Source organism: Streptomyces sp. NBC_00876 (genome assembly GCF_045207435.1).
Classification (GTDB): domain Bacteria; phylum Actinomycetota; class Actinomycetes; order Streptomycetales; family Streptomycetaceae; genus Streptomyces.
Genome location: NZ_CP108800.1, coordinates 6710515 through 6768185, shown reverse-complemented (window position 1 = coordinate 6768185; position 57671 = coordinate 6710515). Strand labels below are relative to the sequence as shown.

Annotated in this window: 48 protein-coding genes (2 of these 48 only partly in view); 31 read left to right on the top strand and 17 right to left on the bottom strand. The window is 70.5% G+C overall.

The window, feature by feature from the left end; genetic code table 11:
* From OG782_RS29685 to OG782_RS29670, 4 genes are all read right to left on the bottom strand, one after another.
* Positions 1-289 carry the beginning of a histidine phosphatase family protein gene (locus OG782_RS29685; RefSeq protein WP_406456138.1) on the bottom strand. It extends 353 nt beyond the left edge of the window, so the window shows 289 of its 642 coding nt (coding positions 1-289); it begins with the start codon at positions 287-289; its stop codon lies beyond the left edge, outside the window.
* A 209-nt stretch (positions 290-498) separates the two neighbouring features.
* Entirely contained in the window at positions 499-2220 is a 1722-nt protein-coding gene (locus tag OG782_RS29680; RefSeq protein ID WP_406456136.1) for an amidohydrolase, read from the bottom strand.
* A complete protein-coding gene (locus OG782_RS29675; protein WP_406456134.1) occupies positions 2217-3689 on the bottom strand; it encodes a sodium:solute symporter in 1473 nt (490 codons plus the stop codon). The genes OG782_RS29680 and OG782_RS29675 overlap by 4 nt, the downstream gene beginning before the upstream one ends.
* Positions 3686-3910, bottom strand: a complete 225-nt coding sequence (locus OG782_RS29670) for a hypothetical protein (RefSeq protein WP_406456132.1) — start codon at positions 3908-3910, stop codon at positions 3686-3688. The genes OG782_RS29675 and OG782_RS29670 overlap by 4 nt, the downstream gene beginning before the upstream one ends.
* Positions 3911-4013: 103 nt before the next feature.
* Here OG782_RS29670 and OG782_RS29665 point away from each other — a divergent pair, with 103 nt between their 5' ends.
* Positions 4014-5051, top strand: a complete 1038-nt coding sequence (locus OG782_RS29665; RefSeq protein ID WP_406456130.1) for an Lrp/AsnC family transcriptional regulator — start codon at positions 4014-4016, stop codon at positions 5049-5051.
* A gap of 56 nt (positions 5052-5107) precedes the next feature.
* On the opposite strand, the gene yicI is transcribed toward OG782_RS29665, so the two are convergent.
* A complete protein-coding gene (gene yicI / locus OG782_RS29660) occupies positions 5108-7363 on the bottom strand; it encodes an alpha-xylosidase (RefSeq protein ID WP_406456128.1) in 2256 nt (751 codons plus the stop codon).
* 269 nt (positions 7364-7632) lie between these two features.
* Between yicI and xylA the strand changes: the two genes are divergently transcribed.
* The 5 genes from xylA (at position 7633) to OG782_RS29635 (ending at position 13457) form a co-directional block, all read left to right on the top strand.
* A complete protein-coding gene (gene xylA / locus OG782_RS29655) occupies positions 7633-8802 on the top strand; it encodes a xylose isomerase (protein WP_406456126.1) in 1170 nt (389 codons plus the stop codon).
* Between the two features lie 147 nt (positions 8803-8949).
* Positions 8950-10212, top strand: coding sequence for an ABC transporter substrate-binding protein (locus OG782_RS29650; RefSeq protein WP_406456124.1), 1263 nt, complete (start codon positions 8950-8952; stop codon positions 10210-10212).
* A gap of 11 nt (positions 10213-10223) precedes the next feature.
* A complete protein-coding gene (locus OG782_RS29645) occupies positions 10224-11195 on the top strand; it encodes a carbohydrate ABC transporter permease (protein ID WP_406456122.1) in 972 nt (323 codons plus the stop codon).
* A 5-nt stretch (positions 11196-11200) separates the two neighbouring features.
* Positions 11201-12058, top strand: a complete 858-nt coding sequence (locus OG782_RS29640; RefSeq protein ID WP_406456120.1) for a carbohydrate ABC transporter permease — start codon at positions 11201-11203, stop codon at positions 12056-12058.
* 19 nt (positions 12059-12077) lie between these two features.
* Positions 12078-13457, top strand: a complete 1380-nt coding sequence (locus OG782_RS29635) for a GH1 family beta-glucosidase (RefSeq protein ID WP_406456118.1) — start codon at positions 12078-12080, stop codon at positions 13455-13457.
* Between the two features lie 131 nt (positions 13458-13588).
* On the opposite strand, the gene OG782_RS29630 is transcribed toward OG782_RS29635, so the two are convergent.
* Complete coding sequence (locus OG782_RS29630) at positions 13589-13906, bottom strand: hypothetical protein (RefSeq protein WP_406456116.1); 318 nt, start codon at positions 13904-13906, stop codon at positions 13589-13591.
* Positions 13907-14309: 403 nt separating this feature from the next.
* On the opposite strand from OG782_RS29630, the gene OG782_RS29625 reads away from it, so the two are divergent.
* Together OG782_RS29625 and OG782_RS29620 are read left to right on the top strand one after the other, a co-directional pair.
* Positions 14310-15161: an FG-GAP repeat domain-containing protein gene (locus OG782_RS29625; protein WP_406456114.1), complete on the top strand. Its 852-nt coding sequence runs from the start codon at positions 14310-14312 to the stop codon at positions 15159-15161.
* Between the two features lie 142 nt (positions 15162-15303).
* Positions 15304-16215, top strand: a complete 912-nt coding sequence (locus OG782_RS29620) for an FG-GAP repeat domain-containing protein (protein ID WP_406456112.1) — start codon at positions 15304-15306, stop codon at positions 16213-16215.
* Positions 16216-16303: 88 nt separating this feature from the next.
* On the opposite strand, the gene acnA is transcribed toward OG782_RS29620, so the two are convergent.
* Together acnA and OG782_RS29610 are read right to left on the bottom strand one after the other, a co-directional pair.
* Entirely contained in the window at positions 16304-19018 is a 2715-nt protein-coding gene (acnA, locus tag OG782_RS29615; RefSeq protein WP_406456110.1) for an aconitate hydratase AcnA, read from the bottom strand.
* 321 nt (positions 19019-19339) lie between these two features.
* Positions 19340-19987, bottom strand: a complete 648-nt coding sequence (locus tag OG782_RS29610; protein WP_406456108.1) for an MOSC domain-containing protein — start codon at positions 19985-19987, stop codon at positions 19340-19342.
* 244 nt (positions 19988-20231) lie between these two features.
* On the opposite strand from OG782_RS29610, the gene OG782_RS29605 reads away from it, so the two are divergent.
* Positions 20232-21761: a helix-turn-helix domain-containing protein gene (locus OG782_RS29605; protein ID WP_406456106.1), complete on the top strand. Its 1530-nt coding sequence runs from the start codon at positions 20232-20234 to the stop codon at positions 21759-21761.
* Between the two features lie 533 nt (positions 21762-22294).
* On the opposite strand, the gene OG782_RS29600 is transcribed toward OG782_RS29605, so the two are convergent.
* The gene (locus tag OG782_RS29600) at positions 22295-25768 is read right to left on the bottom strand and encodes a phosphodiester glycosidase family protein (RefSeq protein WP_406456104.1); all 3474 of its coding nucleotides are present in this window, start codon (positions 25766-25768) and stop codon (positions 22295-22297) included.
* 488 nt (positions 25769-26256) lie between these two features.
* On the bottom strand, positions 26257-27510 hold the full coding sequence (locus tag OG782_RS29595) for an alpha/beta hydrolase family protein (protein ID WP_406456102.1): 1254 nt from the start codon (positions 27508-27510) through the stop codon (positions 26257-26259).
* 346 nt (positions 27511-27856) lie between these two features.
* On the opposite strand from OG782_RS29595, the gene OG782_RS29590 reads away from it, so the two are divergent.
* The 11 genes from OG782_RS29590 (at position 27857) to OG782_RS29540 (ending at position 38815) form a co-directional block, all read left to right on the top strand.
* Positions 27857-28249, top strand: coding sequence for a hypothetical protein (locus OG782_RS29590; RefSeq protein ID WP_406456100.1), 393 nt, complete (start codon positions 27857-27859; stop codon positions 28247-28249).
* The gene (locus tag OG782_RS29585; RefSeq protein WP_406459479.1) at positions 28246-28446 is read left to right on the top strand and encodes a hypothetical protein; all 201 of its coding nucleotides are present in this window, start codon (positions 28246-28248) and stop codon (positions 28444-28446) included. Before OG782_RS29590 ends, OG782_RS29585 begins: the two co-directional genes overlap by 4 nt.
* Positions 28447-28494: 48 nt before the next feature.
* Positions 28495-28878, top strand: coding sequence for a hypothetical protein (locus tag OG782_RS29580; RefSeq protein ID WP_406456098.1), 384 nt, complete (start codon positions 28495-28497; stop codon positions 28876-28878).
* A gap of 217 nt (positions 28879-29095) precedes the next feature.
* Complete coding sequence (locus OG782_RS29575) at positions 29096-31576, top strand: ATP-binding protein (RefSeq protein WP_406456096.1); 2481 nt, start codon at positions 29096-29098, stop codon at positions 31574-31576.
* Positions 31573-32274: a response regulator gene (locus OG782_RS29570; RefSeq protein WP_406456094.1), complete on the top strand. Its 702-nt coding sequence runs from the start codon at positions 31573-31575 to the stop codon at positions 32272-32274. Before OG782_RS29575 ends, OG782_RS29570 begins: the two co-directional genes overlap by 4 nt.
* Positions 32275-32310: 36 nt before the next feature.
* Entirely contained in the window at positions 32311-33063 is a 753-nt protein-coding gene (locus tag OG782_RS29565; protein WP_406456092.1) for a DUF4118 domain-containing protein, read from the top strand.
* Positions 33064-33447: 384 nt separating this feature from the next.
* Positions 33448-33537, top strand: coding sequence for a K(+)-transporting ATPase subunit F (kdpF, locus tag OG782_RS29560; protein WP_078075662.1), 90 nt, complete (start codon positions 33448-33450; stop codon positions 33535-33537).
* 7 nt (positions 33538-33544) lie between these two features.
* Positions 33545-35209: a potassium-transporting ATPase subunit KdpA gene (kdpA, locus tag OG782_RS29555; RefSeq protein ID WP_406456089.1), complete on the top strand. Its 1665-nt coding sequence runs from the start codon at positions 33545-33547 to the stop codon at positions 35207-35209.
* Between the two features lie 26 nt (positions 35210-35235).
* Positions 35236-37344 (top strand): potassium-transporting ATPase subunit KdpB, encoded by a 2109-nt coding sequence (gene kdpB, locus OG782_RS29550; RefSeq protein ID WP_406459338.1) that lies wholly within the window; start codon positions 35236-35238, stop codon positions 37342-37344.
* Positions 37345-37350: 6 nt separating this feature from the next.
* Positions 37351-38016, top strand: a complete 666-nt coding sequence (locus OG782_RS29545) for a potassium-transporting ATPase subunit C (RefSeq protein ID WP_406456087.1) — start codon at positions 37351-37353, stop codon at positions 38014-38016.
* 115 nt (positions 38017-38131) lie between these two features.
* Positions 38132-38815, top strand: a complete 684-nt coding sequence (locus OG782_RS29540) for a response regulator (protein ID WP_406456085.1) — start codon at positions 38132-38134, stop codon at positions 38813-38815.
* 387 nt (positions 38816-39202) lie between these two features.
* On the opposite strand, the gene kdpF (OG782_RS29535) is transcribed toward OG782_RS29540, so the two are convergent.
* The 4 genes from kdpF (OG782_RS29535) to OG782_RS29520 form a co-directional block, all read right to left on the bottom strand.
* Complete coding sequence (gene kdpF, locus OG782_RS29535) at positions 39203-39292, bottom strand: K(+)-transporting ATPase subunit F (protein WP_406456083.1); 90 nt, start codon at positions 39290-39292, stop codon at positions 39203-39205.
* 147 nt (positions 39293-39439) lie between these two features.
* Positions 39440-40819 (bottom strand): diaminopimelate decarboxylase, encoded by a 1380-nt coding sequence (gene lysA, locus OG782_RS29530; RefSeq protein WP_406456081.1) that lies wholly within the window; start codon positions 40817-40819, stop codon positions 39440-39442.
* 17 nt (positions 40820-40836) lie between these two features.
* Positions 40837-41265 (bottom strand): SAV_915 family protein, encoded by a 429-nt coding sequence (locus tag OG782_RS29525; RefSeq protein ID WP_406456079.1) that lies wholly within the window; start codon positions 41263-41265, stop codon positions 40837-40839.
* Between the two features lie 201 nt (positions 41266-41466).
* Entirely contained in the window at positions 41467-43410 is a 1944-nt protein-coding gene (locus OG782_RS29520) for an amino acid transporter (protein ID WP_406456077.1), read from the bottom strand.
* Between the two features lie 353 nt (positions 43411-43763).
* On the opposite strand from OG782_RS29520, the gene OG782_RS29515 reads away from it, so the two are divergent.
* From OG782_RS29515 to OG782_RS29495, 5 genes are all read left to right on the top strand, one after another.
* Positions 43764-44279 (top strand): toxin-antitoxin system HicB family antitoxin, encoded by a 516-nt coding sequence (locus tag OG782_RS29515; RefSeq protein ID WP_406456075.1) that lies wholly within the window; start codon positions 43764-43766, stop codon positions 44277-44279.
* Between the two features lie 82 nt (positions 44280-44361).
* Positions 44362-45207 carry a DUF4097 family beta strand repeat-containing protein gene (locus OG782_RS29510; protein ID WP_406456073.1) on the top strand — a complete coding sequence of 282 codons (846 nt, stop codon included), beginning with the start codon at positions 44362-44364 and terminating at the stop codon, positions 45205-45207.
* A 107-nt stretch (positions 45208-45314) separates the two neighbouring features.
* A complete protein-coding gene (locus tag OG782_RS29505; protein ID WP_406456071.1) occupies positions 45315-46349 on the top strand; it encodes an ATP-binding cassette domain-containing protein in 1035 nt (344 codons plus the stop codon).
* Complete coding sequence (locus OG782_RS29500) at positions 46346-47137, top strand: ABC transporter permease (protein WP_406456069.1); 792 nt, start codon at positions 46346-46348, stop codon at positions 47135-47137. The genes OG782_RS29505 and OG782_RS29500 overlap by 4 nt, the downstream gene beginning before the upstream one ends.
* A 205-nt stretch (positions 47138-47342) precedes the next feature.
* Entirely contained in the window at positions 47343-48428 is a 1086-nt protein-coding gene (locus OG782_RS29495; RefSeq protein WP_406456067.1) for an NAD-dependent epimerase/dehydratase family protein, read from the top strand.
* Positions 48429-48431: 3 nt separating this feature from the next.
* Here OG782_RS29495 and OG782_RS29490 read toward each other — a convergent pair whose 3' ends face one another.
* Both OG782_RS29490 and OG782_RS29485 read right to left on the bottom strand, forming a co-directional pair.
* Positions 48432-49538 (bottom strand): sensor histidine kinase, encoded by a 1107-nt coding sequence (locus tag OG782_RS29490; protein WP_406456065.1) that lies wholly within the window; start codon positions 49536-49538, stop codon positions 48432-48434.
* Positions 49535-50473, bottom strand: a complete 939-nt coding sequence (locus OG782_RS29485) for a response regulator transcription factor (protein ID WP_406456063.1) — start codon at positions 50471-50473, stop codon at positions 49535-49537. Before OG782_RS29485 ends, OG782_RS29490 begins: the two co-directional genes overlap by 4 nt.
* Positions 50474-50596: 123 nt before the next feature.
* Here OG782_RS29485 and OG782_RS29480 point away from each other — a divergent pair, with 123 nt between their 5' ends.
* The 4 genes from OG782_RS29480 to OG782_RS29465 all read left to right on the top strand — a co-directional run bounded on the left by OG782_RS29480 (position 50597) and on the right by OG782_RS29465 (position 53248).
* The gene (locus OG782_RS29480) at positions 50597-51301 is read left to right on the top strand and encodes a glycosyltransferase family 2 protein (protein ID WP_406456061.1); all 705 of its coding nucleotides are present in this window, start codon (positions 50597-50599) and stop codon (positions 51299-51301) included.
* Positions 51298-51975 carry a DUF2064 domain-containing protein gene (locus tag OG782_RS29475; RefSeq protein WP_406456059.1) on the top strand — a complete coding sequence of 226 codons (678 nt, stop codon included), beginning with the start codon at positions 51298-51300 and terminating at the stop codon, positions 51973-51975. Before OG782_RS29480 ends, OG782_RS29475 begins: the two co-directional genes overlap by 4 nt.
* Positions 51972-52709, top strand: a complete 738-nt coding sequence (locus OG782_RS29470) for a class I SAM-dependent methyltransferase (protein ID WP_406456057.1) — start codon at positions 51972-51974, stop codon at positions 52707-52709. The genes OG782_RS29475 and OG782_RS29470 overlap by 4 nt, the downstream gene beginning before the upstream one ends.
* Before the next feature lie 131 nt (positions 52710-52840).
* Entirely contained in the window at positions 52841-53248 is a 408-nt protein-coding gene (locus OG782_RS29465; protein ID WP_406456055.1) for a molybdopterin-binding protein, read from the top strand.
* 24 nt (positions 53249-53272) lie between these two features.
* Here the strand turns inward: OG782_RS29465 and OG782_RS29460 are convergent, their stop codons facing one another.
* Positions 53273-54796: a PucR family transcriptional regulator gene (locus OG782_RS29460; protein ID WP_406456053.1), complete on the bottom strand. Its 1524-nt coding sequence runs from the start codon at positions 54794-54796 to the stop codon at positions 53273-53275.
* 239 nt (positions 54797-55035) lie between these two features.
* Here OG782_RS29460 and OG782_RS29455 point away from each other — a divergent pair, with 239 nt between their 5' ends.
* The gene (locus tag OG782_RS29455) at positions 55036-55860 is read left to right on the top strand and encodes an FAD binding domain-containing protein (RefSeq protein WP_406456051.1); all 825 of its coding nucleotides are present in this window, start codon (positions 55036-55038) and stop codon (positions 55858-55860) included.
* On the top strand, positions 55857-57671 hold the 5' portion of the coding sequence (locus OG782_RS29450) for a molybdopterin-dependent oxidoreductase (protein ID WP_406456049.1). It continues 954 nt past the right edge of the window; 1815 of the gene's 2769 nt are visible here — the first part of the coding sequence; its start codon is at positions 55857-55859; its stop codon lies off the right edge, out of view. The genes OG782_RS29455 and OG782_RS29450 overlap by 4 nt, the downstream gene beginning before the upstream one ends.

Sequence of the window (57671 nt, the reverse complement as noted above, 5' to 3'; positions counted from 1 at the left end):
GGGTGCGGTGGATCTCCTCAGTGGTGATGCCCTCGTAGCCGCCGTAGTCCCACTCGCGCAGCTCGGGGGTGATGCGGGGCGCGGCGAGTCCGGCGAGTTCGGCGGTGCGCCGGGCCCGTACCGACGGGCTGACCAGGGTGAGGGCGATGTCCCGGTCGGCGAGCAGCGGCGCGAGGGCGCGGGCCTGGCGTTCGCCCAGGGGCGTCAGGGGCAGATCGGTGTGGCTCGTGTGCTGTCCGTTGCGGGACCACTCGGTCTCGCCGTGCCGGATCAGGATCAGCTCACCCATGTGAAGGCCATCCGCTCTCAGTGCTGTTACCGCTCACGTGCTGTCGATGGTGCGAACCCGCTGCTCCACGATCGCATTCCGGCCGGGGCGAGGCGGGCGGGCGCGCCCGGGAGTGACCGGATGTGCTGCGCGCCGCGCCCCCGATCCGCGAGGATCTCCGCGAGGACGTGCCGTGCGCCCGCGGACAGCGCGCGAGGGTGAAGAACCAGCTAGACCTGCCATACGCGTCGGGCACCCACCCAGGTCGAGAGGACGGGGATGTCCGCGATGCGTTCGGGGGCGACGGCCAGGAGGTCGTCGCCGAGGACGGTGAAGTCGGCGAGCAGGCCGGGGGCGAGGCGGCCCTTGAGGTGTGCTTCCCCGGTGGCGTGCGCCGAGCCGGTCGTGTAGACCTCCAGGGCCTCGCGTGCGGTCACCCGCTGCTCCGGGCCGAGGACTTCGCCGTCGCCGGTGGTGCGCGTGACCATCGTGCGGATCGCCAGCAGCGGCGGGAGCGGTCCGGCAGGGTGGTCCGAGGATCCGCCGACGCTGATGCCCGCGTCCAGGAACTTCCGGTGGGCGCACGCCGACGCGGCGCGTTCGTCCCCGTAGTAGCCGCGCAGCTTGCTGCCGTGCTCGTGCAGGAAGGCCCCGAACGGTACGGGAGTCACGCCGGCGGCGGCGATCCGGGTGACCAGGTCGTCGTCGACGAGGCTGCAGTGCTCGATGCGGTGGTTGGTCCCGGCGTACGCCGGATACTCGGCACGGGCCGCCTCGATGGCGTCGAGCACCTTGCCCACCGCCAGGTCGCCGTTCGCGTGCACCGCCACGCGGCTGCCCGCGCTGTGGACGGCGCGTACCGTCGCGGCGAACTCCTCGTCCGTCATGACCTGGATGCCGTTGTCGGCGCCCGTCTGGCTGGGGTACGGCAGACGGCACAGGCACGTGCCGCCCGCGAGCGCCCCGTCGATCATCATCTTGACGCCGACCAGGCGCAGGTGTGCGTCGCCGAAGCCGGAACGCAGGCCGACCCGCGCCAGGTCCTCGAAGTAGCGGTGCCACACCAGCATGCCCACGCGCGCGGTGAGGACGCCGCGCCCCGCCGCCTCCTGGTAGAGCTTCAGCTCGCGGGGCGAGACCAGGGCGTCGCACCAGGAGGTGATGCCCGTCGCGTGGAAGTCGCGGCACACCTCGGCGAACGAGGGGACCAGTTCGTCGAGGGTGAACTCGCCGAGCAGCTCGGGGACCCCGCTGGGGCGGTACCACTGGTCGAACCAGGCTCCTTCGAACATCCAGCCGTCGAGCCGGCCGTCGGTGTCGCGCCCGAGCGTGCCGCCGGACGGGTCGGCGTCGGTGTCGTGGTACCCGGCGAGTTCGAGCGCCCGGCTGTTCCCGACGGCCATGTGGCACGAGAAGTGCACGGCGATGACGGGGTGTTCGCGGGAGACCGCGTCCAGAGCGGCGCGGGTGAGCCTGCCCTGCGGGTCGGCCGCCGGGTCGTAGCCCTCGGCGATGACCCAGCCGCCGGGAGCGGTGGCCCGCGCGCGATCCGTCAGCAGGCCGTGCGAACCGCCGGCCGCTGCCATGGCGCTCGCGGTCAGGGAGACCCGCAGACGGGTGTCGGCCAGCCCTGCGGGGTGGCAGTGCGCGTCGTTGAAGCCGGGTACCACCACGGCGTCGCCGAGATCGGTCCGTTCGGCGTCCGGGAAGCGGGAGCGCAGCTCGTCCCAGCCCCCCGCGGCCACGATGCGGTCCCCGAGGGTCGCGAACGCCTCCGTCCCGGCTTCCGGGCCTCCGCCGGGCCGGGCGAGCGTGATGATCCGCCGCGCCCTGAATATCCGCACCCGCTGCTGTCCGGAGCAGGATCCCTCGGTGGACGTGTTGCCCGTGTTCATGTGGTTGCCTCGCCCGTCGTCGGTCGTTTCGGTGGTTGGTTCCTCTGCCGCGCTCATACCGACGGCGCCTTCACCGGGCGCAGCGTCGCCGAGGCCTCGGGGCGCGGGGAGCCCGTCAGCCGGAACACCGCCTCGACGAGCATTCCGACGGCGAGGTTGGCCCCGATTCCGATGAGGCCCGCGTTCACGTTCCCGGCGTCGACCGCGTGGCCGTCGTTGCCGAAGGTCAGCCAGATCACGACCGCCTCCCCCGCGATGATCCCGGCCGCCACGGACCACGCACGGGCGAACGGACGGTCCCCCTTCAGCGCGTACAGCAGGCCCGGCGCCAGCTGCGCCAGCCCGGCGTAGGTGAGGAGCAGCAGGTTCGCCAGCGCGTCCGGCCGCTGGATGCCCAGCACCAGCGCCAGCGTGACCGCGCCGATCACCGTCGTGTGGTTCACCAGCAGTCCCGACCGCTCGGTGCGCGTACGGACGACGTTCCGGGCGACCAGCGACGACATGCCGAGGACGATCGCCGCGGACGGCACCATCGCGCACGCCGCGGCGGCGGTGACGACGACACCGACCAGCCAGTCGGGCATCGCGCCGTTCGTGAGGTACAGGAGCACGCCGTTCGGGCCGGCGGAAGCCGCGCCGGCGACGAGGATGCCGGTGAAGCCGACCAGCATCGGGATGGCCTGGCTCGCGCTGTAGAACGGGATCCAGATGCTGTTGTGCCGAAGTGCCTTCTCGTCCTTGGCGGACAGCACCGCGGGCCAGCTCTGCGGCATGGTCATAAACATGACGCTCAGCAGGCTCGTCACCATGCTGGTGAAGAACCAGGTGCGGTCGAACGGCCCGTCGTGGATGGCGAGTTTGACCGCCTGCGTGTCGGCGAGCTGACGGCTGACGTCGCCGATGCCGCCCGCGAAGTGCGCGGGAACGGCGACCACCAGCACGACCAGGACGAGCACCATGAGCGCGTCCTTGAGGTACGCCGCCCGTGCCACCCCGCCGATGCCCGACCACAGGACGAAGCCGGTGATGAGGACCGACGCGGCGATCATGCTCGCGGTGCCGGATCCGCTGTTGCCGGTGGCCAGTTCGACGACCAGGCCCAGGCCGGTGATCTGGAGCTGGAGGTAGGGCAGCAGGAACAGGACGCCGAGCACCGCGGTGAGCGTGCCGAGGGCCCGGCTGCCGTAGCGGTCGGCGAAGAAGTCGCCCTGGGTGAGGTAGCCGCGGTCCCTGCCGATGCGCCAGACGAGCGGCGCGATCACGTACAGGCCGACGTAGGCCAGCGGGAGGTAGGGCAGCGCGTACACGACCCCGACGCCCGACGCGTACGCGAGCCCGGCCAGCCCGAGGAAGGTGAAGGTGGTGTACACCTCGCCGGCCTGGAGGAACCACGTGGTGACCGCACCGAACCGGCGCCCGCCGACCGTCCACTCCTCCAGGCTGGCCGCGGGCTTGCGGCGGCCGAGCACGCCGAGCGCTGCGATCAGCAGCATGCCCACGACGGACACGATCAGCGTGGCGCTCATCGGCCGCCTCCATTCCGGAGGTGCTCGCGCCGGCGCTCGACGCGGCCGCGCTGGTACTCGACGTAGCCGAGCGCGGGAGTGAGGGCCACCACCCACCCCACGCTCCAGGTCAGGATCGACGGCATGCCGAGCCAGACATGCGGGGTGTTGACGAACGGCAGCCACACCGTCGACAACAGTGCCGCTACGGGCACAAGTAGCAGGAATACTGCGACGCGCATGGACAGCTCCCGGGGGCGACGTATCTCGCGAACCCTTGGAGCATGAAACTTCCCGGATACGATCAATCAAAATCTGTCGAGAAGATTCACTCAGAGTTGAAAAATGAAGCATTACGCCGAATCACCGACCACCGGCCCGCACTCTCTGGACGAGACCGATCTGGCGCTGGTCAACGCCCTCCAGGCCGCGCCGCGGGCATCGTGGACGCTCGTCGGGCGGGCCCTGGGCATCAGCGCGGTCACCGCCGCCCGCCGCTGGGAGCGGCTGCGCTCACGCGGGCTCGCCTGGGTGACCGCGTACGGCGGCCCGTTCGTCCAGCAGGCCAACTGCGCCGCGTTCATGGAAGTCGACTGTGTGCCGTCACAGGTCCCCGCGGTGACCGAGCGCCTGGTCCGTGACCCCCGCATCACCGGCATCGAGCACGTGTCCGGCAGCACGGACCTCTTCCTCACGGTCATGGTCGCCGACCTCGTGGCACTGTCCCGCCTGGCCATCGACGTCATCGGCGCCCAGGACGGTGTGACGGCCACCCGCAGCATGATCGCCACCCATCTGTTCACCGAGGGCAGCCGCTGGGACCTGCGCTCCCTGGACCCCGGCCAACGCGGCCTGCTGCGCCCGGCGGACGACACGGCCCCCTCCGGCGCCGCGTCGCTGGCAACGGAGGACCGCCCGCTGCTGCTCGCGCTCGGCGAGGACGGGCGGCTCGGCTACGGCGAACTCGCCGAGATCACGGGCATGAGCGAGTCGACCGTGCGCCGCCGAGTGACCCGGCTGCTGCGCGAGGGCAGCCTCCTACCCCGCTGCGAGGTCGCCCACGGCGTCTCGGGGTTCCCGGTGTTCGTGCACTATCTCGCGAACGTCCCCAGCGCCGATCTCGCCCGTGTGGGCGCGTCGATCGCGGCGGCGAGCGAGGTCCGCCTGTGCGCGGCGATCGCCGGGCGGCACAGCCTGCTGATCACCGCCTGGGTCCGCTCCATCCCGGACACCCGCCGCCTGGAGGCCCACCTCACCGAGCGCTTTCCCGAACTCTCCGTCGAGGACCGGCGGTTGACGCTGGCCAACCCCAAGCGGATGGGGCACCTGCTCGACGCCGAAGGCCGGAACACGGGTTTTGTGCCCATGGACATGTGGGCGTGAGCGGCAGTACCGGCAGCGGTACCCCTGGTGGCGACCACCGTCGGCCGGCCGGGTCCTCAGCCCTTGACCACGTCCAGCATCGCGTCGCCGACGACCACGACCTCGTACGGCCGGTCCGTGTCCGCCGTGACCCGGAGCGTGCCGCCCTCGCGGACCAGTTCGTACGTGGCGGCCGGTGCGCCCGTGAGGTCGGGGACCGTCACCGTGCGGGTGAAGTCGCCGAGGCCCTCGGGGGCGTACACGCGCAGCTGGAGGTTCTGCGTCCAGTCGGCGTCGGGGCGGGAGGCGTCCGCGCCGAGCGGCAGGACCGCGCCGGGGCGGACCAGGAGCGGGAGGCTGTCGAAGCCGTGCGTGCCGTGATGCCAGGCGGGTCCGGTGACGGTCTCGCCGGTCAGGAAGTGGGTCCAGGTGCCCTCGGGGACGTAGTACTCGACCTGGCCGTCCTCGCTGAAGACGGGCGCGACCAGGAGGTCGGGGCCCAGCAGGTACTGGCGGTCCACCGCGCGGGTGGCCGGGTCGTCGGGGAACTCCAGCAGCAGGGGCCGCATGGTGGGAACGCCGGTGCGGTGGGCCTCGACGGCCGCGCCGTACAGGTACGGCATCAGGCGGTGCTTCAGCTCGGTGAACTGCCTGGCGACCGCGACCGCCTCGTCGCCGAACTCCCACGGCACGCGGTAGGACGAGGAGCCGTGCAGGCGGCTGTGCGAGGAGAGCAGGCCGAAGGCGAGCCAGCGCTTGAAGACGGCCGGGTCGGGCGTGCCCTCGAAGCCGCCGATGTCATGGCTCCAGAAGCCGAAGCCGGAGAGGGACAGGGAGAGTCCGCCTCGCAGGGACTCGGCCATCGCCTCGAACGAGGACCAGCAGTCGCCGCCCCAGTGGACGGGGAACTGCTGGCCGCCGGCGGTGGCGGAGCGGGCGAAGAGGACGGCCTCGCCCTGGCCGCGCTCCTTCTCCAGGAGTTCGAAGACGGCCTTGTTGTACAGGTGTGTGTAGTAGTTGTGCATCCGCTCCGGGTCGGAGCCGTCGTGCCAGACGACATCGGTGGGGATGCGCTCGCCGAAGTCCGTCTTGAAGCCGTCGACGCCCTGGTCGAGGAGGGGCTTCAGCTTGGCCTGGAACCAGGCGGTGGCCTCGGGGTTGGTGAAGTCGACCAGCGCCATGCCGGCCTGCCACTTGTCCCACTGCCAGATGTCGCCCCCGGGCGTGAGGACGAAGTAGCCCTTCGCCGCGCCCTCGGCGTACAGGGGGCTCTTCTGCGCGATGTACGGGTTGATCCAGACGCAGATCTTCAGCCCCTTCTCCTTGAGCCGGGCGAGCATGCCGGCCGGGTCGGGGAAGGTCTGCGGGTCCCATTCGAAGTCGCACCACTGGTACTCGCGCATCCAGAAGCAGTCGAAGTGGAACACCGAGAGCGGGATGCCGCGCTCGGCCATGCCGTCGACGAAGGAGGTGACGGTGGCCTCGTCGTAGGAGGTGGTGAACGAGGTGGTCAGCCAGAGGCCGAACGACCAGGCCGGCGGCAGGGCCGGGCGGCCGGTGAGCGCGGTGTAGCGGGTGAGGACGTCCTTGGGCGTGGGGCCCGCGACGACGAAGTACTCCAGGACCTGGTCCTCGACGCTGAACTGCACCTGGCCGACGGCCTCGGAGCCGACCTCGAAGGAGACCTTGCCGGGGTGGTTGACGAAGACGCCGTAGCCGCGTGAGGAGAGGTAGAACGGGACGTTCTTGTAGGCCTGCTCGCTGCTGGTGCCGCCGTCCGCCTGCCACATGTCGACCACCTGGCCGTTCTTGACGTACGGGGTGAACCGCTCGCCGAGGCCGTGGATCGTCTCGCCGACGCCGAGGGCGAGCTGGGCGAGCATGTGGTGGCCGCCGTCCGCCACCGTGGCGAAGGCGGTCCCCTTGCGGCCGGCGGCGGTCAGGAGCCGGCCGTCCGCGTCCAGGAACTCCAGGCCGAAGTCGCCCTCGGTGGGCAGCCGGAGGGTGAGCGGGCCGCTGGTGAGTTCGGCGGCCCGGCCGTCACCGCGGGTGGTGGCCCCGGCGTCGCCGGTGGCGCCGGGCAGGCCGAATTCCGGTCCGGGACGGCGCCGGCCCGCGAGGTGGGTGACGCGGACACCGATGACGCCCTCTGCGGGGGCGTACGCCTCCACCGTGATCAGCGGGGCGTTCAGCGTGTCACCGCGGCGCGTCACGCGCTTGACGGCGGCGTGGGCGGTGAGGCGGTCGGCGTCGAGGCGCAGGTCGCGGAGCTCGGTGGCGTACGAGGCGTGCACACCGTCTCGCATCTGCCAGAAGCCGTCGGTGAACTTCATGGGGGTCTCCGTTCCTATGGGTCCCGATTTTGATCGTACACAAAACAAATATTCTTCGAAGCGCTTCGACAGCCCTCGAAAGTCGCCTGGAGCCCGCACCGACAGAGCCTCAAGCCCTCCAGATAACCGCCAGGTTGCCCCTATGTGATGAGTGCGTCACAGGGATGGTCTAGAAACGAACGCCAGGATGCCGTATTAGTACTGCCAGCAAACAAATCGGTCGGGCGGCAGCGCAGCCGACCGGGCCCATGTCGACAAGAGGCAGCAGCATGTCGAACCGCTTCACCCCCACCCCCGCCGACAGGTTCACCTTCGGGCTCTGGACCGTCGGCTGGCGGGGCAACGACCCCTTCGGTGACGCCACCCGTCCCGCCCTGGACCCGGTCGAGTCCGTCGAGCGCCTCGCGGAGCTCGGCGCGCACGGTGTGACGTTCCACGACGACGACCTGATCCCGTTCGGCTCCTCGGACAGCGAGCGCGCCACGATCGTGACGCGCTTCAGGGCCGCCCTGGACCGCACCGGCCTCAAGGTCCCCATGGCCACCACCAACCTCTTCACGCACCCCGTCTTCAAGGACGGCGGCTTCACCTCCAACGACCGCGACGTCCGCCGCTTCGCGCTGCGCAAGGTCATCCGCAACATCGACCTCGCCGTCGAGCTGGGCGCCGGGACGTATGTCGCCTGGGGCGGCCGCGAGGGCGCGGAGTCCGGCGGCGCCAAGGACGTACGGGTCGCACTGGACCGGATGAAGGAGGCCTTCGACCTGCTCGGCGAGTACGTCGTCGACCAGGGCTACGACCTCCGCTTCGCCATCGAGCCCAAGCCCAACGAGCCGCGCGGCGACATCCTGCTCCCGACCGTCGGCCACGCCCTGGCCTTCATCGAGCGCCTGGAGCGCCCGGAGATGTACGGCGTGAACCCCGAGGTAGGCCACGAGCAGATGGCCGGACTGAACTTCGCCCACGGCATCGCGCAGGCCCTGTGGGCCGGCAAGCTCTTCCACATCGACCTGAACGGCCAGTCCGGCATCAAGTACGACCAGGACCTCCGCTTCGGCGCCGGCGACCTGCGCCAGGCCTTCTGGCTCGTCGACCTGCTGGAGGACTCCGACTACGCGGGCCCGCTGCACTTCGACTTCAAGCCGGTGCGCACCGACGGCATCGACGGTGTCTGGGAGTCCGCGAAGAACTGCATGCGCAACTACCTGATCCTCAAGGAGCGCGCGCTGGCGTTCCGCGCCGACCCGGCCGTCAAGGAGGCGCTGGCCGCCTCCCGCCTGGACGAGCTGGCGCAGCCCACCGCCGCCGACGGTGTCAGGGCCCTGCTCGCGGACCGGTCCGCGTACGAGGAGTTCGACGTGGACGGCGCGGCCGAACGCTCGATGGCGTTCGAGGCGCTCGACCAGCTCGCCATGGAGCACCTGCTCGGCGTCGGCTGACACCCCGGGGTGCCCGGCGGACCACCGCCGGACACCCCCTCTCCCCGGGCGCGGGCCCGCCGGACCCGCATCCGGGCGGATGGACTCATCCCGCCGGGACACAGTGGTCCCCCGGGGCCGGCACCCCTCTCACGCAAGGGCACCATCGTGACAGCACCTTCTCCGGACGGCGTGCGCCAGCCGCGCCGTCGTCGCCACCGGCGGGTCATCGTCCCGCTCACCGTCGTCTCCGCGCTGGCCGGCGGCGTCGCCCTGTCCGGCTGCGGTCAGCAGCGGGACCCGGATGTGTACACCGTCATGAACTCGTCGACCGACGAGTCCTACCACCGCTGGGACGCCCAGACGCTGGCCCGGTGCAGCAAGACGCTCGGGGTGAGGATCGAGCAGCAGAGCGTCCCGGCCTCGCAGGTGATGACGAAGGCCCTGCGGATGGCGTCCTCGAAGTCGCTGCCCGACGTGCTCCAGCTGGACGCCTCGGAGATGCCGACGTTCGCCGAGGCGGGCGGGCTGATCCCGCTGAAGGACCTCGGTCTGACGACGAAGGACATCCCCGAGGGGATCGTCGACTTCGGCTCGTACCAGGGGAAGTACTACGGGGCGGCGCGCACCGTGAACACCCTGGCGATGTTCTACAACAAGGACACCCTCGACAAGGCCGGTCTGAAGGTGCCCACCACCTGGGCCGAGATGCGGGCGACCGCGAAGAAGCTCACCCAGGGCAAGCGGTACGGTCTGGCGCTCAGCGCGGGCGGCGCGGAGGACGGCGTCTTCCAGTTCACCCCGTTCATGTGGTCCAACGGCGGCGACGAGACGAAGCTCGACAGCCCACAGGTGGCCGGGGCGCTGGACTACTGGAAGGACCTCCTCAAGGACGGCTCCCTTTCCAAGTCCACGGTCAACTGGACGCAGGCGGATGTGAACGACCAGTTCATGGCCGGCAACGCCGCCATGATGATCAACGGCCCGTGGCAGGTCGAGACCCTCAACTCGAAGAAGGGGCTGAACTGGGGCATCGCCCAGATCCCGGTCCCGAAGGCGGGCGACGACTCCGTGGGTCCGCTGGGCGGCGGGGTGCTGACCGTGCCGAACACCGGTGACAGCGAGCGGGAGAAGGTGTCCGCCAGGATCATCGGCTGCATGGCGGGCGAGCAGGAGCAGATCACCTACGCCCTCAACAGCTGGATGGTCCCGGCCAACGAGAAGGCCGCCGCCGTGTGGCGCACCAAGGTGCCGGAGCTGAGCGCCCTCGCCGACCAGGTCGCCACGGCCCGTTCGCGTACCGCCAAGCTCGGCGCGCAGTGGTCGTCCGTGTCGCTGGCCCTGCAGAGCGCCTTCCAGTCCGCGCTCACCGGTGAGTCCAGCGAGGCCGCTCTGAAGCGTGCCCAGCAGCAGGTCACGAGCGGGAACTGAGGTAACGAGCCATGTCATCCACCACAGCCTCGGCCGCCGCGCTGCCGGCCGGACCGAAGGCCCCCGCATCCGCCGCGCCGACGAAGCCGGTGAACCCCCGGAGCGCCAAGCGGCGCAGGACGCTCGCCCAGTGGGGGTTCATCGCCCCCGCCGTGATCTTCATGGCGCTGTTCTTCGGCTACCCGCTCGTCCGCAACATCGTGATGAGCTTCCAGGACTACTCGCCGTCCACCTTCTTCACCGGCAAGGCGCCGTTCAACGGCACCGACAACTGGAGCAAGGTCTTCAACGACGGGCTGTTCGGCAAGGCCCTGTGGCAGACGGTCCTCTTCACGGTCGGATCGCTCATCGGCCAGTTCTGCATCGGCCTGGGCCTCGCCGTCTTCTTCACCCGGCGCTTCCCGCTGAACGGGATCCTGCGCTCGCTGATCCTGCTGCCGTGGCTGATCCCGATGGTCGTCTCCGGCGTCGTGTGGCGGCGCATCTTCGACCAGGACACCGGTGTCCTCAATTCCTTCCTGGGCACCGTCGGCCTCCCCGGCGACACCCCGTGGCTGACGAGCACCGGCATGGCGCTCATCTCGGTGATCCTGGTGAACATCTGGATCGGCATCCCGTTCAACATGGTGATCCTCTACGGCGGCCTCCAGGAGGTCCCCAAGGAGCTGCACGAGGCCGCCTCGCTCGACGGCGCGTCCGCCTGGCGTACGTTCCGCTCGGTCACCCTGCCCATGCTCAAGCCCGTCATCACCGTGGTGCTGGTGCTCGGCTTCATGTCGACGGTCAAGATCCTCGACCTGGTCCTCGCCCTCACCGACGGCGGACCGGCCGACTCCACCCAGACGCTCGGCACGCTCACGTACCAGAACTCCTTCGTCCAGATGGACTTCGGGGCCGGTGCCGTGGTCGGCAACATCCTGATCCTGATCTCCGCCGTCTTCGCGGTGTTCTACCTGCGCGTCAACCGCAACGAGGGGAAGTGACCGGCATGGCGACCACCACCCAGACCCCCGCCGCCCCGGCTCCCGCCACCGTCCACCGGCCGAAGCGCCGCTGGGGCGCGACCGTGTTCGGCGTCGCCGTCCTCGCGGTGATGCTGTTCCCGCTGTACTGGATGATCAACACCGCGCTCCAGCCGGACGCGAGCCTGGTCGATGTCGGCCCGGTTCCGACGGGCCTGGACTTCTCCGGCTTCACCTCCGCCCTCAGCGAGCAGGGCGGCAACCTGCTGACCTCGCTGGCCGTGGCGCTCGGCGCCGTGGCCATCTGCCTGGCGATCTCCGCGCCGGCGGCGTACGGCCTGGCGCAGTTCAAGCTGCGCGGCAGCAGGACGATCGTCTTCGGCACGCTGATCACCCAGATGGTGCCGGGCATCGTCATCGCGAACGCCCTGTACAGCGCGTACGTGGACCTCGGCCTGGTAAACTCCTACTTCGGCCTGATGCTGGCGGACGCCTCGCTCGGCATCCCCTTCGCGATCGTGCTGATGCGCTCGTTCATGGTGTCCATCCCGCGCGAGGTCATCGAGGCCGCCGAGGTCGACGGCGCCGGACGCTTCCGTACGTTCGTGCAGGTCGTGCTGCCGATGAGCCGCAACTCCCTGATCACCGCGGGGCTGTTCTCGTTCCTGTACGCGTGGAGCGACTTCATGTTCGCGCTGACGCTGAACACCACGGACGACGTCAAGCCGATCACCCTGGGCATCTACCAGTACATCGGCGCCCACGTCGGCGACTGGGGCTCGGTCATGGCCGCGTCCGTGCTGTCCGCGATCCCCGCGGCGGTCCTGCTCGTCCTCTCGCAGAAGTACATCGCCGCCGGGATCACCGGCGGCTCGGTCAAGTAGGTCGAAGGGTTGCGTTTCCATGAGTGAGTTCCCTGTGTTCCCGCCCGGCTTCGTGTTCGGCGCGGCCACGGCCTCGTACCAGATCGAGGGCGCCGCGCAGGAGGACGGGCGCGGTCCGTCGATCTGGGACACCTACAGTCACACGCCCGGGAAGACCGACGGCGGGGACACCGGTGACGTGGCCTGCGACCACTACCACCGCCACCCCGAGGACGTGGCGCTGCTGCGCGGCCTGGGTGTGGACTCGTACCGCTTCTCGATCGCCTGGTCCCGCATCCAGGCCGAGGGCAGCGGGGCGGTCAACCCCAAGGGCCTGGACTTCTACTCCCGGCTCGTCGACTCGCTCCTGGAGGCGGGCATCGAGCCGGCCGCCACGCTCTACCACTGGGACCTGCCCCAGGCGCTGGAGGACAAGGGCGGCTGGCGGGTACGCGAGACCGCTGAGCGCTTCGGGGAGTACGCGGCGATCATGGCGGAGCACCTGGGCGACCGGGTGCCGCGCTGGATCACGCTCAACGAACCGTGGTGCAGCGCCTTCCTCGGCTACTCGGTCGGCCGGCATGCACCGGGCGCGAAGGAGGGGCGCGGCGCCCTGGCCGCCGCTCACCACCTGCTCGTCGGCCACGGCCACGCGATGACCGCGCTGCGCGCGGCAGGGGTCCGCGAGGCGGGCATCACGCTCAACCTGGACCGCAACGTCCCGGCCACCGAGTCCGACGCCGACCTCGCCGCCGTCGTCCGCGCGGACACCCAGCACAACCTGGTGTGGACCGAGCCGATCCTGGCGGGCCGCTACCCGGTCACCGAGCAGGAGACCTGGGGCGAGCTCATCACCGCCCAGGACTTCCGGCGCGAGGGCGACCTGGAGCTGATCTCCCAGCCGATGGACTTCCTGGGCATCAACTACTACCGCCCCATCGTGATCGCCTCCGCCCCGCACCGCGAGGCCGATCCGGCGCTGCGGGTCGCCACCGACAACCGCTACAGCGAGGGCGAGTACCGGGGCGTCCGCAAGACGGCGATGGGCTGGCCCGTCGTGCCCGAGTCCTTCACCGATCTGCTGACCGCGCTGAAGCAGACGTACGGGGACGCGCTGCCGCCGGTGCACATCACGGAGAACGGCTCGGCGGAGTTCGACACGGTGGACGCCGACGGCGCGGTGCACGACACGGACCGCGTCGACTACCTCCGCACCCATCTGACCGCGCTGCGGGCGGCGATGGACGCGGGCGTGGACGTGCGCGGCTACTACGTGTGGTCGCTGCTGGACAACTTCGAGTGGGCGCTCGGGTACGCGAAGCGGTTCGGGATCATCCGGGTCGACTACGACACCCAGGAGCGCACCCCGAAGGACAGCTACCGCTGGTACCAGGAACTGATCGCGGCCCACCGGAAGTAGTCCGGCCCGTTCCGCCGCCCGCCCCCGTCCGCCGTGCTGCGGACGGGGGCGGTGCGTTGAGCGCACCGGCCCTCAGCGCGCCCGGTCCGCCGCCCTGCGGACGGGGGGTGGCCTCTTCGCGTGGCCCCTCTTCAGCGCGCCGGGTCCGCCGCCGGGTCCGCCAGGACGCCGCGGACCACCCGGGCCGCCACGCCCCGCGCCGCGTCATGGTGGCGCAGGGGGCGGCCGTCACCTGGCTCCTGCCGGCGCTCCTCGTCGACGGGGCCGGCATGGGACCGGCCCCGGCCCCGCTCATGACCACGGTGCCGGCCGGGATCGCCCCGCGCCACGCCGGAGTGGCGGCGGCGCTCACCACCGCGCAGCAGGTGGGCGGGGCGCCGGGAGTGGGCGCGGTCGGCATCGTCTACTACGGCAGCCTGGCCGACGGGGTCCCGACCGCGTTCCGGCACGGTGCGGTTCCACTGGGAGATGGCGGAGGTCGCGACGGGCACGGCCGTATCCGTGGGCTTCGGCCTTCCCGTGCTCGACGCGGCCGGCCTCATCGTCGGCGACCACCCGTTCATCGACCGGTGAAACGGACTCCGGACGGCGCCGGCGCGCGGGGCGATGGGTGCGTTGCGATGGGTGCGGGGCCGTTGCCTGGGCCCGGGAGGCGGCCGGCTCCGCACCCCTGTCCTGACCTCGCCGGACGCCGCAACACCCGCATACCGGGGCGAAGATGTCGCGGTGGCATCATTTCGCCAAACCCTTGGACACGTGAGGGACTCGTGAAAGGATCACCCTCAATTCCGTGGCGTGTCCCCGTATCCCGCGGCGCGTCACGCCCGGTCCCACCACCCATGGAGAACACACGTGGCCAAGACTTCTGGCCGTCGGCCCGGACGGGCTGCCGCCCGTCTCGCCGCTGCCGCGATAACCGCGGCCCTGGTCGGCACCGGCGCTTCCGCCTTCGCGGCCGAGCCGGGCGACGCGCCCATGTTCGGCATCGCCGGCCTCGACAGCACCGGCACCTCGTACTACTACACCCCGTCCGGCGACGGCGGCCTCGAGAAGCGTGTCCAGCTCGACACCGGCTGGAAGGACGTCAAGTTCCTCGGCCGGGTGGACAACAACGCCGACAACGTGGCGGACGGCCGCTGGCAGCTCAACACCAAGGGCGACATCTACTACTACGCCAACGACAACTCCGCGGCGAAGAAGGCCGGCTACGGCTGGGGCTCCTACAACAAGCTGGTCTCCCCCGGCACCCTCGGCGGCGCCGAGGCCGGTGACCTCCTCGCCCGTGACACCAAGGGCGACCTGTACCTCTACCTGGGGTACGGCGACGGATCGGTCACCAAGCGCATCAAGGTCGGTTACGGCTGGGACATCTACACCCAGATCGCCGGAAACGGTGACCTGAGCGGCGACGGCAGGAACGACGTCGTCGCCCGCGACAAGGCCGGCGTCCTGTGGCTCTACAAGGGCACCGGCAACCAGAAGGCCCCGCTCGCCAAGCGCACCAAGATCGGCAGCGGCTGGAACACGTACAACAACGTGTTCGCCCCGGGCGACATCGACCTGGACGGCATCGCGGACCTGGTCGGCCGGAACGCCGCGGGCGAGCTCTACCTGTACCGGGGCACCGGCAACGCCGCCACCCCGTACAAGGCCAAGGCGATCATCGGCACTTCGGGCTGGAACACCTACCGTCTGCTGTTCTGAGCAGATGTGATGGATTTGCGAACAGAGTCGTGACACGACGGTGAAGATTTTACGACCGGAGTCGTGAAACGATTCGGCTGCATCCGTGGCCCGCCGTCAACTCGCGGCGGGCCACGACCCATCACAATCCATGGAGTGATTCGTGGCCAAAACCTCTGGCCGTCAGTACGGACGCACAGCAGCACGCGCAGCAGCCGCGGCGCTCACCGCCGCCCTCGTCGCCACCGGCACCGCCGCCGTGGCCTCCGACGCCCCGCAGCCGTCGCTCGGCGCGGCAGCCGACCAGCCTTCGGCGGCACCCGCCGCCGCAGCCGCGGCGGTCACCCCCAGCTTCGCGCTGTACGGCGTCAACTCCACAGGTACCGCGTACGCGTACGCGCCCAACGGCAAGGGCGGGCTCACCGCCCGCGACGTCTACGGCTCCGGCTGGACCGGCGTCTCCTTCATGGCCCAGGTGGACAACCAGGGCGATGGACAGAGCGACGGCCTGTGGTTCCGTGAGTCCAACGGTGACATGGGCTACCTGAAGTTCGACTCGTCGTCGGTCAAGATCGGCTACGGCTGGAACACGTACAACAAGATCGTCTCGCCGGGCAACATCGGCGGAGCCGCGGCCGGCGACCTGCTCGCCCGCGACACCAAGGGTGACCTCTACGTCTACCTCGGCTACGGCACCGGCAAGGTGACGGGCCGCATCAAGGTCGGCTACGGCTGGAACATCTACAGCGAGATCGCCGGCAACGGCGACCTGAACGGCGACGGCAAGAACGACATCGTCGCCCGCGACAAGTCCGGCGTCCTGTACCTGTACAAGGGCACCGGCAACCAGAAGGCCCCGTTCTCGGCGCGCACCAAGATCGGCAGCGGCTGGAACACGTACAACAAGCTGGTCTCGACCGGCGACCTCGACCTCGACGGCCGCACCGACCTCGTCGCCCGCGACTCGGCCGGTGCGCTGTACCTCTACAAGGGCACCGGCAACGCCGCCGCCCCGTACAAGGCCAAGGTGAAGATCGGCACGAGCGGCTGGAACAGCTACAAGTTCCTGTTCTGATCCGTGCGGTAGTTCCTTGTAGGACATCAGAGAGGGCCGCATCCCCGTCACCGGGGATGCGGCCCTCTCGCCGTACTGCCGCTGCTGACTACTTGCGGATCAGGCTGCGGAGCACGTACTGCAGGATGCCGCCGTTGCGGTAGTAGTCCGCCTCACCGGGGGTGTCGATGCGGACGACGCCGTCGAACTCCACACCGGTGTCGGTGGTGACCTTGACGGTGCGCGGGGTGGTGCCGTTGTTCAGCTCGGTCACACCGGTGAAGGAGAAGGTCTCCTCGCCGGTCAGGCCCAGGGACTCGGCGGTCTGGCCCTCCGGGAACTGGAGCGGGAGGACGCCCATGCCGATGAGGTTCGAGCGGTGGATGCGCTCGTAGGACTCGGCGATGACGGCCTTGACGCCCAGGAGCGCGGTGCCCTTGGCCGCCCAGTCGCGGGACGAGCCGGAGCCGTACTCCTTGCCCGCCAGGATGACGAGCGGGGTGCCGGCGGCCTGGTAGTTCTGCGAGGCGTCGTAGATGAACGACACCGGAGCGTCCGCCTGGGTGAAGTCGCGGGTGAAGCCGCCCTCGGTGCCCGGCGCGATCTGGTTGCGCAGGCGGATGTTGGCGAACGTGCCGCGGATCATGACCTCGTGGTTACCACGGCGCGAGCCGTAGGAGTTGAAGTCACGGCGCTCGATGCCGTGCTCCGTGAGGTACTTGCCGGCCGGGGTGTCGGCCTTGATCGCACCGGCCGGGGAGATGTGGTCGGTGGTGACCGAGTCGCCCAGCTTCGCGAGGACGCGGGCGCCGTTGATGTCGGAGACCGGGGTGGTCTCCATCGTCATGCCCTCGAAGTAAGGGGGCTTACGGACGTAGGTGGACTCGGCGTCCCACTCGAAGGTGTTGCCGGTGGGGATCGAGAGCGCCTGCCACTGGGCGTCGCCCGCGAAGACGTCCTGGTAGGACTTGTTGAACATGTCCTCGCCGATGGAGTTGGCGACGACGTCGTTCACCTCGGCCTCGGACGGCCAGATGTCGGCGAGGAAGACCGGCTTGCCGTCCTGGTCGACGCCCAGGGCGTCCTTGGTGATGTCGACCTTCATCGAACCGGCGATGGCGTACGCGACGACCAGCGGCGGGGACGCCAGGTAGTTCATCTTGACGTCGGGGTTGATCCGGCCCTCGAAGTTACGGTTGCCGGAGAGCACCGAGGTCACGGCCAGGTCGTGCTCGTTGACCGCCTTGGAGACCTCTTCCGGCAGCGGGCCGGAGTTGCCGATGCAGGTGGTGCAGCCGTAGCCGACGAGGTTGAAGCCGACCTTGTCGAGGTACGGGGTCAGGCCCGCCTTGTCGAAGTAGTCGGTGACGACCTTCGAGCCCGGGGCGAGGGTGGTCTTGACCCACGGCTTGCGGGTCAGGCCCTTCTCCACGGCCTTCTTCGCCACGAGCGCCGCGGCGACCATGACGTACGGGTTCGAGGTGTTGGTGCAGGAGGTGATCGCGGCGACGGTGACGGCGCCGTGGTCCAGCTCGTACGTGGTGCCGTCGGGGGCGGTCACGGTGACCGGGTTGGACGGGACGCCGTTGTGGGTGGCCGGCGAGTCGGAGGCCGGGAAGGACTCCTTGCCCGCCTCCTCGTCGTCGGAGACGTAGTTGCGCACGTCCTGGGCGAACTGCGCCTTGGCGTTCGCGAGGATGATGCGGTCCTGCGGGCGCTTCGGGCCGGCGATGGAGGGGACGACCGTGGAGAGGTCGAGCTCCAGCTTCTCGGAGAAGTCCGGCTCGGCGGCCGGGTCGAGCCAGAGGCCCTGCTCCTTGGCGTACGCCTCGACGAGCGCGACCTGCTGCGCGTCGCGGCCGGTCAGACGCAGGTACTTCAGCGTCTCGTCGTCGATCGGGAAGATCGCGGCGGTGGAGCCGAACTCCGGCGACATGTTGCCGATGGTGGCGCGGTTCGCGAGGGAGGTGGCGGCGACGCCCTCACCGTAGAACTCGACGAACTTGCCGACGACGCCGTGCTTGCGGAGCATCTCGGTGATGGTCAGCACGAGGTCGGTGGCGGTGGTGCCGGCCGGGAGCTCGCCGGTCAGCTTGAAGCCGACGACGCGCGGGATGAGCATGGAGACCGGCTGGCCGAGCATCGCGGCCTCGGCCTCGATGCCGCCGACGCCCCAGCCCAGCACGCCCAGGCCGTTGACCATGGTGGTGTGCGAGTCGGTGCCGACGAGGGTGTCGGGGTACGCCTGGCCACCCCGGACCATGACCGTGCGGGCCAGGTGCTCGATGTTGACCTGGTGGACGATGCCGGTGCCCGGGGGGACGACCTTGAACTCGTCGAAGGCGGTCTGGCCCCAGCGCAGGAACTGGTAGCGCTCCTTGTTACGGCCGTACTCCAGCTCGACGTTCTGCGCGAACGCGTCGTTGGTGCCGAACTTGTCGGCGATGACGGAGTGGTCGATGACCAGCTCGGCCGGCGCGAGGGGGTTGATCTTCGTGGCGTCGCCGCCGAGCTCCTTGACGGCCTCACGCATGGTGGCGAGGTCCACGACACACGGCACACCGGTGAAGTCCTGCATGATCACGCGGGCCGGCGTGAACTGGATCTCCTGGCTGGGCTGGGCCTGGGAGTCCCAGCCGCCGAGCGCACGGATGTGGTCGGCGGTGATGTTCGCGCCGTCCTCCGTGCGGAGCAGGTTCTCCAGCAGCACCTTCAGGCTGTAAGGGAGGCGCGCGGAGCCCTCGACCTTGTCCAGCTTGAAGATCTCGTACGACTCGTCGCCCACGCGCAGCGTGCTGCGGGCGTCGAAGCTGTTCGCCGACACGACAGTCTCCTTCATCAATGTGCGCGTAACTCCGCGCCGCGCCTCACTACGGCGGGCGCCGCGTGGTGCCGCCTTCGACCACCCGGCCGTCCGCTAAAGTAAGGCTTAGTTAGGTAACCCTTACCGCGCGGCGGCCCGCTGTGCGCCTCCGGCATATATCTCGATGTCGAGATAACTCTAGTACATCGCCGGGGAAGGGTCATGTCCGGGCGCCCCGCGCCGCCCCGCACCACCCCACTGCGCCGCCCGGGCCGGGCACCGCGGGGGAATTCCCGCCCGGCCTGTCCGGCCCCGGGCGGGTCGGGACTGCCGTGTCCATCCCTACGTGGTCCGCCGCCGGACGGCCTCCTTGGTCTCCTCCGGCAGCACGTCGGCGGCCAGCAGGCGCGGCAGCAGTTCGGGGTTCAGGGTCATGGCCCTGAACTGGAGCGCGACGGTCACGTCATGATCGGGCCGGTACACGATCTCGACCGGGTCGCCGGCGCGGATGTCGCCGGGTTCGATCACGCGCAGATACGCCCCCGGCCGTGCGGCCTGCGTGAAGCGCCTGATCCAGCCGTCGCGCTCCAGCCAGCCCTGGAACGTCCCGCAGGGAATCCTCGCGCACGAGACCTCCAGAACGACGTCCGGCCCGATCCGCCAGCGCTCGCCGATCAGGGCGCCGTTGACGTCCAGCCCCAGGGTCGTGAGGTTCTCCCCGAAGGCACCTCCCGCGAGCGGCCTGCCCAGTTCGCCCTCCCAGCCGTCGAGGTCCTCGCGGGCATAGGCGTAGACAGCCTGGTCGGTCCCGCCGTGATGCTTCACGTCGTAGACCCGGTCACCGGCGAGACCCACCGCGCCGGTGCCCTTGGGACCGGGGGCGGTCACCGCGACCGGGCCGTCGACGGGACGCTTGTCGATTCCTGTCGCGTGCAGCCCCTTCCAGGGGTTGGTGCGAGGACGGCCGATATTGACGGAGAGCACCTTCATGTACGCGGACCCTACGAGGCACCTCGCGCCCTGGCGAGGCGATTTCCCTTCGCCGGCACGGGAGGCGGGCGGGGCCCGTGACGCCGACGGCCGCACACCACGTGCCGAACGGACGCGGAGGCGGGACCCTTGATTCCGGGCAGCGGTTCCGGGCGGCGCACCTGCTCGCTCTCCGCACGTGACCCTCACCCGAACAGCGCACCCCCACACAGGTCCCATCTCATATCTGAGATAGCCTTTCGGTATGTCAGATGACTACCTCGTACGTATCGGCAAGCTCATCCGTGACGCCCGTCAGCACCGGGGCTGGACACAGAGTCAGCTCGCCGAGGCGCTCGCCACCAGCCAGAGCGCCGTGAACCGCATCGAGCGCGGCAACCAAAACATCAGCCTTGAGATGATTGCCCGCATCGGTGAAGCACTCGACAGCGAAATCGTCTCGCTCGGCTACGCCGGTCCGATGCACCTGCGGGTGGTCGGCGGACGCCGGCTCTCCGGGGCCATCGATGTCAAGACCAGCAAGAACGCGTGCGTGGCACTGCTCTGCGCCTCCCTCCTCAACAAGGGCCGTACGGTGCTGCGCCGGGTGGCCCGGATCGAGGAGGTCTACCGTCTCCTCGAGGTGCTGAACTCCATCGGTGTCCGCGCCCGGTGGATCAATGACGGCACCGATCTGGAGATCGTCCCGCCGGCCCGGCTCGACATGGACGCCATCGACGCGGACGCCGCCCGCCGCACCCGGTCGATCATCATGTTCCTCGGTCCGCTGCTGCACCGGATGGACCGGTTCAAGCTGCCGTACGCGGGTGGCTGCGACCTCGGCACGCGGACCATCGAGCCGCACATGATCGCGCTGCGCCGCTTCGGTCTGGAGATCGCCGCGACCGAGGGCATCTACCACGCCCAGGTCGACCACTCCGTCACCCCCGGCCGCCCCATCGTGCTGACCGAGCGCGGCGACACCGTGACCGAGAACGCGCTGCTGGCCGCCGCCCGGCACGACGGCACCACCGTCATCCGCAACGCGTCCTCCAACTACATGGTCCAGGACCTCTGCTTCTTCCTGGAGGCCCTGGGCGTACGGGTGGACGGCGTCGGAACGACGACGCTGACGGTGCACGGCGTGCCGACCATCGACGTGGACGTCGACTACTCCCCCTCCGAGGACCCGGTCGAGGCGATGAGCCTGCTCGCCGCCGCCGTCGTCACGGAGTCGGAGCTGACGATCCGCCGGGTACCGATCGAGTTCCTGGAGATCGAGCTCGCGGTCCTGGAGGAGATGGGCGTCGACTGCGACCGCACGGCGGAGTACGCGGCCGACAACGGGCGCACCCGGCTGATCGACCTGACGGTGCGGCCCTCCAAACTGGAGGCGCCGATCGACAAGATCCACCCGATGCCGTTCCCGGGCCTGAACATCGACAACGTGCCGTTCTTCGCGGCCATCGCCGCCTCGGCCCACGGCCAGACCCTCATCCACGACTGGGTCTACGACAACCGCGCCATCTACCTCACCGACCTCAACCGCCTCGGCGGCCGCCTCCAGCTCCTGGACCCGCACCGGGTCCTGGTCGAGGGCCCGACCCGGTGGCGCGCGGCCGAGATGATGTGCCCGCCCGCACTGCGGCCGGCGGTGGTGGTGCTGCTCGCGATGATGGCGGCCGAGGGCACCTCCGTACTGCGCAACGTGTATGTGATCAACCGCGGTTACGAGGAGCTCGCGGAGCGGCTGAACTCGGTGGGTGCGCAGATCGAGATCTTCCGCGACATCTGAAATCCTGTAGAAGAGGCATCGTCACACCCCTTCTGACCTGCACAGGTATGAGGTGGGCGGGGGTGTGACGGACACTGCGGGACTTCCCCGGGACTTCCCCGGGACTTCGAACCAGGAGCGGCGGCTTCCGGACACCGCTGTCTTCATGTGAGTCGTCGCAAGCACGCCACTGCCAAGCGGTCGTCGCAGTGACGTTCACGGGCGCGGCTTGGCTTGGTTGGGCGAGGGGCCGACAGGGGCCCCCGCCGGGCGTCCGGATGAGGCTCCCGGAGATGACGGCTGGGGCTGCAGTGGGTTCGGGGTCTCAAGGCGCCACCGCCGCCTTCGCGGCCGTCGCAGCCCTCGCAGCCTGAAGGCGGTCGGGCGGCGAGGGTGGCCGGTCGCCCGCACCGCGGGCGCCACGTGGCCGGGTTCGAGATCCGGGACGGGATCGCCGACGGGAACGACCGTCCGCGGCTGTTCGTCCAGGCAGGAGCGTGCCGAGGGGATCCTCGGCACGCTCGTGCCTGCCGTCGGCACGTTGGCGGCAGGGGTCAGGCGGTCAGCCGGACAGTCGCGGAGTCGGTCAGGCCGCCCGAGGTCACGGTGATGGTGACCGTCCCGGAACGTACGGCGATCAGGCGGGCGGACGTCAGATCAAGCACGGCCTGCGTGTGGGGGCTTCGCTTGGCCTTCTGTATCTGGGACGCGGAGCCGGCGACCACGAGTCCGGGCCCGCCGCCCCAGGTGACGCTGGCCGGGTATCGCAACGGGAAGGTGAGGCCGAACTCGCTGGTGGCGCCTGTCGCGGAGACTGACACGGTGGAGCCCACCCTGACCTGGGCGGGGGCCGTCAGGGTGATCCCGTCGATCAGCGGCCGGGTTTCGGCCCGGAGCCAGTCACGGGTCTCGGGGCTGGGCTGTCCGGCCTTGATCCGGGCGGGGCGCGGGTCGACGCCGACGTTCATCCAGCCGAAGAACCCGCCCTGGTCGGGCGAGCTGTACGGCGTCTTGCCCACGGCCGGAGTGGTGACGTCGAGCACGCCGTCCGCGCGGGTGACCGACGCGGTGTGGGCGTGGCCGGTGAACAGGGCGATCGGCTTTCCAGCGGTCTCCCGGAAGTCCGCGAGCCATTTCTTGAAGAGGCCGGCCTCCAGTTGGTCGGCGAGCTGCGAGGCTCCGGCCCCGGACGGGTCGTGCAGCGGGTGGTGGAAGGAGACCACCACGCTGGTGACCGACCGGTCCTTCGTCGCCTTGTCCAACTCGGACTTCAGCAGCGGGACCTGGGCCCAGTCGGACGTGCGCATGTCGCCCGTGTGGGAGTCCAGCAGGATGAAGCGGGTTCCCTTGTGGTCGAAGACCTGCTTGTTCGGGCGGCCGGTCGCGGTCAGGAAGGTGTCGAGCCCTCCGGTGGCCGACAAGCCGGCCTCGTGGTTGCCCGGGCTCCAGTAGACCGGCAGGCCGCTGGGGACGTGATCGCTCAGCAGCTTCTTGGCGAGGTCGAAGTCAGCGGGATTGTTGTTGTCGACGAAGTCGCCGTTGATGAGGACGAAGTCGGGCTTGCTCGCCACGACCTGGCCCAGCGCCTTCGCCGCCTGCCGGGCCGAGAAGGAGTCGAGCCCCGCGGCCGCACTGACATGCAGATCGGACAGGACCGCGAACGTCCACCGGCCGCGCGGAACCCCACCTTGCTCGATCACATAGGGATCCGGCTGCGGTGCCTCGGCGATGTCGGGCTGCTGACCGACCTCGGCGGCGAGCGCGTCGAACTCCAGCCGGCCGGAGTTCTTGTTGGTCTGCGACGTCTCCGCGATGTAGAGACGCAGCAGGGTGATGGGATCCGAGAAGCCGGCGGGCATGTCGCCGACGACCTGGCGCCAGCCCGTCCAGTCCACGGTGGTGGTCAAGGTGAACGGCACGTTGGTGGTGCCCTGCGAGCGCAGCATGGCGCGCAGCCAGTGCTGCCGGCCGTCGCCGTTGACCCACAGCGCGAGCTTCTTGGTCCCGGTGGGCAGCGTGATCGGGGTGGAGGCGACCGCGTATGCCGCGGAGGTGCCGGACTTGCCGGTGAAGTCGTAGGTGAGCCGCAGGGCGTGGTTGTCCGCGGCCGCGCCGGGGCGGTCCGCGGCTGGGGCCATTTCGACGGACGCGGTGCCGTTGGAGGAGAGCGCGGTCCAGGTCTCGCCCGGTTCGAACTCGGCCAGAGAGACGGCGGTCAGACCCACGGTCACGGGAAGTCTCGCCGACACCGTCCCCACCGTGGCCGTGACGGTCGCGGCCTTGCCCTTGGCGTCTGCCCTGCCGGTGATGGTGAGGCTGCCGTCGGACTGGGCCGTGACGCTGACCACGGTCTTGTCGTAGTCGAGGGTCGCGTCGCGTGCCGAGACCGGGGCGTCGAACCCGTCGGCGTCGTACCCGGTGAGGCCGACACTCGCTGTCGCGCCGGAATCGATGGTGACCGCCCGCTGGGTGAAGGCCAACCGGTACAGCTCGCCGACGACGCGCAATTCGCTCTCGCCCTGGGCGGACCCGGAGCGGGCTCGCAGGGTGCCCAGACCCGGCTTCTTGGCGAGGAAGACGCCGTCGCCCGCCTTGCCCAGCGAGCCCGGGTGGGCCGTCCAGGTGACCGGGTGCCTGTCGACCGCCACGGGCGACCACGTCTCGTCGTAGCCGGCGACCGTGACATCCACGGTGAGCCCGGGGACCACGCGGTCGGCCTTGGGGCGCACGTCCAGGCCCCGCAGGGTGCCGGACCCCTTGGCGCCGAACAGGCCGACGCCGTTGGCCACGAGCCGCTCGTTGCCGTCCGATGGGGTGTTGACGACGCTCACCTCGCCGTCGCCCGGCCGTCGGGCGACCATGTCGGTGGAACCGCCGCCGTCGAGCATGACCGCCTCGGTGGCACCGAGGCGCACCATGAGCTCGGCCGTGTCGTTGAAGCCCAGGCCGGGCGAGAAGTTGGCCGATCCGTCGATCGCGACAAGGAGAAGACGGCGTCCGCCGTCCAGCCAGCCGATGACCGTGCGCGGCTTGAGCGCGTTGTCGCTGTCGTTGGGGGGAAAGCTGATCGCCTTGCCGTTGCGGACCAGCACCGCGTTGCTGCCGAGCGCCATGTGCGGCGCCGACGAGCTGTCGGTCTTGGGCTCGAACGCCACGGCGACGGGGTCACCGGGCCGGGCGGTGGCGAGCTGGGCGGCGGCGGCGCCGCGACCGAGGACGACCAGTCCGTTGTCCGGTACGTCCGTGTCGGTCAGCCGGCCGTTGACCGTGGTCACCTTGCCGTCGGCGACGACGAGTTCGGTGTAGGGGCCGGAGCTCTGGATGAGCGTGCGCTTCGCGGAACCCCACAGCGGGGTGAACACGGTTATGCCGTCGGCGGGTACGGCGGCGGAGTTGAGCGCGGCCAGCGGCCGGTTCCTGCCGCTGAGGGTGACCGTGCCGCTGATCAGGAAGTCGGCGAGTCGGGCCACGCGGTCGGCGCCGATCGTGGCGACGGTGGAATGCTGGTTCGTTCCCTTGCGCAGCCGGCCGTTCTGGACCTCCGGCCCGATGGCCGCGTTGGTCACGGCCATCTCGAAGAAGTCGCCGTTGACCGCGGCGACGGAGTGCTGCGTGCCGGCCGCCTGGGAGACCGTCCGTGGTTCGCTCACCTTGTCGGCGACAAGGTCCACGCCGACCGATGAGTCGCCGAGGTCGGCGTTGAGCACGTGCACGCGGGTCCAACCGCTGTGGCCGAAGGTGTTGAAGGTGCTGAGAACGATCCCGGGTGCCACGGGACGGTCCACCCGGTCCACCTCGATGGACTCTCCAGGGACGGTCGTCCGGTATTGCGGGACGGTGAAGTCGAGGGAATGCGACCCTCCCAAAACGGAGGGACCGACGCCGCCCTCCCCGGCATGGCTCGATCCGCTCGCCAGAGCAGGGCTTGGGCTTGCGACTCCGCCGGTCGCGGCGAGCGCGGCGGCGACAGCGCCGACGATGACTCCGCGGCGCGAGAGCCCGACAATGTCGTGATCAAATGCGTTCATGATCGGTGAAAATACGCACTCATATTGACAAACTATTGAACACGAGATTGATCACCGAAGTCTTCGGGACCTCATGCCGGCACACCGCGGATCTCCCCGCCCAGGCGGCACCGGCCCACGGCGCTCCCGCGGCACCCCAGACCAGGGCGATATCCGGCCACATGCCCCGCGCCGCATCCCAGCAGCAGCCGGGCTTGCACCCAGCCGATCCGCGACCAAGCCGTCAGGAGCCAGGCCGCCCACAGACCCGCAACTCGCTGAGGTCCGGGACAAGGACTCCGGGCAGTGCGTCGACAAGGTCGGCCTCGGCTGCACGGATGCCGTGAAGGGGAGGGCACCGCGCCGTTCGGCGCGCGGGCTGGTCCACGAGGTAGTGGATCGCATCGGGCATCGGCCGGTGGCAGTACGCCTCCGGTTGTCCGCCGCGGCCGTACACGCGGTGCTTGACCACTGGGTGCCGCGTACGGCCCTGGGAGCCGCCACCCCCTTCAGCGCACGAACTCGATGTCGGGGTAGCGCGGGGACGGCCCGGACAGCAGGTGGTCGCCCCTTCGGCGCAGGTGAAGGTCGAAGAACGCACGGAGATAGGCGCGTTGGGCGGCGACGGCCCGGTCGGCGTCGATCGTGCCGATGGAGTCCGTGAGGGCGGCGACCACCTGCGGCGGCAACGGGAGCGCCCTTTCCAGTTGTTGTGCCAGCGGGGACATGTCCGTGTAGGTCTGGTGCGCGGAGTCGCGCAGCCGCAGTTCGAGGCGCCAGCCCCGCAGGTGCGACCAGAATCTCGCCCAGGACGGGTCGTTGTGCCGTCCGTGGGTGGAATTGCTCATCAGCAGGAACGGGCGGTCGAGTCCGGTGTCCGCGACGGACCCGTTGATGCTGCCGTCCAGGTCGGCGCCGGCGAGGATGCGGCGGTCCTGCGCCATCGTCCCGGCGGCCGTGTCGCCGCCGATCGAATGGCCGAACATGCCGGTTCTGGACAGATCGAGGGCGCCCCGCAGACCGTGGGGCAACCGGCGGCCCTCGGCGTCGGGGTTCCTCCCGGCGTTGAGGAGTTCCAGTTCGTTCAGCACGAACCGGGTGTCGTCCTGCCGGACCCGCAAGGCAGCCTTCTTGTCCGGATTCCGGCCCAGCTCCAGTCTGCCGCCGGGGAACTCGACGATCGAGGCTTCGTGGGTGTGGTCGATGGTGACCACCAGGTACCCGTGGGCGGCAAGGTCCTCGACCAGCGCGGTGCCCATGGCGCGCATCGTGCTGAGGCCCGGGGAGAAGAGAACCACGGGATGACCGTGGCGGCGTGCCTCCACGGGGGCGTCCTGCCAGGCACGGGTCACCGGGAAGTCGACGTTGGCCAGTGACGTCCGGAGGTCTCGGCCGGTCTCGTGTCGGTAGGTCTCCGTCGCCGCCGGCGGGAGCCAGGGGGCGCGCCGCAAGCCGTGGGTGTTCGCCGCCGGATACCAGAGGCTGACCATCAGTTCGCGTGGCGAAGAGGGTAGAACCCATGGGTCCCGACGCGAACGGTCGATCAGATGCAGCGACGTGGTTCCGATCCGCCACGGACCGGTCGGCTTCGGCAGGGTGAGCTGCACCCGGTCCTTCCGGGGCCCCACCGTCGTCGTCCTGGCCCCGGCCGCCGAAGCGGCGCGGCGAACGCGGCCTTCCGCCTGCGCCATCCCCTCGGTGGTGAACAGAAGTCCCGCCGTCCCCGCCGCGGCGAGCACCGACCGGCGCGTCATATCCCTCATCCGGATACCTCATCTGCTCTGCGCTCGACGACTGGAGGTCTGTCCGCCGAGGCTGGCATCCGGACAGCAACGGCGACAGGTCACGGGCACGTTTTCAGGGGAGGCTCAGGGACTTCCCCGACCTGGCCTCGGGGCTGAAGGAAAGATCGATATCTCCCGCGGGAAACCGGGAAAGGGGCAAGCTCAGGAGCGCTTCTCAGCCCACCGCCCCGCGTGCGGGAACCCGGACTGGCTCAGGGCAGAAGACGCCGCCACCACCAACTCATCCAGCACGCGTCCGCGCTGCTCACCCCAGGCGTCGGCGCGCACACGGCCCGCACGACTTTCCGGCCGCCATAATGGAGTCATGCCGTCCAGCCCGCCAGCATTCCGTCTCCACACCCACAACCTCTCCGGCGCGGACATCGAGGACCTGGCCCTGTACCGGGAGAAATTCCGGCGGCGTCTACCGGAGTCACTGGATGAGTTGCAGGGTCCGGCCCAGGGTGTCGTGGAGCTACCGCTGCACGTGGCCTGGTCCGGGATGACTTCGTACGACATGGGCAAGCCGCGCCAGCGCATGGGCCTGTACCGCACTGGTCTGCACGAGGGCCTCCGCGACGACCTGTCCCGCTACCTCAACCAGGACCTGCTTCTCGATCTGTGGCCTGTGCTGCGCACACTCGTCGGTCGCACCGTGCGCGTCGTATGGGAGGACGCGATCCCCGAGCTCGCCGCCCGCGCCAGGGCAGCCGCGTGACCGACATGCCAGAGCTGCGCAAGCGGCTCCTTGCGGATGTGATCGCGCTCGGCTCCCCGTATCCCCTGGTCCTCACCGGCGGGTATGCCGTGCGGGCGCACCACCTCGTGAACCGGCCCAGCCAGGACCTCGATGTCGCCACCGAGAACCCGGCGGCTCGCCTCCTCGAAGAGACCGGTGATCCGGACATCGGCTGATCCCGTCCGGATGAGACCACATCTGCCCCGGCCGGCGGAACAAGAGCCATGGACCGATCACGCACCACCAGGCAGCGAGCATCGCTCAGCGTTTTTCAACCTCCCGTCGAGGCGTGGCGAGGGACGGGAGCGACCGTCGATGCCGACACCCTCCTGATCGAGGCGAAGCACGAACTCGGCCTCCGCGACGTGGAGATGCGGGTCGCCCGTCGCGAGGTACGCCGGCTGCGCCGCGCTCGCCGGGCCGGCGTGTACCGAAGCGTCGTGCGGAACGCGCAGACGCCGTCCCGCGTCGGCTGTGCGGCGCTCGGCAGCCTGGCCTTCCTCGCGAGCCTCGTGATGCTCGCCGACGGCCTGCCGCAGGCGGCCGACACGCTCAGCGCCGCCGGGACCTTCTGGGCGCTCGCCGTGATGCTGCGGCCGTCCGAGTAGCCCGGCCCAAAGCGCTTACGGTCTCGGCCGGTTCCGAGGCCCCGCACGGCAGACGGCGCAGGCCACGACCGGGCCTCCCGGATCAGGGTCGCGTCAAGGTCGCCGGGCCCGGCCCCTCGGCCGTCGTCCGCCGCCGATGCTGATCAGGAGCACCCGTCGCCGCGGCCGCGCAGGACCGCCCCGCTCCCGGGCGCGTGTGCGGCGCGAGGAGGCGCCCGTGGTGACGGAAACGGAAGTGGGACGGGGAAGGCTCAAGGTCTTCCTCGGAGCGGCCCCCGGCGTCGGCAAGACGTATCGGATGCTCGACGAGGGACACAGCAGGGCGCAGCGGGGCACCGATGTCGTGGCGGCCCTCGTGGAATGTCACGGGCGCCCTCTCACCGAGGAGCGGCTCAGCGGTCTGGAGGTCCTCCCCCGCGCCGCGAGCTCCCATCGAGGCGGTGAGCGCGTCGAGTTGGACCGCGCAGCCGTGCTGCGAAGGCGCCCCCGGGTGGCGCTCATCGACGAGCTCGCTCACTCCAATCCGCCGGGCGCCCGGTATGCCGCGCGCTGGCAGGACGTCGAGCAGCTTCTGGCCGCCGGCATCGACGTCGTCACCACGGTCAGCATTCAGCACCTGGAGTCGCTCAGCGATGTCGTCGAGGGGATCACCGGTGTACCGCAGCGGGAGACCGTCCCCGACGACGTGGTGCGCCGCGCCGATCAGATCGAACTCGTCGACATGCCGGCCGAGGCGCTGCGCCGACGGATGGCGCACGGGAACATCTACGAGGCCGAGAGGATCGACGCCGCGCTGTCCCACTGGTTCCGGCCGGGAAACCTCACCGCACTGCGGGAGCTGGCCCTGCTGTGGCTGGCGGGGCGGGTCGACGAGGCGCTGCAGAAGTACCGCTCGGAACAGGGCATAGACCGTGTCTGGGAGACGCGCGAACGAGTCGTCGTGGCACTGACCGGAGGCGCGGAGGGTGAGACGCTCATCCGGCGTGCGGCCCGGATCGCCGGGCGCAGCGCCGGTGGTGACCTGCTGGCCGTGCACATCGTCCGCAGCAACGGGCTGAGCGGCGGTGCCTCGTCGGCTTCGCTGGCTCGCCAGCGGGCGCTCGTCGAGAGTCTCGGCGGCAGCTACCACTCCGTCGTGGGCGACGAAGTGGCCACCGCGCTCATCGAGTTCGCGCATGCCGAGAACGCCACGCAACTGGTGGTCGGCACCAGCAGACGCCGACGGCTGGAGCGGTTCCTGACCGGTCGCGGTATCGGTGAGACGATCGTCGAACTGTCGCAGGACATCGACGTGCACATGGTCACCCACGAACGCTTCGGCGGAGGCAGACTCCTGCCCTCGCGGCGGCGCACCCTGCCGGCCGTACGGCTCGTCGCGGGACCGGTGTCGGGGCTGGTTCTTCCGGTGGTTCTGACCTTCCTGCTGGCCGGCAGCCGGGGCAGCCTCAACCTGACGAGTGAGGCCCTGCTGTTCCTCGTCGTGGTGGTCGGGGTGGCCTGCCTCGGCGGGGTCGTGTCCGCGCTCGTCGCGTCGGTGACGGCGTCGTTGCTGCTCAACTACTGGTTCATACCGCCGATCGGTGAGTTCACGATCTCCGGGCCCGATAACATCCTCGCGCTTGTGGTGTTCGCGATCGTCGCCGCCACCGTGGCCGCGATCGTCGACCGGTCGCTGCGGCTGTCGCGCCGCGCGGCCCGGGCCACCGCCGAGGCGGAGACGCTGTCGTCGCTGGCGGGATCGATCGTGCGTGGGGACCGGACGGTCCCCGTCCTGCTCGAACGCACGCGGGAGACCTTCTCGATGGTCTCCGTGGAACTGCTCGACCGTCCGGCGACGGACGACGACGCCACCAACGTACCGGTCGGCCCGGACACTCTCCTGGTCCTTCGGGGCCGTACCCTGCCCGCATCCGAGCTGCGTGTCCTGACGGCGTTCGCCGCGCATGTGGCCGCGGCCCTGGAGCGCGCTCGTCTTGTCGAGGCCGCCGCCGAGGTCGAGCCCGTGCGGGCCGCCGACCGGATGCGTACGGCGCTGCTCGCCGCCGTCAGCCACGATCTGCGCACCCCGCTGGCCGCGGGCTGGGCCGCCATCAGCTCGTTGCGCAGCACCGAGGTCGACTTCAGCGACGAGGACCGGGCCGAGCTGCTGTCGACCGCCGAGGAGTCCATGATCCGGCTGAACCGGCTGGTCGACAACCTCCTCGACATGAGCCGGCTCCAGGCGGGAGCTCTCACTCTCCGCCTGCGGCCCACCACGCTCGAGGAGGTGCTCGCGGCCGCTCTGGACTCGCTGCCCTGCGACCCGGCCGGTGTGGCGGTCCGCGTCCCCGACGGTGTGCCGCCCGTCGTGGCGGACCCGCCCCTGCTCGAACGCATCATCGCCAATGTCGTCGGGAACGCCGTCCGGTACGCCCCGCCGGGCAGACCGGTCGTGATCACCGCGAGCGCTCTGGCCGACCAGGTCGAGTTCCGCGTCATCGACCGCGGCCCCGGCCTGCCGGCCGCCGAGCGTGACCGGGCGTTCGTGCCCTTTCAGCGACTGGGCGACACGGACAACACGACCGGGGTCGGGCTCGGCCTCGCTCTCGCGCGGGGCCTGGCCGAAGCCATGGGCGGCACGCTCACGCCGGAGGACACCCCTGGTGGCGGCCTGACCATGATCCTGTCGCTCCCCGCCGCCGCGCAGGAGGTCTCGTGAAGCACGTGCTGGTGGTCGACAACGAGCCCCGCATGCTCGATGTCCTGAGCACCGCGCTGCGGGCCCGTGACTACGCGGTGTCCACTGCGCCGAACGCCGGAACGGCTCTGCACCTCGCCGCACGGCGCCCGCCGGACGTCGTGCTCCTGGACCTGGCCCTGCCCGACCTGGACGGCCTCGACGTCATCCGGTCCCTGCGGGCGTGGAGCTCGGTGCCCGTCATCGTCGTGTCGGGGAGGACCGGAATCGATGACCGTATCGAGGCTCTGGACGCGGGCGCGGACGACTACGTCACCAAACCCTTCGCGGTCGACGAGCTCGCCGCCCGGCTCCGCGCCGTCCTGCGCAGGCCCCACCCGCTGGAAAGCCCCGGACCGGTGGCTCTGGGACCGTACGCCGTCGACCTCGCCGAGCACACCGTCACCCGCAGGCACGATGCGCCTCCCGCGCCGGTGACGGCGGACAGGGTGCACCTGACACCGACCGAGTGGCGGGTCCTGCGCGCACTGCTGCGCGCCCCCGGGCGGCTGGTGACGGGGCAGTCGCTCCTCATCGAGGTCTGGGGCGACGCTCCCCGCAAGAACTCGCACTATCTGCGGGTGTACATGGCCACGCTGCGGCGGAAGCTGGAAGCCGACCCCGCGCATCCGCGGCATTTGATCACCGAACCCGGTCTCGGCTACCGCTTCCGGCGGTGACGGAGCAAGGTGGAAGACAGAGCTCAGGAGGCATTCATGTCCGGTATTCCGCTGCGGGACAAGGCCGCTCTGGCCGCGGCGCTGGTCTGTCCGCTCGCCGTCGCAGGGATCCTGGTGCCGTTTCGCACGCACCTGACCAGCACCAACGGCGCCCTGATCCTCGTCGTGGTCGTCGTGGCGATCGCCGCGGCCGGAAACCGGGCGGCGGGTCTGCTGGCCGCCCTGTCGTCCGCCGTCTGGTTCGACTTCTTCCTCGTCGCGCCCTATCAGCGCTTCGCCATCGACGACAGCGACGACATCCAGACAGCGGTCCTCCTGCTGGTGGTCGGTCTGATCGTCTCGCAGCTGGCGGTCCGCGCCCGACGACTCCAGGTGATCGCCATCACGGACGCCGACCATCTGGCCACCATCCGTGAGACCGCGCAGCTGGCACGGTCCAGCACGTCGCCCGACGCGGTGGTCGAACACGTCCGTGACGAACTGGTGCGGCTGCTCGGACTGCGTGGCTGCCGGTTCGAGTACGGAACGCTGCTGGGGCGCCCGCCGCGGCTGGAGCAGAACGGCGACGTGGTCAGCGGACGGCGGACGTGGGACATCGCCCGCCGCGGATGGCCGCAGGAGGAGATCGAACTGCGCGCGAGCGGCAACGGCCACTACTACGGCAGGTTCATGCTCCTGCCGGCCGCCGGCGCGGCGCCGGCCCCGTTGCAGGCGCGGCTGGTCGCGGTGACCCTGGCCAATCTGACGGGCACCACCCTGGCGACGATCGACGCCAAGGGCCGCGGCTGACCCGTCCGCGGCCGCGTACCCGTTGGCGCCCTGCCTCCTGACCTCCTGCTCCCCTGGTCTCTAGACGCCCCGAGCCCCTTGCCCCCTGCGCCCCTACCACCCTGCCCGCTGCCCGCTGCCCGCTGCCCGCTGCCCGCTGCCCAGCATTGACAGGCGGCTTTCCGCAGGTGGGACCGGATCGCGTAAGGGTCTCGTCAAAGACGTACCCATGCCCGTAAGGGACCTGTCAACGGAAGACAGAAGTGCTCGTTCTGGGGCTTTGCTCAAGGTGTCCGAGTGTCCGAATCTCACCTAGGAGCACACGATGGCCGACGTGGCCTTCGTCGTCACCACGATCGCGGTCTTCGCGCTGGTGGCTCTCATTGCCAGGGGGGTGGCCAAGCTATGACCGCCGAGAACATCGTCGGCCTCGTTGTGGCCGTTGCCCTGCTGGGCTACCTCGTCCTCGCCCTTCTTTACCCGGAGAGGTTCTGAGCCCGATATGAGCCCCGTCCTCGCTGGTGTGCTCCAGCTGCTCGCGCTCGTTGTGGCGCTGGGTCTGGCATACCGCCCCCTCGGCGACTACATGGCCGGCGTCTATTCCTCTCCGAAGCATCTGCGGGTGGAGAAGTGGATATACAAGGCCATCGGCGCCGACCCGAACACCGAGATGCGCTGGACCGCCTATCTGCGTGGTGTCCTCGCGTTCTCCGCCGTGAGCGTTCTCTTCCTTTATGTGTTGCAGCGGATTCAGGGTTCTCTGCCCGGTTCGCTCGGTTTCTCGTCGATCGACCCGGATCAGGCGTTCAACACGGCGGCGTCGTTCGTCGCGAACACCAACTGGCAGTCGTACTACGGCGAGCAGGCCATGGGCCACGTCGTGCAGACCGGTGGACTGGCGGTGCAGAACTTCGTCTCGGCGGCTGTCGGTATCGCCGTCGCGGTGGCGCTCGTACGCGGCTTCGCCCGGTCCCGTACCGGTGAGCTGGGCAACTTCTGGTCCGACCTGGTGCGTGGCACCGTGCGGATCCTGATTCCGATCTCCGTGATCGGCGCCCTGGTACTGGTCGCCTGCGGGGCGATCCAGAACTTCTCCGGCATTCACTCCGTCGGGCAGTTCATGGGCGGCTCGCAGCAGTGGAACGGCGGCGCGGTCGCCTCGCAGGAGGTCATCAAGGAGCTGGGTACGAACGGCGGCGGCTACTTCAACGCCAATTCGTCCCACCCCTTCGAGAACCCGAACGGGCTCTCCAACCTCTTCGAGATCTTCCTGATCCTCGTCATCCCGTTCGCCCTGACGCGTACGTTCGGCCGCATGGTCGGCTCCCTTAAACAGGGATACGCGATCCTCGCGACGATGGGTGTCATCTGGCTCGGATTCACCGCGCTGATGATGTGGACCGAGTTCTCCCACCACGGTCCCGCTTTCGATATCGCCGGCGGGGCGATGGAGGGCAAGGAGACCAGGTTCGGCGTCGGCGGCTCGTCCATCTTCGCGGTGGCCACCACGCTCACCTCCACGGGTGCGGTGAACTCGTTCCATTCCTCGTACACGGGCTTCGGCGGCGGTATCACGATGCTCGGCATGCAATTGGGTGAGATCGCTCCCGGTGGTACCGGTTCGGGTCTTTACGGAATGCTGATCATGGCGATCATCGCGGTGTTCATCGCGGGTCTGATGGTCGGCCGTACGCCGGAATACCTGGGGAAGAAGATCGGCACCCGCGAGATCAAACTCGCCGCCTGCTACATCCTCATCACGCCGGCTCTGGTGCTCTGCTTCACGGCGGTCGCCATGGCTCTGCCGACTCCCGGGAATTCGATGACGAATACGGGGGCGCACGGCTTCTCGGAGATTCTGTACGCCTACACCTCCGGCGCCAACAACAACGGTTCGGCGTTCGCGGGGCTGAACGCGGACACCCAGTGGTTCAACACCACGATCGGGCTCGCGATGCTCCTTGGCCGGTTCCTGCCCATGGTGTTCGTCCTGGCCCTGGCCGGCTCGCTGGCCGAGCAGAAGCCCGTACCGGCGACGGCGGGCACGCTGGGCACCCACAAACCGCTCTTCAGCGGTCTGCTGGTCGGCACGATCCTGATCATCACCGGTCTGACCTACTTCCCGGCCCTCGCGCTGGGGCCGCTGGCCGAAGGGCTGGCGTCATGACCATCCGTCTGAAGCAAGAGGACTCGATGTCCACCGACACCCCCTCCCGGGCACCGCACCAGGACGCGCCCACAGGCCATCAGGACGAAGGACGCGTCGGCGCCGGCCTGTTCGACCCGAAGCAACTGCTCAGGTCCTTCCCCGACGCGGTACGCAAGCTCGACCCCCGGATCATGGTCAAGTCCCCGGTCATGTTCGTGGTGCTGATCGGTTCGGTACTCACCACCGTGCTGGCCGCGATGGACCCGACGGACTGGTTCGGCTGGGCCATCGCCGCCTGGCTGTGGCTGACCACGATCTTCGCCAACCTGGCGGAGGCCGTCGCCGAGGGCCGTGGCAAGGCCCAGGCCGACACGCTGCGCAGGGCCAAGACGGACACCGTCGCCCGTCGGATCATCGGCACGAACGAGGAGCGGGTCCCCGGCGCCGAGCTGCGCATCGGCGATCTCGTCGTCTGCGAGGCCGGCGACATCATCCCCGGCGACGGAGACGTCGTCGAAGGCGTCGCGAGCGTCGACGAGTCCGCGATCACCGGCGAGTCCGCCCCCGTCATCCGGGAGTCCGGCGGCGACCGGAGCGCGGTGACCGGGGGGACGAAGGTCCTGTCCGACCGGATCGTCGTCAAGATCACCACCAAGCCCGGTGAGACGTTCATCGACCGGATGATCGCCCTGGTCGAGGGCGCCGCCCGGCAGAAGACACCCAACGAGATCGCCCTCAACATCCTGCTGGCGTCCCTCACCATCGTGTTCCTGCTGGCCGTCGTCACCCTCCAGCCCTTCGCGATCTACGCCGGCAGCGAGCAGTCCATGATCGTGCTGGCCGCGCTGCTGGTCTGTCTGATCCCGACCACCATCGGCGCCCTGCTCTCCGCGATCGGCATCGCCGGCATGGACCGGCTCGTGCAGCGCAACGTCCTGGCCATGTCCGGGCGGGCCGTCGAGGCCGCCGGTGACGTCTCGACGCTGCTGCTCGACAAGACCGGCACCATCACCCTCGGCAACCGCCAGGCCGCCGAGTTCCTCCCGGTCAAGGGCACGACCGAGGCCGGACTGGCGGACGCCGCCCAGCTCTCCTCACTGGCCGACGAGACCCCCGAGGGGCGTTCGATCGTCGTCCTCGCCAAGGAGAAGTACGGGTTGCGCGAGCGTCACCAGGGCGAACTGTCCGGCGCCGAGTGGGTCGCCTTCACCGCCCAGACCCGCATGTCGGGTGTCGACCTCACCGAGAACGGCACCGCTCGCCGGATCCGTAAGGGTGCGTCGGGCTCGGTCCTCGCCTGGGTCCGTGACCAGGGAGGCGCGGTCTCCGATGACGCGGGCCGGCTGGCCGACGCGATCTCCGAAGCCGGCGGCACACCGCTGCTGGTGGCCGTCCACGACGAGCGGGGGCCCCGGGTCCTGGGGGTCATCCACCTCAAGGACGTGGTCAAGGAGGGCATGCGCGAGCGGTTCGACGAACTGCGCCGGATGGGCATCCGTACGGTCATGATCACCGGCGACAACCCGCTGACCGCGAAGGCCATCGCCGAGGAGGCGGGTGTCGACGACTTCCTCGCCGAGGCCACTCCCGAGGACAAGATGGCCCTCATCAAGCGGGAACAGGCCGGCGGCAAACTCGTCGCGATGACCGGCGACGGCACCAACGACGCCCCCGCACTCGCCCAGGCCGATGTCGGTGTGGCCATGAACACCGGAACCTCGGCCGCCAAGGAGGCCGGGAACATGGTGGACCTGGACTCCAACCCGACCAAGCTGATCGAGATCGTCGAGATCGGCAAACAGCTCCTGATCACCCGAGGCGCACTGACGACGTTCTCCATCGCCAACGACGTCGCGAAGTACTTCGCGATCATCCCCGCGATGTTCGCCGTGGTCTACCCCGGCCTGGACAAGCTCAACGTCATGGACCTGTCCTCGCCCCGGTCGGCGATCCTGTCCGCCGTCATCTTCAACGCGCTGATCATCATCGCGCTGGTGCCGCTCGCCCTCAAGGGCGTCCGGTACCGCCCCAGCGGCGCCGACTCCATGCTCCGGCGCAACCTCGGGGTCTACGGGCTCGGCGGCCTGATCGCCCCGTTCATCGGCATCAAGATCATCGACCTGATCATCTCCCTCATCCCCGGAATCGGCTGACCTGCCATGAACAACTCCGTAGGAAACTCCGCCCGGCTGCTCTGGGCAGGACTGCGCGCCCTGCTCGTCCTCACCCTGCTCTGCGGCGTCATCTACCCCCTCGCCGTCACCGGCATCGCCCAGGGCCTCATGCCCGGCCGCGCCAACGGCTCCGAGGTCAGCGCGAACGGCAAGGTCGTCGGCTCCGAACTCATCGGCCAGCGCTACGACCTCCCCCTCAAGAAAGGCCAGGACACCCCGGCCCCCGATCTCAAGTGGTTCCAGCCCCGCCCCTCCAACGGCCTGGGCACCAACAGCGTCAACACCCAGTACTCCCTGATCCTCTCCGGCGCGACCAACCGCTCCGGCGACAACAAGGAACTCATCGACTGGGTCACCGCCGCCAAGGCAGCCGTGGTCAAGGACAACTCCGTCCCCGGCCACCCCGTCCGTCCCTCCCAGGTCCCGGCCGACGCCGTCACCTCCTCAGGCTCCGGACTCGACCCCGACATCTCCCCCGCCTACGCGCAACTACAGGTCAACCGCGTCGCCGCACGCAACCACCTGGACACCGCGCAGGTCGAGAAGCTCGTCGAGCAGCACACCGACGGCCGCATCCTCGGCTTCGTCGGTGAACCCCGCGTCAACGTCCTCCAGCTCAACATCGCGCTCAAGGAGCTCGTGGAGCAGTGACCGGGTTACAGCAAGGGGAGGGGACCGGGGCTGCTGACACCAGCCCCGGTCCCCCGGTTCCCGCTCCCGTCGCCGGCCGCGACAGCTCACGCACGACAGGAAAGGCGGAACGCCGATGACCCGGGTACTGGTGGTGGAGGACGAACCGCAGCTCGTCCGGGCCATCGCGATCAATCTGCACGCCCGCAAGTACGAGGTGGACGCGGCGGCCGACGGGAACACGGCGCTGCGGCTCGCCGCGGCGCACCCGCCCGATGCCGTGCTCCTGGACCTCGGTCTGCCGGACATGGACGGCATCGAGGTGATGCGGGGGCTGCGGCGATGGTCCCGGGCACCGATCCTGGTGGTCTCCGCGCGGACCGCGTCCGGCGAGAAGGTCAGAGCACTCGACGCCGGCGCCGACGACTACATCACCAAACCGTTCAGCATGGACGAACTCCTCGCCCGGCTGCGGGTCGCGACCCGGCGTACGGGCTCCGCGTCCCGTGCGAGTGGCGAGGGAACCGTCGTCACCGAAGGGTTCGTCCTCGACCTGGTCACGAAGGAGGCCAGACGCGACGGGCGCACCGTCCGGCTGACGCCGACCGAATGGCAGTTGCTGGAGATCCTGATCCGCAACACCGGCCGGCTCGTCAGCCGGCGCCAGTTGCTGGACGAGGTGTGGGGGCCCGCCCACCGGGAGCACAGCAACTATCTCCGGGTGTACATGGCCCAGTTGAGGCGGAAGCTCGAACCGGACCCCGCGCACCCCCGTCACTTCATCACCGCCCCGGGCATGGGATACCGCTTCGAGAAGTGAGGGGCCGCCGACGCGGCCCCTCACGGCTTTCCCCCCTCCGGACCGGATGGCTTCAGAGACTGGAACCTGCCGGAGGCGAAGGGGCGGATCCTCGCGCTGAGGGGTGTCTGCGACGCCGCGCCGGCGCCCGCGTAAGGAACGCGGGAAGAGTTCGGCGCGCAGCGCCGGGAACACGCCGGTATCCACGGGACGACCGCGGTCGTCTGCCGCCCGCGGTCCCGGTCCTGGACACACCGGCCGAGCCGCCCGCGGTCCGCAGCCCGCGGTGGCCACGCGCGCGGACCCTGTGCGGCACCACCTGATTCGAGTGCGGGGCGGCCCCTTCAAGGGGCCGCCCCGCGCAGTGACGACAGTGCTGTGCGGGCCCGCCGTTGCGCGGCTCCGGTGTCAGAACCGGTCCGGATACTTGATGGACAGCACCAGGTACCCGACGAGGCTGATGGCGACGATGAGGCCGATGATGTTCTCAGTGGTCACGTGGCACTCACCACGGGACGCGCTGCGGGCCCAGGAAATGCCGGGGCATGACGGCTCCTTCGATGTCTGCGGGAGAAGGCCGGCGGGGAGGCAGGGCCTGCGGGGAGAGGGCCGGCGGGGAGAGCCGGCCGGCGCGGTTCCGGACGTTCACAGTCCGATGTCGCGGCCGTTGATGTCGGCGAGGGATTCGCGGCGTATCAACAGCCGGGCGCGGCCTTCGTGGACGGCGACCACGGGCGGGCGGCCGACCGCGTTGTAACTGGACGCCATGGACAGGTGGTAGGCGCCCGCGACCGGAATGGCCACGAGGTCGCCCGGGTGGATGTCGCCCGGCAGCGCCGCGTCGGCGGCCAGTACGTCGCCCGCCTCGCAGTGCCGGCCGACGACGGTCGCCGTGCACGGAGCGGCCGTCGAGCGGCGGCCGATGAGCCGGGGCGCGTAACGGGCGCCGTACAGCGCGGGCCGCGGGTTGTCGCTCATGCCGCCGTCCACGGCCACGAAGACGCGGTCGCCGGTCCTCTTGACGGCGAGCACCCGGTAGAGCGCCACGCCCGCGGGTCCCACCAGGGCGCGGCCCGGCTCGATGGTGAGCCGGGGCACGGGGATGCCGGCAGCGGTGCAGCTCGTGGCCAGTTCGCGGCGGATCCGGTCGCCGAGGGAGGGGATGTCGAGCGGTTCCTCCCCCGGCCGGCAGGCGACCGCGTGTCCGCCTCCCATGTCCAGTTCGGGCAGCGTCACCGTGTGCTGCCGGTGGATCCGGGCCAGCAGCCCCACCATGCGCCGCAGCGCGGTCAGGTAGGGCTTGACCGTGGTGATCTGCGAGCCGATGTGGCAGTGCAGTCCGACCAGTTCCAGGTGTGGTTGGTCCAGGATCCGGGCGATGGCGTGCCGGGCGCTCCCGTCGGTGAGGGAGAGCCCGAACTTCTGGTCGTCGGTGCCGGTGCGGATCGCGGCGTGGCCGCCCGCGCTGACGCCGGGGACCACGCGTACCAGCACCTTCTGCCGTGCGCCGTCCGGCACGAGCGCGGACAGCCGGGCGATCTCCCAGGCACTGTCGATGACGATCCGTCCGACGCCGAGGCGCAGCGCGGTGCTCAGGTCGTCCGGGCTCTTGGCGTTGCCGTGGAGCACGATGCGCTCGGCAGGGAAGCCGTTGATGACGGCGAACTCCAGCTCACCGGCGGAGCAGACGTCCAGGCCGAGGCCCTCCTCCCGCACCCAGTGCAGGAGCGCGCGGCAGAGGAACGCCTTCGCCGCGTAGACGACATCGGTGTCCGGGAAGGCCCGCAGATAGGTGCGGCAGCGTTCTCGCACCTCGCCCTCGTCGAGGAGGTATACCGGGGTCCCGAAACGCTCGGCGGCCTCGGCGAGGGAGACGCCTCCCACCGCGACATCGCCGTGGGAGGCGACCCGTGCGGAGGCGGGCCAGACGGACAGGCCTGCGGCGTTGCCCAACGGTACGGGGACCGCGGGCGGCAGGTCCGGCGCCGTTGCCGGGACCGGCAGTGCGGTCAGTGCGGTGTTCATGGTGTTCCCCCGGCCGGTCATGTGGTCGGTGCGGGAGACAGCGGCTGAGTGCCGCCCGCGCGAAGTACGTCAGCCGTGCGCGGATCCCGGGCCGGCCGGTGATTGCGCCGCGGCTCACGGGACGTACGGCTGACGGGCCCGGCAGCGCGTTTGGCACCGGGTCCGGGGGCGGCCGGCAGCGGGTCGACGGTGAGGTCGACGACTCCCAGTGGTGCGACGAGCGCGCGCACCGCCGGCTCGGAGAGCCGGATCCAGGCCTGCCGCTGCCCGAGGGTGTGCGTCAGGTGCCGCTCGTCGGTGAACGCGACCGCGGTGCGGACGCCGAGAGGCGTACGGAAGAGGCGGGCGCAGTAGCCTGCGGGCCCTGGCCGGACCGGAACGAACAATGCTCCGGCCCGGTTCGGTTGAAGGGGGTCGGGATCCTCGGCGCGCTGAATGTCGTTCATGGCACTCCTCGTGAGGGCGGGTCGGTGCCCCGGACCACTCACGATCCGGGGCGTACCAGCGACGCTATGCCCGCTCCTGCCGCGCCTGACGTGTCCCTTGGCGGACTCTTGATCACGGAAGCCCGACCCTTGACGCACGATTGACAGCGGCCCCTCCCAGCGACACCTTCAGCACGGTGCCGGGGAGCGGCCCCGCGCGGGTCAGCCGACGTGGATACGCGGCCGCCTCGCCATGTCCGGTTCGGCGCGGCGCAGCACCTCACGCGTCACCGGTGCGACCTCCCCGTCGCCGAAGACGAGGAAGCGCAGCAAGTGGCCGACGGGGTTGCCCTCGGTCCAGTTGAAGTAGCCGTGCGGGATCTGCCCGGTCCGCTCGCGCAGTTCCATCAGTACGGCGGCGATGGTGTTGGGTACGACGGCGCCCTCCACGCGCAGCCTCCGGGCGCCGTGCTTCTCGTCGCCGTGCACATGCAGGTCGGCCGTGAAGTCGGAGGAGTTCTGGATGAACACCTCGAGGAACAGGACGGGCCGGCCGTCCGGGATATGGGTCTGCTCGCGCTGGCTGTACTCCTTGGCCCGGTACTCGGCCGTGCTGTGCTCCCGCGGTTCATGGGCGATGATCCGCAGCGGACCCGACGCGGCCGCCTCGTCGATGATGCGCAGCGCCGCCTCGTCGAACGTCACCGTCGCGGCGCGGAGTTCGAACGCGCGGTGGATCCGCGACGCGAACGAGGTGAGCAGGATGCCGGTGATGAAGAGTGCGGCGATCTTGATGCCGTCCGGGCGCTCGATGACGTTGGTGACCAGCGTGTACGCGAAGACCACCACGATGACGCCGAAGCCGGCGGCCGCTCCGCGGTGGCCCCTGGCACGGGCCGCGATGGCGGAGGCGAAGGAGGCCGAGAGCATCAGGACCAGCACGCCGGTGGCGTACGCGCCGCTCTGCGCGTCGACGTTCGCGTCGAACCAGAGGGTGATGCCGACCGCGATCGCCATGAAGACGAGCACCAGGGGCCGCACCGCGCGGGTCCACTCCGGCGCCATGCCGTAGCGGGGCAGATAGCGCGGTACGAGGTTGAGGAGCCCGGCCAGCGCGGAGGCCCCGGCGAACCACAGGATCGCGATCGTCGACACGTCGTACACCGTCCCGAAGGCCTCACCCAGGTGCTCGTGCGCCAGATAGGCCAGGGCCCGTCCATTGGCCGGGCCGCCGGCCTTGAAGTCTTCCTCGGGGATCAGGATGGTGGTGGCCAGACTGGAGAGCAGCAGGAAGCAGCTCATGATCAGCGCGGCGGTGGTCAGGAGCCTGCGGGTGTCACGGATCCGCCCCGCCGGCTTCTCGTACGTGTCAGAGGAGGCGCCGCGGATCTGGGGCATGACGGCCACGCCGGTCTCGAATCCGGACATGCCGAGGGCGAGCTTGGGGAAGACCAGCAGCGCCACCCCGATCATGGCCAGGGGCGAGGAGTGCGCGGCGGTCATCGCGTCCCACCAGTTCCCGATCACGACGGGCTTCGACAGGATCTGCCACGCGGACGTCGCGAGGACGACGAGGTTGAGCGTGAGGTAGATGCCGACGAGGACCACGGCGATGCCGATCGCCTCCCGGAAGCCCTTGAGGAAGACCGCGCCGAGGCCCCCGACCAGGACGAGGGTGATCCAGACGTTGCCGCCCTCCGTCCAGTGCGGGGCGAAGGGGTTCTCGACCACGTGCGCGGAGGCGTCTGCGGCCGACAGGGTGATGGTGATGATGAAGTCGGTGGCCGCGAATCCGAGCAGCACCAGGACGAAGATCTTCCCTGCCCACCAGGGGAGCAGCCGCTCGAGCATGGCGATCGAGCCCTCACCGTGCGGGCTCTCCTTGGCGACGCGCCGGTATACGGGCAGCGCGCCGCCGAGGGTCAGCGCGATCAGTACCAGGGTGGCCAGCGGGGAGAGCAGCCCTGCGGCGAGCGCGGCGATGCCCGGCTGGTAGCCGAGGGTGGAGAAGTAGTCGACGCCGGTCAGGCACATCACGCGCCACCACGTGTGGCCCTTGTGCTCGGCCGGCGGGGTGCCGTGCGGTCCCGGGTGCCGGGCCGACTGCTCGCTCAGCCCCTCCAGCAGCCAGGTGCGTGCCGCGTGGGACTCCCGCTCTCCGGTCATCTCTGATTGCTTCCTGTCCTGCTCGCCGAATCGGTGTGGCGGGGAGCGAGTGTCCAGGTCATCGTCACCTACACCCCGGGCCGGGGCGAGCGCAGCGGGCCGGGGTGTCTCCTCGCGCGTCATCGGGCGGCACAGACCTGAGCCATTCAGTGCCACTCGGCGCCATCCGGTGCCACTTGGCACCACATGGCGCCATTCCCTGCCCCGGAGAGCACCCGCGCGCGCCGGACATCACGATCACACGAACCACCACCAGCACATTTTCGCAGGTCAGAGCCACCAAACCTCATCTCGACCCCGAGATGTCACCACAACGCTTGCACATGGAGCCACGATGGTGCCATTATGGCGTCATGGACCTCACCCCGTATGTCGACACCCTCCGCCGCGAACTCGCGGTGGCCGCCGAGGCCGGCGGCGACGAAGCGCGCGAGCTGGCCGAGAGGCTCACCGCTCCCCTGGAGTCGGCGACACGGCTGACCATGCTCAACGTGCTCTCCGCAGCCATGGACGAGATCACCCGTGAACTCGCCCCCGGCTCGGTCGACGTACGGCTGCGCGGGCTCGACCCCGACTTCGTGGTGACGCTGCCGCCCACCGGCGGCGCCCCCTCGGAGCCCGCCGCGCCCGCCGAACCGCTCATGCCTGCGGCCCCGGCCGAAGGTGACGAGGGCGGCACCGCCCGCGTCAATCTGCGTCTGCCGGCCCACCTCAAGGCCCGCGCCGAGGAGGCCGCGAACCGCGAGGGCCTGTCGGTCAACGCCTGGCTGGTGCGCGCCGTGTCCGCCGCGGTCGACGGCGGCCCCCGGCCGCGTACGACGGAGAAGACCCAGACCATCGGGCAGAACTTCACGGGCTGGGTGCGCTGACCGCACCCACGCCCGCACCACTTCACCCACACCACGTCCCACCAGCGGGAACGTGTTGAAGACCCAAGAGGACGGGACAGTTATGCCTTCTTTCGACACTCCCGAACCGATCTCGGTCACCGCGCACGTGGAGGCCGGCTCCATCCAGTTCACCGCGGGCGACCGCCCCGACACCGTCGTCGAGGCCCGGCCGCGTGACCCGAAGAAGGACCAGGACGTACGGGCGGCCGAGCAGACCTCGGTCACGTACGGCAGCGGCACCCTGACCGTCAGGACGCCGAAGCAGCGCTATCTCCTCGGGCGGACCGGCACCGTCGACGTGACGGTCGAACTGCCCACGGGCTCGCGCATCGAGGTGACCGGCGCCTGGGCCCAGGTGCTCGGCGAGGGCCGGCTCGGCGAGGTCCGTGTGAAGACCTCGTCCGGTGACGTCCGCTTCGACACGACCGGGCCGCTCCAGCTGACCGCCTCGCACGGCTCGATCACCGTGGACCGGGTCGAGGGCAACGCCGAGATCACCACCAGCTCCGGCAGCCTGCGCGTCGGCCTCGTCGACGGCTCCGCCGTCCTGAAGAACTCGCACGGCACCACGACCGTCGGCGCCGCGACCGGCGAGCTGCGGGTGAGCGGTGCCAACGGCGACATCGACATCCGGCGTGCCGAGGACTCGGTCACCGCCACCACCGCCCACGGCACCCTGCGCGTCGCCGAAGTCGCCCGCGGCACGGTCCAGCTGGAGACGAGCTACGGGGCCATCGAGGTCGGTGTGCGCGAGGGCACCGCCGCCTGGCTCGACGTCAACTCCGGCTCCGGCCAGGTGCGCAACACCCTCACCGCTTCCGAGACCCCGGAGCAGGACGAGGACACCGTCAAGGTCCGCGCCCGCACCCGGTACGGCAACATCGACATCCGCCGCGCCAAGCCCTGACCTGGCCCGACCTGCCCTGCTCTGCCCTGACCTGACCTGACCCAGTGGTACCGGTCTCGCCCCGTCAGTCCCCCAGCCGCGCTTCACCCTTCGCCCGGGAGGGCCCCATGCCTTCATCTGTCATGCCCACATCCAGAAGCGGGAACGACCAGGAGCCGCCCGCCGCCGTCTCCGCCGTCGGGCTGCGTAAGTCGTACGGTGACAAGCTCGTGCTCGACGGGATCGATCTGCGGATCCCGGCCGGCAGTGTCTTCGCGTTGCTCGGTCCGAACGGTGCCGGCAAGACGACGGCGGTGAAGATTCTCTCCACGCTCATCTCCGCCGGTTCCGGTTCGGGTGAGATCCGTGTCGGTGGTCATGACCTGGCCACCGATCCGCAGGCGGTGCGTGCGGCGATCGGTGTCACCGGGCAGTTCTCCGCCGTGGACGGCCTGATCACGGGCGAGGAGAACATGCTCCTGATGGCGGACCTGCACCACCTCTCCAGGAGCGAGGGGCGGCGGGTCGCCGCCGAACTGCTGGAACGCTTCGACCTGGTGGAGGCCGCGAAGAAGCCCGCCTCCACCTACTCCGGCGGCATGAAGCGCCGCCTGGACATCGCGATGACCCTGGTCGGGAACCCGCGGATCATCTTCCTCGACGAACCCACCACCGGCCTCGACCCGCGCTCCCGCCACAACATGTGGGGCATCATCCGCGACCTGGTCGCCGACGGAGTCACCGTCCTGCTCACCACCCAGTACCTGGACGAGGCCGACGAACTCGCCGACCGCATCGCCGTACTGAATGACGGAAAGATCGCCGCGGAAGGCACCGCCGACGAACTCAAGCGCCTCGTCCCCGGCGGACACGTACGACTCCGCTTCTCCGACCCCGACGCCTACCGGTCCGCCGCCACCGTCCTTCACGAAGCGACCCGCGACGACGAAGCACTGTCACTCCAGATCCTCAGCGACGGCAGCCAGCGCGACCTGCGCTCCATCCTCGACCGGCTGGACTCCGCCGGCATCGAAGCCGACGAACTCACCGTCCACACCCCCGACCTCGACGACGTCTTCTTCGCCCTGACCAGCAGCAGTAACCAGCCGGCCCAGGCCAACCGGTCCAGCCAGGCCAACCAGTCCAAGGAGACAGCCCGATGAGCGCCCTCTCACTCGCCGTCCGCGACTCGTCAACCATGCTGCGCCGCAACCTCCTGCACGCACGGCGCTACCCCTCCCTCACCCTGAACCTGCTCCTCACCCCGATCATGCTGCTCCTGCTCTTCGTCTACATCTTCGGAGACGTGATGAGCGCGGGCATCGGCGGCGGCGGCGCCGACCGCTCCGAGTACATCGCGTACATCGTCCCGGGCCTGCTGCTGATGACCATCGGCAGCACCACGATCGGCACCGCGGTGTCCGTCTCCAACGACATGACCGAGGGCATCATCGCCCGCTTCCGCACCATGGCGATCCACCGCGGATCGGTCCTCATCGGGCACGTCGTCGGCAGCGTGCTGCAGTGCATCGCCAGCGTCGTCCTCGTCGGCGCCGTCGGCGTCGCCATCGGTTTCCGCTCCACCGATGCCACCGTCCTGGAGTGGGCCGCCGCGTTCGGACTCCTCGTGCTCTTCGCCACGGCGTTCACCTGGATCGCGGTCGGCATGGGCCTGATCAGCCCGAACGCCGAGGCCGCCAGCAACAACGCGCTGCCGATGATCCTGCTGCCGCTCCTGTCCAGCGCCTTCATCCCGGTCGACACGATGCCGGGCTGGTTCCGGCCCATCGCCGAGTACCAGCCCTTCACCCCCGCCATCGAGACCCTGCGCGGCCTGCTGCTCGGCACCGAGATCGGCAACAACGGATGGCTCGCCATCGCCTGGTGCGTCGGCCTCACCGTGCTCGGCTACTTCTGGTCCACCGCGAGGTTCAACGACGATCCGAAGTAGCGGGAGAAGCCGCACCGGGCAGCACCTTGCGGGCCGCAGCCGGCAGCCCGTCCCGCTCCACGGGGGCGGCGTACACCGACACCGCGTCGGCGTGCGCCGCCCCGCCGGCGTACTCCCGCCCGCTTCCGGGCACATGGCTTACGGTCTCGTGACGTGCCGGGCCGGAAGCGAAGGTCCTGGAGCCGTGCGCCCTAACGTGGGTCCCATGCGTGTACTTGTCACCGGCGGAGCCGGGTTCATCGGTTCGGAGATCGTCCGGACTCTCACCTCCACCGGGCACGAGGCGGTGGTGCTCGACGCGCTGCTCCCCTCGGCACACGGCGCCGACACGGCCCGGACCGCCGCCGCGGGCGGTGCGGACGGAACGTTGATCGTCGCGGACGTACGTGATCGCGAGGCCGTGGACCGCGCGTTGCGGGGCATCGACGTCGTCTGCCACCAGGCCGCGATGGTCGGGCTGGGCAAGGACTTCGCGGACGCCCCGCAGTACGTGGGGTGCAACGACCTGGGAACGGCCGTGCTGCTTGCCGCGATGGCCGCGGCGGGAGTGCGGAGTCTGGTGCTCGCCGGATCGATGGTGGTCTACGGCGAGGGCCGCTACTCCTGCCCCCGTCATGGCGGGGTCCGGCCGGGCCCGAGGGCGGAGGCCGATCTGGCCGCCGGCCGGTTCGAGCCGCACTGTCCGCACTGCGGCGCCGAACTGGAGCCGGGGCTGGTCGCGGAGGACGCCCCGGCCGACCCGCGCAACGTGTACGCGGCGACCAAGCTCGCCCAGGAACACCTCGCCTCCTCCTGGGTGCGGGCTACGGGCGGCAGCGCGGTGTCGCTGCGCTACCACAACGTGTACGGGCCGGGGATGCCGCGCGACACCCCTTATGCCGGTGTCGCCTCCTTCTTCCGGTCGGCCCTGGCACGGGGCGAGTCACCCCGCGTCTTCGAGGACGGCGGCCAGCGCCGCGACTTCATCCATGTGCGCGACGTGGCCGCCGCGAACGCCGTGGCGCTGGAGGCGGTCGCGGGAAGGGGTCCGGCCGCCTTCGCCGCGTACAACACCGGGAGCGGACAGCCGCACACCATCGGTCAGATGGCCGCCGCCCTCGCCGCGGCCCACGGCGGACCGGCGCCGGTGGTCACCGGTGAGTACCGGCTCGGGGACGTACGCCATGTCACGGCGGACTCGCGGCGGCTGCGCGACGAACTGGGCTGGAAGCCGGCGGTGGGATTCGCCGAGGGGATGGCGCAGTTCGCGTCGGCGCCGCTGCGGGAAGCGGCGACCGGGCTGCCCGTCTGAGACTCACGCCGACGGCAGGGTCACCTCGAAGCAGCAGCCGCCGATGACGTTGCGGACCTCGGCCCGGCCGGCGTGTGCCTCGACGATCCCCCGCACGATGGCGAGTCCGAGGCCCGCGCCGGCCGGGGGCGTACGGGCATGGCTGCCGCGCCACCCGGTGTCGAAGACCCTGGGCAGGTCCTCCTCCGGGATGCCGCCGCAGCCGTCCGTCACCGACAGGACCACCCCGCCGTCCGCACGGTGCGCGGCCACCGCGACGGTGCCGTCGGCAGGGGTGCGGCGGATCGCGTTGATCAGGAGGTTGCCCAGGACCCGGCTCATCTCCTTGGCGTCCACCTCCACGGGAACCGCCTCGATCCGGTCGCCGACCAGCCGCACACCGTGCTCCCTGGCCAGCGGGTCCGCACCGGCGAGCGCGTCGCCCACCAGGTCGTAGACGGAGATCCGGCTGGGGGTCAGGGTGAGCGAACCTGCATGGATACGGGACAGCTCGAAGAGGTCGCCGACCATCTCGTTCATCCGGTCGACCTCGGTGCGTATCTGCCGCAGATAGCGTCGCGAGTCGACGGCCATGCCGTCCTCCAAGGCCTCGGACATGGCCCGCAGACCGGCGAGCGGAGTGCGCAGGTCGTGCGAGATCCAGGCGACGAGCTCTCGCCGCGAGGCCTCCAGGGCGCGCTCCCGCTCGCGTGAACTGTCGAGCTTGGCACTGGTGGAGGCCAGTTCGCGGGTGAGAGCGGCGAGTTCGGCGGTGGCCGGGGCCGCGGGCGCCGCGAAGGTGCCGCCGTCGCCGAAGGAGCGGGCGGCCAGGGTCAGATCGCGGCTCCGCGCCGCCACCCAGCGGCCCAGCAGCATCGCGGTGACGAGTGAGACGACGGCGGCCATGGCGACGACGGTGGTGATCACGCTCAGGTCGTGCGGCGACAGGAACATCGCCCAGGCGACAGCCAGCGTCCCGGCGAGCATCGCGGTCACGGCCACGGCGGCCACCACGGTCAGTGAGACGACGAGGGAACGGTGCCGGAAGAGCCGCAGGACCAGTGCGCCGAGCAACCCGGCCGCGGCGGCGCCCAGGAAGGCGAAGAGCGCGATGAGGAGGACGTCGGTCATGACGGCGTTCCGGTGCCGGTTCCGTTGCCGGTTCCGGTTCCGGTTCCGGCCGCGAGGGTGCCGGCCGTGGCGGTGTTGGTCGTGGCGGTGTTGGTCGTGGCGGTGTTGGTCGTGGCGGTGCTGGCCGTGGCGGTGCTGGCCGTGGCGGTGTTGGCCGTCCGGCCCGGGGGGAGGTCCAGCCGGTAGCCGACGCCCCAGACCGTACGGATCAGTTCCGGGCGGGCCGGGTCGGTCTCCACCTTCCCGCGCAGCCGGCGTACATGGACGGTCACCGTCGACAGATCGCCGAAGTCCCAGCCCCAGACCTCGCTCATCAGCTCCTCCCGGGTGAACACCCGGCCCGGGTGGCGCAGGAAGAAGGCGAGCAGGTCGAACTCCCGCAGCGTGAGGGCCAGTGCACTCCCCTCCCACGTCGCATGCCTGGCCACGGGGTCGAGGACGAGACCCGCGCCCTCGAGCAGTGCCGAGCGCCCAGCGGGCGCCGCGGACGCTCCGACGCGGCGCAGCACCGAGTCGACGCGCAGGACGAGCTCGCGCGGGCTGAATGGCTTGGTGACGTAGTCGTCCGCCCCCGTCTCCAGGCCGAGGATGCGGTCGTCCTCGTCGCCTCGCGCGGTCAGCATGATGACCGGCACCGGTCCGTGCGCGCGCATGCGGCGGCAGACCTCGAACCCGTCCATGCCGGGCAGCATCAGGTCCAGAACGGCCAGGTCGGGCCGGCGGGCGGCGTACTGATCGAGTGCGTCCGGGCCGTTCGCCGCCCGGGTCACGTCATATCCGGCACCGGTCAGATAGCCGGTGACCACCTCCGCGACCGTGGGGTCGTCGTCCACGACGAGTACGTGGCCGCGTGAGGTGGCGCCCGGCTCCGTCCCCGACGCCGGCGGCGTCCCGTGGGCGGGGCAGGGCGGCGAAGGGTCCGGGGTCGTCTGCATGTCACCACCTTGGCACTCGCGGCGGTGCGGCGCGGACGCCCCTGCGCCGCAGCCCGGCGACGTCCATATTTCGTAAGAATCCGGAACCCGAATTGTCGGATTTCGCTCCGTAGGGTAAGCCGCGTGAATCCTCCCTCCGATACTTCCGGCCCCTGTGCCGACCTCGTTCTGCCCTGTCTGGACGAGGCCGCCGCCCTGCCCGGGGTGCTGGCCTCGGTCCCTCGCGGCTGGCGGGCGATCGTCGTGGACAACGGCTCGACCGATGGTTCGGCCGAACTGGCCCGGTCGCTGGGCGCGACCGTGGTGCACGAACCGCGGCGCGGCTTCGGCGCCGCCTGTCAGGCCGGTCTGCTCGCCTCCGAGGCGGAGTTCGTCTGCTTCTGCGACTGCGACGGCTCGCTGGATCCCGGGCTGCTGCCCGGTTTCGTCCGCCGGATCGCCGACGGCGAGTGCGACCTGCTGCTCGGCCGCCGCCGCCCCGTGGGGCGCGGCGCCTGGCCGCTGCACGCACGGGCGGGCAATGCCGCCCTCGCCCGGATGCTGCACCGCCGTACCGGGCTGCGGCTGCACGACCTCGGGCCGATGCGGGCCGCGCGCCGGGCCGATCTGCTGGCGCTCGGTCTCACCGACCGGCGCAGCGGGTACCCGCTTCAGATGGTGGTGCGCGCGGCCGATGCGGGGCTGCGTGTCGCAGAGACGGATGTCCCGTATCTCGCGCGGACCGGGAAGTCGAAGGTCACCGGCACCTGGCTGGGCACCTGGCACGCGGTGCGCGACATGCGCGCCGTGCTGGGTGAGCCTCCGGTCCTGGCAGGAGCTACGCGATGACCTCGTCCGAGGCCGGCGCCGGCCGCCGGGCCCCGGCCGGGGTGACCACCCTGCTGGTCATCGCGAAGGAACCGCTGCCCGGCCGGGTCAAGACCCGCCTCACTCCGCCCTTCTCCCCCGTCGAGGCCGCGCGGCTGGCCGAGGCGGCGCTCGCCGACACCCTGCGCGCCGTCCTCGCGATGCCGGCCGCGCGGCGCGTGGTCGTTCTGGACGGGGTTCCCGGTCCGTGGCTGCCGCCCGGGATCGACGTGGTGGAGCAGTGCACGGGTGGTCTCGACGAACGGCTCGCCGCCGCCTTCGGCGCCTGCACGGGGCCGGCCCTCCTGATCGGGATGGACACCCCACAGGTCACCGCGGCCGATCTGGCACCCGCGCTCTCCCCCGCCGCCTGGGACGGCTGCGACGCCTGGTTCGGCCCCGCCGAGGACGGCGGATTCTGGGCGCTGGGCCTGGCCGAACCCGACCCGGCGCTCCTTCTCGGCGTCCCGATGTCCGTGCCCGAGACCGGTGCCGTGCAGCGGCGCCGGCTGGTCGACGCCGGGCTGACCGTTCGCGGTCTTCCCCGGCTGCGGGACGTGGACACGGCGGCCGATGCCGCGCACGTCGCCGCGCTCGCGCCGCACGGCCTGTTCGCCGCGGCGCTGGCCCGGACGACCCCGGTGGCCGCCCGGTGAGCCGCACCCTGCCGGAGTCCGGCCTGACCGGCCCGGCGCATCGGGACGCCGGCTCGTGGAGCACCGACCCGTACGCGAACGCCCTGCGCAACGGGCACGGTCCGCTCTTCCTCCGCCGTACGGACGGCTGGCTGCTGCCGCTGGATGTCGAGCGCTGGTGCGCGGTCGCGGACGCGGCGGATCTGTCGGCGCTGCGCCGCTGCGAGGGCCCCGTCCTGGACATCGGGTGCGGGCCGGGGCGGCTGGTGGCCGCTCTGGCGGCCCGCGGCCACCGTGCGCTCGGCATCGACGTCAGCGAGGCGGCGGTCGCCCGTACCGTGCGGCTCGGCGGCTCGGCACTGCGCCGCTCCGTCTTCGAACCGCTGCCGGGCGAGGGGCGTTGGGGCACCGTCCTGCTCGTCGACGGCAATATCGGCATCGGCGGCGACCCCCGTCATCTCCTTCACCGCACCGCCGCCCTGGTCGCTCCCGGCGGGCTGCTCATCGCCGAGACCGCGCCCCAGGACATCGACGAGCGGGTGGAGGTCCGGCTGGACGACGGCCGGGCCGCCCGCTCCGCATCGGCGCCCGCCCCGCAGTTCCCCTGGGCCCGGCTCGGCACCCCTGCGCTGCTGCGGTACGCGCGGCCGCTCGGATGGCATCCGGCCGGCCAGTGGGAGGCGAACGGCCGCCCGTTCGTATCCCTGCGACACCACCGGACGGTCCGCGCCCCGGCCGGACCCCTGACGACGTGAACAGCGCGGCCTCGTCCGGACGATTCCCGGCCCCACGCCGTCGGGGTCCGCCGTCACGCTCCACGGCCACGGTCCCCTGTCGCGCCGATGGTCACGCCCTGCCCGCCGGCGAAAGGCCCTAGAGTGCCCGGGTGCCCTCGTACAGCATTGGCCAGGCAGCGGAGCTGCTGGCTGTGAGTCCCGAGACCGTTCGCCGCTGGGCGGACGGCGGTCACCTCGCGATGGACCGGGGCGGGTCGGGGAACCGGATGATCGACGGCGTCAGTCTGGCGGGCTTCGCCACGGAGCGGGCGGCCGGTCTGCATCCGGTGCCCGGTGGGGTCATGACGTCGGTGCGCAACGCGTTCGCCGGCATCGTCACCGCGGTGACGGTCGACGACATCGTGGCCCAGGTGGAGATCCAGTCGGGGCCGCACCGGCTGGTGTCGCTGATCAGCCGCGAGTCCGTCGAGGAACTCGGCCTGGAGGTCGGGGTCCTGGCGACGGCCCGGGTCAAGTCGACGCATGTGCACATCGACCGGCCGGAGAACCAGGGCTGAGCGGCTGAGCGGCACCCGGCCCGGTCAGCGGCAGAGCAGGGCCGCCTGAAGATCGAGTTTGTGGTCGAGCCGGGCAAGGTCGCGGCCGGTGAGCGTCTCGATGCGCCGGACGCGGTAGTGAACGGTGTTGACGTGCAGATGGAGGGCTTCGGCGGTGCGCGCCCAGGAGCCGTTGTGTCTGAGGAAGACCTCGAGGGTTTCCAGGAGCATGCGCTGCGAGGCGCTCTCCCCGTCGACGAGCGGACCCAGGGTCCGGGCGCTGAACACCTCGCGTACGGACTGCGGGACTCCGACGAGGAGGGCGGGCAGCGTGGTGAGGTCGTCCGCCGAAGTCAGACAGGATCGGGCAGGGGCGGTCGCACGGGCCGCGGCCTGCGCGTAGCGGGCCTGTACGAGGCTGCCGCGAAGCTCCCCGGGGGTCGCGACGGACGTTCCCGCGCCGGCGTGCAGTGCCGCGGTGGGGTGGCAGGCCGCCAGGAGCGGCCAGACCGACCGGAGCCGGTCTTCTTCCGTGCCCGATCCGCCCTGGACGACCGCCACGGCCTCGCCCTCCTCATCACCGGATTCGCCCACGGCGAAGGGGCGGTCGGGGTGGTGGCGCAGCGCCTCGGACAGGGCGTCCGCCGCCGCGCACGCGTCACCGTGCGCCGTCCGCGCCGTGATGACCCGGTACGGGCCGTCGGCGGGCAGGCCGCTGCTCCGGAGTGCGCGCACCAGTGACGTGAGGTCCGTCGCCGGGGAGCCGATCGACTCGACGAGGGTGCGGGCCCTGTCGCGTACCGTCTTCTCTGCGCGTGCGCCGCGGTGCTCGTGCTGGGCGAGGACGTCGGCTATTTCGTGGAGGACCCGTGGCGGGGCCCCCGCGGTGTCGGGCAGGTGGAGGTGGCGGACCCTGTACGGGGAGCCGTCCGATTCGATGCGAAGCGTGGTTCCGGCGGGACTGCGCAGTCGTTCGATGCCCTGCTGCGCGGTCAGGGGTGCGGTGGACGGCGTACGGGCGAGGGTGCGGCCGGTTGCGCTGAGGACGTGGCAGGCCGGGGTTCCCAGGTGCGCGAACGCACGGTCGAGCAGGGTGTCCAGGTCCGCGTCGGCTGCCAGCAGGACGCTGAGTTCCCTGCGTACGTTCTCGGGCAGGGCGTGGTGGTGGGCGGGGCGGCGGCTGAGGTCGCCCCACTGCCGGAGGTAGACCGCCTCGGTGATGTCCCGGAAGCTGGTGTGTGCGGGTACGGAGATGAGCGCGACGCCGCGTGCACGGCAGGAGTCGGTGAGGACATCGGGGACGGCGCCGTGCGTCTCCTCGCCGGCGAGGAGCGCGGCAACCCCGGCGGACTCGAGGGCCGCGACGAACCGGTCCGCCTTCTCGGGGTGGTCGGTGGGTTTCCACCAGACCAGGCCGCTGAGGACGATCTCGCCCTGCTGGAGAAAGCGGGCCGGGTCCTCCAGGTCCGTGGCGGTGACCCCGCTGATCTCCCGGGCCAGGAGCCGGCGCTCGCCCCACACCAGAGCGAGGTCGAGCGCTTGGAGCTGGAGGAGGTCTTCGACGTGCATGGTCTTGCTCCTTGCGCGGCTGGCGAGCTGCACCCGCCATCTCACATTCACGAGGCAAATACGAGTCGAGTCATCGTAAATGCCAGGTGACACCCGCGATACCTCTCTTGGTTGATCCTCCAGCAAGCCGGGTGGGCCGTCGTGCTTTTTCGTGCGGCGCACCAGTCGTGCGCGGGGCCGGCCCGTTGCTTCACTGAGGCCGTCGTGGCCGAGAACCAGCGGCCGGAACGGAGTACGAGATGGATCTCAACACCGTGCGGGACGTACGTGACGCCCGGGTCCGAGCCCCCTGGCGGCCCGGCGACGCCTGGCTCGCGGGCGGCACCTACCTGTTCTCCGAGCCCCAGCCGCACCTGCGGCGGCTGGTGGATCTGAGCACGATGGGCTGGCAGCCGGTCCGGGACCTCGCCGACGGCTCCGTGGCGATCTCCGCGACCTGCACCATCGCGGAACTGTCCCGTTACGGACGGCGGTGCGGGGCGCCGGTGGCGCCGCTGTTCGAGCAGTGCTGCCGGGCGTTCCTCGCCTCGTTCAAGATCTGGAACATGGCCACGGTCGGCGGGAATCTCTGCAACGGCCTGCCGGCCGGTCCGATGATCTCGCTCACCGCCGCCCTCGACGGCGTATGCCTGCTCCAGGCACAGGACGGATCGCTGCGCCGGATCCGGGTGGCCGACTTCGTCATCGGCGCAGGCCTGAAGGACCTGGGCGAGGGGGAGTTGCTGCGTTCCGTCACCCTGCCCGCCCGCGCCATGTCCTCGCGCACCGCCTTCCGTCAGGTGTCCCTGTACGGCCTGGGCCGGTCCGGCGCACTGGTCATCGGGGTGCTCGACCCGCAGGACGGCTCGCTGTCCGTGACGGTGACCGCGGCCACGGTGCGCCCCTTCCGTCTCTGGTTCCCGCGGCCGCCGGACGCACGCGGGCTGCGGGACACCCTCGAAGGCGCGATCGGCGACGCCGACTGGTTCGACGACATCCACGGGCTGCCCGCCTGGCGACGCCACATGACCTTCCGCCTGGCCGAGGAGATCCGCCGCGAACTGACCACGAAGGGCGTCCGATGAGCTTCGGGATCCATGTCAACGAGCAGCCCTTCGACGCCGAGCCGCGACCGGGCCAGTGCCTGCGGACCTATCTGCGCGAGCAGGGCTGGTTCGGCGTGAAGAAGGGGTGCGACGCGGGTGACTGCGGGGCCTGCACGGTTCATGTGGACGGCAGGCCCGTGCACAGCTGCCTCTTCCCCGCCGTCCGCGCCGAAGGCCGTTCGGTGACCACCGTCGAGGGCCTGGCCACCGACGGCGAACTCCACCCGGTGCAGCAGAGGTTCCTCGATGCCCAGGGGTTCCAGTGCGGCTTCTGCACGGCCGGGTATCTGATGACCACCGTGGCACTGGACGAGGAGCAGCTCGGTGACCTGCCGCGCGCCTTCAAGGGGAATCTCTGCCGCTGCACCGGATACCGCGCCATCGAGGACGCCGTACGCGGGGTGAAGCACGTCGAGACCCCGTGCGCGGGCTCCGCGGTGGGCCGCAGCCTTCCCGCACCGGCCGGCCCACAGGTGGTCACGGGCACGGCCCGGTACACCTTCGACATCGACGTACCCGGTCTGCTGCACATGAAGCTGCTGCGCTCCCCGCATCCGCACGCCCGCATCACCGCCATCGACACGGCCGCCGCGCTGCGCGTGCCGGGGGTGCGTCTGGTCCTCACCCACCACGACGCCCCCGAACGGCACTACTCGAGCGCCCGCCACGAGCACCCCACCGAGGACCCCGACGACACCCGGCTCCTCGACGACACGGTGCGCTATGCCGGCCAGCGGGTGGCCGCGGTCGTCGCCGACAGCGAGGCCGCGGCCGAGGAGGGCTGCCGGCGCGTGGAGGTGACGTACGAGGTGCTGCCGGCGGTCACCGACCCGGAGGAGGCGATGCTTCCGGGCGCACCGGTCGTGCATGCCAAGGACGCCGCGACCGCACGCATCTCCCGGCCCCGGGACAACGTCGTGGGCGAGGTCCACGGTGAGATCGGCTCCGTGCAGGAGGGGTTCGCCGACGCGGACGTGGTGTACGAGGAGACGTTCCGGACCCAGCGGGTCCAGCACGCGAGCCTGGAGACGCACGGAGCCGTGGCCTGGTTCGAGCGGACGGAGGAGGACGTCGAGCGCATCGTCGTGCGCTCCAGCACCCAGACGCCGTTCCTCACCCGCCGGGCCCTGTGCGCACTGTTCGATCTGCCCCTGGAGAAGGTCCGCGTTCTGGCGGGGCGCGTGGGCGGCGGCTTCGGCGGGAAGCAGGAGATGATCGTCGAGGACATCGTCGTGCTCGCCGCGCTGCGTCTGCACCGGCCCGTGAAACTCGAGTACACCCGCGCCGAGCAGTTCTACGGAGCCACCACCCGCCACCCGTTCACCGTCCGGGTGAAGGCCGGGGCCCGGCGGGACGGCACGCTGACCGCGATCCAGCTGCGCGTGGTGTCCAACACCGGGGCGTACGGCAACCACGGCCCGGCGGTGATGTTCCACAGCGTCGGTGAGTCGCTGGCCGTCTACCGCGCTCCGCACAAGAAGGCCGACGGCTACTGCGTCTACACCCATGCCGTGCCCGCGGGCGCCTTCCGCGGATACGGGCTCGGGCAGGTCGTCTTCGCCATGGAGTCGGTGATGGATGAACTCGCCCGGCTGCTCGGCATCGATCCCCTGACGTTCCGGGAACGCAACATCATCGGTCCCGGCGAGGCCATGATCAGCCCCGGCGGCGAGGAGGAGGACCTGCACATCGCCAGCTACGGACTCGACCAGTGCCTGGCCGTCGTGCGCGGCGCGCGGCGGGAGTCGGCGGAAGCGGCGGATGCGGCTGGAGCGGCTGACGCGGCGCCC

Excerpts from the sequence above, each read along its gene's own strand:
- kdpB (WP_406459338.1), top strand. The coding sequence starts at position 35,236 with ATGTCCACCGACACCCCCTCCCGGGCACCGCACCAGGACGCGCCCACA.
- OG782_RS29600 (WP_406456104.1), bottom strand. The coding sequence starts at position 25,768 with ATGAACGCATTTGATCACGACATTGTCGGGCTCTCGCGCCGCGGAGTC.
- OG782_RS29675 (WP_406456134.1), bottom strand. The coding sequence starts at position 3,689 with ATGAGCGCCACGCTGATCGTGTCCGTCGTGGGCATGCTGCTGATCGCA.
- OG782_RS29670 (WP_406456132.1), bottom strand. The coding sequence starts at position 3,910 with ATGCGCGTCGCAGTATTCCTGCTACTTGTGCCCGTAGCGGCACTGTTG.
- lysA (WP_406456081.1), bottom strand. The coding sequence starts at position 40,819 with ATGAACACCGCACTGACCGCACTGCCGGTCCCGGCAACGGCGCCGGAC.
- OG782_RS29500 (WP_406456069.1), top strand. The coding sequence starts at position 46,346 with ATGAGCGCCCTCTCACTCGCCGTCCGCGACTCGTCAACCATGCTGCGC.
- OG782_RS29595 (WP_406456102.1), bottom strand. The coding sequence starts at position 27,510 with ATGAGGGATATGACGCGCCGGTCGGTGCTCGCCGCGGCGGGGACGGCG.
- OG782_RS29565 (WP_406456092.1), top strand. The coding sequence starts at position 32,311 with ATGTCCGGTATTCCGCTGCGGGACAAGGCCGCTCTGGCCGCGGCGCTG.
- OG782_RS29545 (WP_406456087.1), top strand. The coding sequence starts at position 37,351 with ATGAACAACTCCGTAGGAAACTCCGCCCGGCTGCTCTGGGCAGGACTG.
- OG782_RS29680 (WP_406456136.1), bottom strand. The coding sequence starts at position 2,220 with ATGAGCGCGGCAGAGGAACCAACCACCGAAACGACCGACGACGGGCGA.
- OG782_RS29540 (WP_406456085.1), top strand. The coding sequence starts at position 38,132 with ATGACCCGGGTACTGGTGGTGGAGGACGAACCGCAGCTCGTCCGGGCC.
- OG782_RS29605 (WP_406456106.1), top strand. The coding sequence starts at position 20,232 with ATGTCAGATGACTACCTCGTACGTATCGGCAAGCTCATCCGTGACGCC.
- OG782_RS29640 (WP_406456120.1), top strand. The coding sequence starts at position 11,201 with ATGGCGACCACCACCCAGACCCCCGCCGCCCCGGCTCCCGCCACCGTC.
- OG782_RS29525 (WP_406456079.1), bottom strand. The coding sequence starts at position 41,265 with ATGAACGACATTCAGCGCGCCGAGGATCCCGACCCCCTTCAACCGAAC.
- OG782_RS29495 (WP_406456067.1), top strand. The coding sequence starts at position 47,343 with ATGCGTGTACTTGTCACCGGCGGAGCCGGGTTCATCGGTTCGGAGATC.
- OG782_RS29590 (WP_406456100.1), top strand. The coding sequence starts at position 27,857 with ATGCCGTCCAGCCCGCCAGCATTCCGTCTCCACACCCACAACCTCTCC.
- kdpA (WP_406456089.1), top strand. The coding sequence starts at position 33,545 with ATGAGCCCCGTCCTCGCTGGTGTGCTCCAGCTGCTCGCGCTCGTTGTG.
- yicI (WP_406456128.1), bottom strand. The coding sequence starts at position 7,363 with ATGAAGTTCACCGACGGCTTCTGGCAGATGCGAGACGGTGTGCACGCC.
- OG782_RS29490 (WP_406456065.1), bottom strand. The coding sequence starts at position 49,538 with ATGACCGACGTCCTCCTCATCGCGCTCTTCGCCTTCCTGGGCGCCGCC.
- OG782_RS29635 (WP_406456118.1), top strand. The coding sequence starts at position 12,078 with ATGAGTGAGTTCCCTGTGTTCCCGCCCGGCTTCGTGTTCGGCGCGGCC.
- OG782_RS29610 (WP_406456108.1), bottom strand. The coding sequence starts at position 19,987 with ATGAAGGTGCTCTCCGTCAATATCGGCCGTCCTCGCACCAACCCCTGG.
- OG782_RS29665 (WP_406456130.1), top strand. The coding sequence starts at position 4,014 with ATGAAGCATTACGCCGAATCACCGACCACCGGCCCGCACTCTCTGGAC.
- OG782_RS29645 (WP_406456122.1), top strand. The coding sequence starts at position 10,224 with ATGTCATCCACCACAGCCTCGGCCGCCGCGCTGCCGGCCGGACCGAAG.
- OG782_RS29485 (WP_406456063.1), bottom strand. The coding sequence starts at position 50,473 with ATGCAGACGACCCCGGACCCTTCGCCGCCCTGCCCCGCCCACGGGACG.
- OG782_RS29580 (WP_406456098.1), top strand. The coding sequence starts at position 28,495 with ATGGACCGATCACGCACCACCAGGCAGCGAGCATCGCTCAGCGTTTTT.
- xylA (WP_406456126.1), top strand. The coding sequence starts at position 7,633 with ATGTCGAACCGCTTCACCCCCACCCCCGCCGACAGGTTCACCTTCGGG.
- OG782_RS29475 (WP_406456059.1), top strand. The coding sequence starts at position 51,298 with ATGACCTCGTCCGAGGCCGGCGCCGGCCGCCGGGCCCCGGCCGGGGTG.
- OG782_RS29510 (WP_406456073.1), top strand. The coding sequence starts at position 44,362 with ATGCCTTCTTTCGACACTCCCGAACCGATCTCGGTCACCGCGCACGTG.
- OG782_RS29460 (WP_406456053.1), bottom strand. The coding sequence starts at position 54,796 with ATGCACGTCGAAGACCTCCTCCAGCTCCAAGCGCTCGACCTCGCTCTG.
- OG782_RS29520 (WP_406456077.1), bottom strand. The coding sequence starts at position 43,410 with ATGACCGGAGAGCGGGAGTCCCACGCGGCACGCACCTGGCTGCTGGAG.
- OG782_RS29515 (WP_406456075.1), top strand. The coding sequence starts at position 43,764 with ATGGACCTCACCCCGTATGTCGACACCCTCCGCCGCGAACTCGCGGTG.
- kdpF (WP_078075662.1), top strand. The coding sequence starts at position 33,448 with ATGACCGCCGAGAACATCGTCGGCCTCGTTGTGGCCGTTGCCCTGCTG.
- OG782_RS29505 (WP_406456071.1), top strand. The coding sequence starts at position 45,315 with ATGCCTTCATCTGTCATGCCCACATCCAGAAGCGGGAACGACCAGGAG.
- OG782_RS29455 (WP_406456051.1), top strand. The coding sequence starts at position 55,036 with ATGGATCTCAACACCGTGCGGGACGTACGTGACGCCCGGGTCCGAGCC.